Below are 55,351 nucleotides of genomic sequence, written 5' to 3'. Positions count from 1 at the left end.
GTCGAAGAAGCCGGCGAAATCGTCGTAGTCGAACTTCTTGGTGGCCATGAACTGCCACAGGATGGGGCCCAGGCGGTCCCCCAGTTCCTCCATCCCCTGGCCCATGAAGAGCTCGATGGAGGGCTTCGCGTCGGTCAGCTTCTTGCGGTTCACGCAGAACCGCGAGGCCTTCACCGCGAACTTGAAACCCTCGGGCGTGGCCGCGCGCCACTTGGCCCAGCTCTCCGGCTTGAAGCTGGAATAGTAGGTCCCGTTGATCTCGATCGCGGTGAGATGCCGGCTGGCATATTCCAGCTCGGCGGCGTGCTTCAGGCCCTTGGGATAGAAGACGCCCCGCCACGGCTCGAAGGTCCACCCGCCGATACCGCAACGGATCCTGCCGGCCTCAGCCATATGGCGCCTCCCTCGTTCGCCGTCACAGTTAGCGTCTGCCGTGGACGTTCTCAAGATGTTCTCGCAGCGCCGGCGCGTCCTACTTCCGCTGCGCCCTGGTCTTGTCGCGCTCGGCCTTGAACTCGGCGCCGACCTTCCACTCCGGCCAGATCCGGCTGTTGGCCAGCTTCTGCCCGAGGTCGAACAGCAGGGTCCCGTCGGCTTCGAAGCCCTTCGGATCCCAGTTCGGGTCGAATTCGTCGGCGGGCTGGTGGTACTGGTTGGCGGTGTAGGCGGCGCGCCGGGCCATGCCGGCGGCCTTGCCGCCCTGGACCAGGTCCTGGCCGCCGCCGAAGCTGATCGCCGGCACGCCCACCTTGGCGAACGGGAAGTGGTCCGAGCGGAAGAAGCTGCCCGCCTCTGGCCGCGGGTCGGGGCTGTAGTACCGGTCGTGGGTCTTGCCCACCGAGATCAGTTCGTCCTGCAGGGTCAGCGGCGCATTGCCCGAGGTGGTGAAGTCCTTGGCCAGGCCGCTGGGCCCAACGCCGTCCATGTTGATCACCCCCACCGTCGTGGCCAGGGGATAGAGTGGGGACGAGGCATAGTACTCCGAACCCAGCAGGCCCTTCTCCTCGGCCGTCACCGCCAGGAACACGACCGTGCGCTGTGGCTTCGGCCCCTTTGCGAAGGCGCGGCCCAGCTCGAGCAGCATCGCCGTGCCGGAGGCGTTGTCGAGGGCGCCGTTGTAGATGGTGTCGCCCTTCGCATCCGGCTGACCGACGCCCAGATGGTCCCAATGGGCGGTGTAGAAGACGCGCTCCTCCGGGTACTTCGAGCCGGGCACGGCGCCGACGACGTTCTTCGAGACCACCTTCTGCGCATCCACCGCATAGTCGGTCGAGAAGGTCACGCCCTTCAGCTCCACCGGCTTGAACGCACGGGTCTGGGCCTCCTTCTTAAGCGCCTCGAAGTCGAGGCCTGCGGCGGCCAGCATCGCCACGGCCTGGTCGCGCTGCACCCAGCCTTCCAGCGGCGCATGGTCGGTGCTCGGATCCTTGCGGATGACGTCGAAGATCTCGTTGGTGTTGGAATTCTTGACCGTCGCCCAGCCGTAGGAGGCGGGCGCGGTCTCGTGGATCACCAGGAAGCCGATGGCGCCTCTCCGCGCCGCCTCCTCGAACTTGTACGTCCAGCGGCCGTAGTAGGTCATGGCCTTGCCGCCGAAGTCGCCCTCGCCGGTCTCGAAGTCGGGGTCGTTCACCAGGACCAGGGCTACCTTGCCCTTCAGATCCATGCCCTTGAAGTCGTCCCAGTCGCGCTCGGGCGCGCTCACGCCATAGCCGACGAACACGACCGGCGCGTCCTTCACCGTCAGCCGGTCGCCGATCATGGTGGCGCGGATGGCGATCTCCTCGCCCTGGGTCCAGGTGCGGGTCTCGCCGTCCATGGTGACGCTCACGGCGACCGGGCCTTTGGTGGCCGAACGCACCAGCGGCACGTCCTGGGTCCAGGCGCGGCTGCCGTCGCTCTGCTTGTCGCCGGCGGGCTGCAGGCCGGCGGCCTTCATCTGCTCGATCAGGTAGGCGACGGTCTTCTTCTCGCCCTCGCTGGCGGGCGCGCGGCCCTCGTACGCGTCGGACGACAACACCTGGGTGTCCCTCAGGATCCGGCCGACGTCGACGGCCGAGGGTGCGGCCAGGGCCGAGGTCGCGGCGATCACCGACACGGCCGCGCTCAGGAGAAGCTTTTGCATCAACTCACTCGATTGGGGGGCGAAAGTTGCGCGACCCTAGAGGGGACGCGCACGGTTCGCTAGCCCCTGGGCGCCCGCGCCTGGATGAGGGCCCCGATCCCGTCGAGGACGACGCCGAGGCCGAACTTGAAGCGCCACAGCGGGTCGGCGAACACCGCCTTGTCGGCTTGTCGCCACGCCTCGCCCAGCCGCAGCACATGAGGGTATTTGTCGGCGTCGAGCTGGGCGGTCAGCGCCGGCTCCGCCATGGCGAACCACTGCTCGTCGGTAAGGCCGCTGACCCGTTCGGCCTCACGCGCCTCCCGCGCTTCCAAGAGGGCGCCGACCAGGAAACTGTGCAGCACATCGATCACCAGGTCCTTGGTCAGGTCGTCCAGGCCAGTGGCGTCCAGGATGCGCAGGGCGATTTCGTGCCGGGCCACCAGGTTGGGACCCAGCGGCGGGCGGTGCAGCGCCAGGTCCAGCATCCAGGGGTGGCGCTCGGTGAGCCGCCAGCGCTCGCAGGCCACGAAGGTCAGGGCCTCGCGCCAGCCCTGCCCCTCGGGCGGTGGCACGTCGCCCTCGCCCAGGATGCGGTCGAACATCAGCCCGACCAGCTCGGCCTTGGAGGGGACGTAGGTGTAGACGGACATCGGCGAGACGCCGAGTTCCTGGGCGATGCGGCGCACCGAGATGGCCTGCAGCCCCTCGGCGTCGGCCACGGCCACCGCCGCCTCCACCACCTGATCGACCGAATAGCGCGGCTTGGGGCCCCGGCGGCCGGGCTCGGACAGGCCCCACAGCAGATCGATGCTGCGCCTTGGGTCTCCCCCGCCTGCGAATTCCCGTGTCATCGTCTCGGCCACATTACAGATAAAACACTTTACATCATACGGAGTTTAAGCGAGACGGCTTGCCGCACGGTGACCGCAAGAGTCGCTGGCGGAGGCGATGTCAGGGGATATGGGCCCTGCGCAGATCGTGCGCCGGGGGATACAAAGTCCTGTTCAACAACGCCGGTTCCAAAGCCCTGCCGACGATGATCCGCCGCCCTGGCCTCTACATCGCCCTGACCGCGCTTGCGCTCACGGCTTGCGCCACGCCGCGCAAGGCGGACGTGAGCCTGCCCGCCGGCTTCGAGGCGCCCGCCGGCGTCCCGGGCGGCGCGATCGCGCTCGACACCTGGTGGACCGCCTATGGCGACCCTGAACTGACGGCGTTGATCGAACAGGCGTTGCTCCGCAATACAGACGTCCGGACGGCCCGTTCGCGGATCGACGAGGTCAAGGCTCAGCGGACGGCCGCGATCCTGCAATACCTTCCGCAAGGCGATGCAACCGCCTCGGGCCGGCGCACCGACACCGAGCAGATCGGCGGCACGTCCGCCAGTATTCCAGGCTTCTCCACCAGCGGCGTGTCCCGCCAGTACTCGGCCGGCTTCGACGTGAGCTGGGAGCTGGACCCCTGGGGCCGTGCGCTGTTCGCCTACCGCTCCGCCAACGCCGAGGTCGATCGGGTCCTCTACGCCTACGAGACCACCCGCGCCCAGATCGCGGCCGACACGGCCGACGCCTGGTTCCAGGCGCGGGGCCTGGCGATCCAGCTGGCCGACGCGCGCGAGACGGCCCGCATTCAGCAGGATCTCTACGACGTCGCGGCCAAGCGCGCCGCGAACGGCCTGGCCGCGACCACCGAACCTGACCGCATCGCCGGCGACCTGGCCCAGGCCCAGAGCCAGGTGGCGGCCCTGGAAGCCCAGCTCCAGGTCCAGAAGCGCGCCATCCTGATCCTGGCGGGCCGCGTGGTCGACCCGACCGCCAGCATCGACGCGCCGCCCCTGGTGGGCCAGGCGCCGCCCGTGCCCGCCGCGATCCCAAGCGAATTGCTGCAGCGGCGGCCCGACGTGCGCGGCGCCCAGGCGGCGGTGCGCTCGGCCGCGGGCCAGCAGCGCCTGGCGCAGCTCGCCTTCTTCCCGACCTTCACCTTCAGCCCTGGCCTGGGCTGGCAGCGGATCGAGCAGCCGGGCTTCACGACCGAGACCCAGAACTGGTCGATCGGCGGCTCGGTGATGCAGCCGGTGCTGTCCATCCCGCGCCTGTTGTCCGAGCTGAAGGTGCAGAACGCCCGCACCGAACAGGCGGTCACGGCCTACGAGAAGGCCGTGCAGACCGCGTTCCAGGAGGCCGAGGGCGCGCTGGTCAACCTCGACGCAGACCGCCGCCGCGTGGCCCTGCTCGCCGAGGGCGAGGCCCGCGCCGCCAAGGCCTACCAGGCCGCCCGCATCGGCTACGCCCGGGGCCTGACGGATCTCAACTCCACCCTTTCCGCCGAGCAGGCCTGGCGCGCCGTGCGCACCCAGCTCACCTCGGCCCAGGTCCAGGCGCTCCGCCGCTCGGTCCAGGCCTACAAGGCCCTGGGCGGCGGCTGGCCCGCCCAGGCCTACGCATCCGCCAAATGAGTCGACGCATGAAGCTCGCCAAAGCCCTTCTGCCCCTGGCCGCCGTGCTGGCGCTCAGCGCCTGCAAGAAGCCGCCCGAAAAGGTGTCCGAAAAGGACCAGGCCCGCGCCGTGCGGGTGATCCGGATCGAGCCGCGCTCGGTGGTCGGCGGCCTCACCGCGTCCGGCGATCTCGTCCCGCGGGAAGAGGCGGCGGTCATGCCCGAGGTCACCGGCTATCGTGTGTCCCGCGTCCTCGCCGACGTCGGGGACTATGTCCGCGCCGGCCAGACCCTGGTGCAGCTGGATCCCACGCTGCTCGAGGCCCAGATCGCCGCTTCCCAGGCCCAGGCCGCCCAGGCCGCGGACCAGGCCAAGCGCGTCGCCGACCTCGACGGCCAGGGCGTGCTCAGTCAGGAACAGATCGTCCAGCGGCGCTTCCAGGCCCAGGCGGCGGCGGCCAACCTGCGCAACCTGCAGACCCAACGGCGCAAGCTCGCCGTCACCGCGCCGGTTTCCGGCCTGATCCTGGAAAAGACCGTGCGGCCCGGCGACCTGTCGGCGGGCGGCGCGACGCCCTGGTTCCGCATGGCCCGCGATGGCCAGGTCGAACTCTCGGCCGAATTGGGCGAGGCCGATCTCGCCCGCGTCCGCGTCGGACAGACCGCCACCGTGACCCTGCCGTCTGGCGCCGTCGCCCAGGGCCGGGTGCGTCTGATCAGCCCGCAGATCGACCCGCAGACCAAGCTGGGCGAGGTCCGGATCCTGCTGCCGGTTCGTCCCGACATCCGGGCCGGCGGCTTCGCCCGCGCCGTCTTCACCGACGCGGCGGGCCAGGCGTTGGCCGTGCCCGAGACCGCGATCCGCTACGACGCCGACGGCGCCAGCGTGATGACCGTGGGCGCCGACAACCGGGTGAAGCGCGTGGCGGTGCAGACCGGCCCGCGCGGCGGCGGCTACGTCCAGCTCGTCCGCGGCCCGCCCGCCGGAACCCGCGTCGTCCAGAACGCCGCGGCCTTCCTGCTCGACAACGATCTGGTCCGCCCGACCGAAGGCGCCGCGCCGCCGCCGGCCGCGGCGCCCGCCAAGAAGCAGTAGCGCCCCATGAGCCACCAGCCCCACGACCCCCGCGGCGGGCTTCAGATCTCGGCCTGGGCCATCAAGAACCCGGTGCCGGTGACGGTGCTGTTCGTCGGTCTCGTCCTGGCGGGCGTGATCGCCTACTTCGGTCTGGCGGTGAAGAACTTCCCGGACGTGCAGTTCCCCGCGGTCTCGGTGACCATCACCCAGAGCGGCGCGGCGCCCGGCGAGATCGAGACGCAGATCACCCGCCAGGTGGAGGACGCCGTCTCGTCCATCCCCAACGTGCGCAACATCCAGTCGACCGTCACCCAGGGCGTCTCGACCACGATGATCGAGCTGGAGATCGGCGAGGATCTCCAGAAGAAGACCGACGAGGTGCAGACGCGGATCGATCAGATCCGGCCGAACCTGCCCCGCGAGATCGACGAGCCGCTGGTGCAGCGGGTGGAGTTCGACAGCCTGCCCATCACCACCTTTGCGGTGGAGGCGCCGGCCATGTCCGATGTCGAGCTGTCGTGGTTCATCGACGACACCCTGTCGCGCGCGCTGCAGGCGGAAAAGGGCGTGGCCCAGATCCGTCGCGTCGGCGGCGTGACTCGCGAGATCAATGTCGTCATCGACCCGGACAAGCTCGCCGCCCGCGGGCTTACCGCCGCCCAGGTGAACAACGCGCTGCGCGCCGCCGACCTGGACGTGCCCGGCGGGCGGGTCGAGGTTGGCGGTCGCGAGCAGACGGTCCGCGTCCTGGGCGCCGCCACCACCCTGGCCCAGCTGCGCGAGATGACCATCCCCACCGGCACGGGCAGCTATGTGAAGCTGACCGACGTGGCCGAGGTGGGCGACGGCGCCGGCGAGGTCCGCGGCTTCGCGCGCCTGAACGGCCGCCCGGTTGTCGGCTTCCAGGTGATGAAGACCCGCGCCGCCTCGGACATCGCGGTGGAAGACGCCGTCCTGGCCCGGCTGGAGAAGCTCGAAAAGGAGCGGCCGGGCGTGAAGTTCACCCGGATCTTCACCACGGTGCAGGAAACCCGCGACAGCTTCCGGGCGACCCAGCACGTGCTGCTGGAGGGCATGATCCTGGCGGCGCTGGTGGTGTGGCTGTTCCTGCGGGACTGGCGGGCCACCATGGTCACCGCCTTCGCCATGCCCGTGTCGCTGATCCCGACCTTCTTCGTGATCAACATGTTCGGCTTTTCGCTGAACGTCGTGACCCTGCTCGCCCTGACGCTGGTGATCGGGATCCTGGTCGACGACGCCATCGTGGAGATCGAGAACATCGAGAAGCGGGTGAAGGCCGGCATGCGCCCGTACGAGGCGGCGATGCAGGGGGCCGACGCTATCGGTCTCGCGGTCGTCGCCACCACGGCGGCCATCGTGGTGGTGTTCGCCCCGGTCAGCTTCATGACCGGCATGGTCGGCCAGTTCTTCCGCGAGTTCGGCCTGACGGTCTGCGTGGCCGTGCTGTTCTCGCTGCTCGTCGCCCGCCTTTTGACGCCGCTGATGGCCGCCTACCTGCTGAAGCCGACGACCCACACCGAAGTGCGCAAGCCGATGCCGCGCTTCTACGCCCGTGCCCTGACCTGGGCGCTGGACCACCGGATCGTGGCCTCGATCGTGGGCAGCGTGATCTTCATCGCCTCGATCTTCCTGGTGCCGCTGCTGCCGTCGGGCTTCCAGCCCGCGGGCGACCCCGACTACCTCTTCGTCAGCGTCCAGGGCCCGCCCGGCGCGACCGTCGAGGACATGGAGGAGACGGTCCAGCGGGTTACGGCCGCGGTGAAGTCCGATCCTTCGGTCACGGACGTCTTCGCCGAGGTGGGTTCGTCGGGTCCGGCCAACCCGTTCGCCGGCGGCGGCGGCGGCGGCGACCTCCGCTCGGCGAGCCTGAACGTCCTGCTCGATCCGAAACGGAGCGCGAGCGGCGACGAGATCCGCGCCGCCCTGCGTCAGAAGCTGCGCGACATTCCGGATGCGCGCGTGAACTTCCTCGATTTCCAAGGGTCAGCTGGCTACCAGCAGATCCTGACCAGCGAAGACCCGGCCAAGCTTCTGGCGGCCTCCACCGAGCTCGAGCGCCAGATGCGGACGCTGGACGTCCTCGCCGATCCCCGGCCGTCGGTGCCGCCCACCGGGCCCGAACTGGTGATCCGGCCGCGCCACGCCGAGGCCGCGCGTCTGGGCGTGTCGGCCGAGACCATCGCCCTGGCCGCCCGGGTGGCGACGGTGGGCGACATCGACGCCAACGTGGCCAAGCTCACGGCGGGCGAGCGGCGGATTCCGATCCGTGTCCGGCTGCCGGCCGACGCCCGCGCCGACCTCGAACGGATCAAGTCCCTGCGCCTGCCCACCGCCAGCGGCGGCGTGACGACGCTGGAGGCCGTGGCCGACGTGGAGTTCCAGGCCGGCCCCGCCCGGATCGAGCGCCTCAACCGCCAGCGGCAGCAGACCGTCCAGGCCGAGCTGAACGGCATCGAACTGGGCCAGGCCGCGGCGGCGGTGAAGAAGCTGCCGATCATGCAGAAGCTGCCCGAAGGGGTGACCCCGGCCGAGACCGGCCAGCAGGAAGCCTTCACCGAGATGATGCAGTCGTTCAGCATCGCGCTGTTCGCCGGCATCGCCCTGATCTTCGGCGTGCTGGTGCTGCTGTTCCAGTCGTTCTTCAAGCCGATCGTGATCCTGGCGGCCCTGCCGCTGGCCATCGGCGGCGCCTTCCTGGGCCTGCTGGTCTTCAACCTCTCGCTGTCGATCCCCTCGCTGATCGGCCTTCTGATGCTGATGGGCCTGGCGGCGAAGAACTCGATCCTGCTGGTCGAGTACGCCATCGAGCGCGAGCGCGAGGGCATGCCCCAGCGCGAGGCCCTGATCGAGGCCTGCCGCGAGCGGGCGCGTCCCATCGTGATGACCAGCGTGGCCATGGCGGCCGGCATGCTGCCCACGGCCTTCGCGCTGGAAAAGGGCGCCGAGTTCCGCCAGCCCATGGCCGTGGCCGTGATCGGCGGCCTGATCACCTCGACGGTCCTGTCGCTGGTGCTGGTGCCGGTGGTCTACGAGTTCGTGGATGACTTCGAGAACTGGCTGAAGCCCAAGCTGGCCCGGCTGGTCACCCCGCGCGAGGCACCCCGGGAAGCCCTGCCGGAGGATCGCCTCTAAAGCTCGCGGCGCAGCACCCGGGCGAACTGTTCGGGGTCGACGTTGCCGCCCGAGAGGACCAGGGCGACCGTGTCGGCCGAGGTCTTCACCTTGCCCGCCAGCAGGGCGGCGAGGCCGGCCGAGCCGCCGGGCTCGACCACCAGCTTGAGGGTCGAGAAGGCCACGCGCATGGCCTCGGCGACCTCGGCGTCGGTCACCACCGCGACGTCGGCCACGGTGGCCTTGAGGATCGGGAAGGTCAGCTCGCCCGGGCAGGGCGTCTCCAGCGCATCGCACAGGGTGCGGTGGGTTGGCGTCATCGGCGTGCGCACGCCAGCCTGCAGCGACTTCAGGGTATCGTCGTAGCCCTCCGGCTCTACGCCGATCAGCGCGGTCTGCGGCGACAGCGCCTTCACCACCGTGGCGATCCCGGCCAGCAGGCCGCCGCCGCTGCACGGCACGATCACCGCGCCGGGCGTGACGCCGCGAGCCTGCGCCTGGGCCATCAGCTCGAGCCCGGCCGTCCCTTGCCCCGCGATGATGTGCGGATCGTCGAACGCCGGCACCACCACCGCCCCGCGTTCCTCGGCGATGGCGGCGGCGATCTTCTCCCGGCTCTCGGTGAGGCGGTCGTAGAACTTCACCTCCGCCCCATAGCCGGCGGTGGCCTCGGCCTTCACCTTCGGCGCGTCGGCCGGCATCACGATCAGCGCCGGGATGCCCAGCAGCTTCGCCGCCAGCGCCACACCCTGGGCATGGTTGCCGGACGAGAAGGCCACCACGCCGCGGTGGCGCTCCTCCGGGGAGAGCTGGACGAGCCGGTTGTAGGCGCCGCGGAACTTGAAGGCGCCCACGCGCTGCAGCGTCTCGGCCTTGATCAGCACGCGCCGGCCCAACCGCTCGTTCAGCGCCGGGCTCTCGATCAGCGGCGTCTCGACGGCCACGCCCTTCAGACGGGCGGCGGCGGCTTCGATGTCGGCGAGGGAGACGGCGAGGGCGCTCACTTCGCGAACACCATGCTGTCGTCGGCGAAGGCCTTGAACTCCAGCGCGTTGCCGGAGGGATCGAGGAAGAACATCGTCGTCTGCTCGCCCGGTTGGCCCTTGAAGCGGATATTGGGCTCGATGACGAACTTTGTCCCGGCGGCCTTGAGTGTCTGCGCCAGCGCCTCCCACTGCGGCAGCGTCAGGATCGCGCCGAAGTGCCGGACCGGCACATCGTGGCCGTCGACGGGGTTGGTGGCCTTGTGCCCCGCCTCGTCCGGCGACAGGTGCGCGACGATCTGGTGGCCGTAGAAATCGAAGTCGACCCAATCGTCGCTGGACCGGCCCTCGGGGCAGCCCAGCAGGCCGCCATAGAAGGCGCGGGCCTCGGCGAGGTCGCGGACGGGGAAGGCGAGATGGAAGCGCGGGATGTCCATGCGGCCGCAGATAGCGCGCGAGCCACTTGAGGGCGAGGCCCACTTCGTCTAGACCGGCGCCGCATTTTGATCTCCGCGCCTTTGCCGAGCACCTGTCGAAGGGCTTGGGCGCGTTCTCCGGGCAGGTCGGGAGATCGTATCCAGATGGCCAACGTCACCGTGATCGGCGCCCAGTGGGGCGACGAGGGCAAGGGCAAGCTCGTCGACTGGCTCTCCAACCGCGCCGACGTGGTGGTGCGGTTCCAGGGCGGCCACAACGCCGGCCACACCTTGGTGGTGGGCAACCAGACCTACAAGCTGTCGCTGCTGCCGTCGGGCGTGGTCCAGGGCAAGCTGTCGATCATCGGCAACGGCGTGGTGGTCGATCCCTGGCACCTGCTCAAGGAAATCGAGACCCTGGGCGGCCAGGGGGTGGCGATCGGGCCCGATCTGCTGGTGCTGGCCGACAACGCCTGCCTGATCCTGCCGATCCACCGCGATCTGGACCAGGCGCGCGAGGCGGCGGCCACCAACAAGATCGGCACCACCGGCCGCGGCATCGGCCCGGCCTATGAGGACAAGGTCGGCCGGCGCGCGATCCGGGTGGCGGACCTGGCCGACCGCGAGGCCCTGGAAGCCAAGATCGACCGCCTGCTGGCCCACCATGCGCCGCTGCGAAAGGGCTTGGGTCTGCCGGACGTGGACGGGGCCGCCCTGCTGGCCGAGCTGGAAGCCATGGCGCCCAGGATCCTGCCCTTCGCCCAGCCGGCGTGGCTGAAGCTGGACGGTATCGTGAAGTCGGGGAAGCGCGTGCTGTTCGAGGGCGCCCAGGGCGCCCTGCTGGACGTCGACCACGGCACCTATCCCTATGTGACTTCGTCCAACACCGTGGCGGGCCAGGCCGCCGCCGGCTCGGGCCTGGGGCCCAAGGGACCGGGCTATGTGCTGGGGATCGTCAAAGCCTACACGACCCGCGTGGGCGAGGGGCCGTTCCCCACCGAGCTGTTCGACGAGGTCGGCCAGCACCTGGGCACGGTGGGTCGGGAATTCGGCACCGTCACCGGCCGCTCGCGCCGCTGCGGCTGGTTCGACGCGACCCTGGTGCGCCAGTCGGTCGCGCTGAACGGGATCAGCGGGATCGCGCTCACCAAGCTGGACGTCCTCGACGGCCTGCCCACCCTCAAGATCTGCACCGGCTACCGCCTGCACGGGCAGGAGGTCGGCTACCTGCCCGCGGGCCTGAAGGCGCAGAGCCAGCTCGAGCCCGTGTACGAAGAGATGGAAGGCTGGTCCGAAACCACCCAGGGGGCGCGGTCCTGGAAGGATCTGCCCGCCAGCGCGGTGAAGTACGTGCGCCGGATCGAGGAACTGATCGGCGCGCCGGTGGCCCTGCTGTCGACCAGCCCGCAGCGGGACGACACCATCCTGATGCGCGATCCCTTCCACGACTGACGGCGCGCCGCCTGCGGCAATTTATTGCGCCCCGCATCAAGCGATCTTTTACGCATTGCCGTTAGATCGTGGCGCCAGGTGTGAGGGAGCTAAACCCTTGTTCGACGGCGATAAACGTCTCCTTGAGAAGATGCAGCCCAAGCTGAAGCGGGTCCTGATCGCGGACCCGCAGCCGGCCAGCGCGCGCATGTTCAGCGAGCTGATGCGCGACATCGCCCACAGCCACGTCTGGATCGCCGGCAACACCGAGCGGGCGCTGAAGATCGCCGAGACCTGCGATCCGCAGATCATCGTGGTCGAGCTGGGCGACGACCGCGTCGACGGCCTGGGCTTCACTCGCAAGGTGCGCCGTTCCACCTGGAGCTGCCGGAAGGCGCCGATCATCACCATCACCGGCGCCGCCACGGCGGGCATGATCCTGTCCGCGCGCGACGCGGGCGTGCACGAGTTCCTGCGCAAGCCCTACAGCATGAAGGACCTGCTGCGCCGGCTGGAAGCCGTGACGCTGCGCGACCGCGACTGGGTGGAAGGCGTGGGCTACATCGGCCCCGATCGCCGCCGGTTCAACTCCGGCGACTATGCGGGCCCGCTCAAGCGCCGCACGGACGGCACGGAAACGCCCTACCAGCAGAAGATCAACCAGGCGCTGAAGATCATCCGCGCCGCCGTCGCCGCGGCCGACACCGATCCGCACCAGGCGATGCGCGCCATGCTGGCCCAGGCCACGACGCTGCAGGCGGTGGCCACCGACTTCAAGCTGACGCTGGCGGCGTCCGAGTTCTACCGGCACCTGACCAAGGCGGTGAACGCCGGCGCCCTGCTGACCCGCGAGGACGCCGAACGCTGGGCCAAGCCGATGCTCGGTTTCCTGCCCAAGGACGCCGACGCCGACCGCGATAGCGACGCCGAGGCCGCCTAAGGGCGTTCCCGCACATCCAGCGGCGGGCTCGCGGCCGGATCGTAGGCCTTCCAGTCCAGTCCCAGCGCTTCCAACGCCGTCGCGGCGATCTGGCTGGAGGACGCGCAGCCGCCCGGTTTCCGGCCCGGGGCGATCCCGGGACCCAGCACGCCGATCCAGACCGCGTCGGATCCAGGTATATGCCGGCCGTGGTGCTTCCAGCCCGCGTTCGCCGACCCGCCCCGCCCATGGTCGGTGGTGACGATCAGGGTGGTGCGGCCCGCATAGGCCGGGTCCGCCTGTAAGGCGTTCCAGAGCTCGGCGATATAGGCGTCGGCATGGCGCGCGGCCCAGAGCGTCTGGTCGTAGCGGCCCTCGTGGGCGAAGTCGTCGGTCTCGCCGTAGGCGACATAGAGGACGCTCGGCTTCTGGCGCTTCAGCGTCTCCAGGGCGTAGGCGTGGGTGAAGGTGTCCAGCCGCACGGTCGGCCAGATCGGCGGCGCGCCGGCCTGCATGGCGGCGATCTGCGCCTCTGCCGGCGAGCGGGCCGGCGCATCGTCCCAGCCGTCGTTGACCGGCAGCCCGCTGCGGGGCGCGTTGAGGATGTCGGAATAGGCGTTCCACGAGGCCACCGCCTGCACCCGCCCCGCGAACGCCGGGCGGCGGTTCAGCCATTCCAGGAAGGTGACGTTCCGGTTCGGCCCATGTTCGTTGGAGGTGATCGCGGCGTCGGGCTTGCCGGTGAGGATCTCGTTGTAGCCCGGATAGGAAAACCACTTGTCGTTGGCGACAGCCGCGCAGCTGCCCTGGTCGCGGTTCCCTAGCAGCACGCCCTGCTTGGCCAGCACGCCGTGCAGGAAGGGCATCAGGGCGGCGGCCCGGTCGGCCGGCTCGACGAAGGCCGCGCGGAGGCGTTCCCGTCCCTCGCGGTCCGGCGCGAATGCGGGGTCGGCCGCCCGTTCGGGGTCGGCGCCGCGGAAGACCTCGGTCCAGGAGAGCCCGTCCAGGGTGACCAGGACCAGCTTCCGGCCGCCGTCCGCCGCCTGCGCCGCCGTCGCGAGAAGGCCCGCGAGCAGGACGCCCGCCAGGCCTCGAAACCGCCGCCCCGGCATCGCCGTCTCTCCTCAGAAGGTCTTGCGAAGGGTGAAGAACACCTGCTGGGGCGAACCCACAAGCAGCGTCTGGCTGTCGCCGCGAAGCGGGAAGCCGTTGGAGTTGATCGTCGAGATGTATTCCTCGTCGAACAGGTTCGAGACGTTGATCTGCGCCTCAAGCCCGTCGAGCCAGGGCGATCCCGAGAACCGGTAGCCGACCGAGAGGTCGGCCAGCATCTGCGACGGGACGCTGCGGTCGTTCTCGTAGGTGAAGTACCGCTTGGTCATGTAGTTCAGCGAGAAGCGCCCGAAGAAGCTGCCGTTGTCGTAGGCCAGCTCGGCCTTGAACAGGTGCTCCGGCGTGTCCACCGTGGTCTTGCCCTCGGTGCGCGCCACCACGACGCCGTTCCCGTCCACGGTGTCGTCGTCGTAGGTGGAGTCGTTGAAGGCGTAGGAGGCGAAGGCCGACCAGTTCTCGGCGAAATCCCACGTCCCGACAGCCTCGAAGCCCCTGGCCGTCACGCCGCCGACGTTCGACAGCGCCGAGGGGTTGCCGACGATGCCGGAGCCCACCGGCACCGCGAACAGGCGGTCCTTGAACTTCACGTGGTAGGCCGCCAGCACGCCCTGGAAGCTCGCCGTGCGGAAGCGCCAGCCGGCTTCGAAGGTGTCGGAGATCTCGGGCTTCAGCTTGTCCTTGATCGCCAGGAAGCCCGCCTGGTTGGCCGAGAAGGGGCCCGACGTGCCCGAGCTCGGGAAGGCGCGCATGTTGCGGCTGTAATTGGCGAAGAGTTCGCTGTCGTCGTTGAGGGCGTAGCGGGCGCCGCCCTGAGGCAGGAAGTTCTCCTCGGCCTCGATCGTGCCGTTCTTCACCAGCGATGCTGTCCGCGCGATCACCGTCTCGCCCTCGTTCTCCACTTTCAGCGACGCGAAGCCGAAATTGACCGTGAGCTGCTCGGAGATGGTCCAGGTGTCCTGGATGAACAGCTTCCAGGTGGTGGTCTTGAAGTCGTACTCCCAGTCGGTGCGGAAGGGGTCCGACTGCATCTTCAGGGAGTCGCGCTGCGGCGCCTCGCGGTTCAGGCCGTAGTACCGGCGGGCCTGGTTGAAGTCGTTGTCCTCGTACCAGAGCCCCGCGTTGATCGCATGCTGGCCGACCCGCCAGGTGGCGGCCGCGACGACGCCGTACCGGCGCAGGTCGTACTCGGTGGTGCGGATCGAGATCGGCGCGTTGTCGGTCGTCGCCGTCAGGACGCCATAGTTCGGCGAGGGCACGTATGGCGTGTACCACAGGCCCTGGCCTTCGTTGTCGTGGCCGTACACCGTGGCCTTGACGTCAACGGCCTCGCCCAGCGGAAGCCGGAGGGTGACGGCGCCCAGCACGTCGTCGCGCAGGCCGGCCGCGTCATAGTAGGCGTCGTCGGCGCTGGTGATCGCGCCGGGGTAGGTGGTCCCGAAACTGGGGAAGCGGGGCGTCACGCCCGTATAGCCGGTGTTGTTGCCCACCTCGGCGATCTGCACCGCCAGCGGCCAGTTGCCGGTGACATTGTCCCAGCTGTGGCCCAGGCGGCTCAGCATCTCCAGGGACATGTCCTGGTAGTCCTGCTCACGACGCTTGGACCAGTTCACCCAGCCGGTGAGCGAACCCTCGCCGATCGGCTGGACGAGCTTGAAATTGATTTGCTGGTGGCGTTGCTCGCCATCGCCCTTCCACTTGTCGGCGGTGTTGTACGAGTAGCTCAGGTATCCGCGGGCGCCGGTGGCCAGCTCGCCGCTCTCCAGGCGCGCGAAGCCCCGCAGGGTGTTCTCGGTCCCGTAGGTCCCGGCCACCAGGCCGCCGAAGGCGCTCGAGGGGTCGCGCGAGACGTACTTCAGCGTGCCGCCCAGGTTGTTGGCCGAGGCCGTGTCGAGGGCGCCCGCGCCCTGGGCCAGCTCGACGGCGCCCACGTTCTCACTGGCGATGGCGCGGCTGATGTGCAGGCCGTTATGGTTGCCGTAGGTCATGTCGCCCAGCGGCACTTCGTCCAGCGTGAAGCCCAGCTGGCTCTGGTTGAAGCTGCGGATCGTGATCCGCGCCGACCACTCGTAGGAGCCGAAGGGATCGGCCGCCTGGAAGTTCACGTTGGGCAGCTTCTCGACCAGCTTCAACGGGCTGGCCCCGGGCGTCTCGAGGGACAACTCCTCGCCGGACACGGTCTGGACCTGCCGGGTTTCGCCGCGGCCCAGGACCACGATCTCCTCGACCGAGCTTTCGCCCGTCTCCGCCGCGGCGGCGGCGATCGCAGCGCCCACGGGGGCGTCGGCGGCGGCCGCCGATGCGGCCATGGCAAAGCTCAGGGCGGCCGTGGCCGCGCCCGTCAGCATACGGGTTCTCATGATGGTGCCCCTCTGGCGCAGGGCCGCCATCCGCGGCCCCGAACGTCGTTCAGGTAGCAGCGGCTTTTGACAGTTTTGTGTGGTTTGCCACAAAAATTGTGGCATCAGCCAACGCCTGTCGACAACTAGGCCGTCGCTTGCCACATATCGAGGCGAGCGATGTGGGCAGCGACCATGGTGCGCGTAAGAACGTCGATTTCACGACACGAGCGCCAGGAATTGATCCTGGCCGAGATGCGCGTGGGGACGAACGTCCGCATCGGCGATCTGGCCGCCCGGTTCGGAACCTCCACGGAAACCATTCGCCGCGACCTGGACCTGCTCAGCCAGAAGGGCCTGATCAACCGCACCTATGGCGGCGGCGCGCCGTGCCTGTCGCTCGAGCCGGGGATGCGGGAGCGCCACCGGCTGATGGCGGTCGAGCGGCGGCGCATCGCCTTGGCCGCGGCGGAAGCCGTCGGGACGGGCGACGTGGTGATGATCGACGCGGGCTCCAGCACGCTGCACCTTGCGAACGTGCTCGCCGGACTGAATCGCCGGATCGTGGCGATCACCAATGGCTTGCCGATCGCCGACGCCCTGGGGAAGGCTTCGCAAATCCGCGTCGTGGTCTGTCCCGGCGACCTCAACGCCGCCCAGGGCGCCATGGTGGGGCCGGAGACCACGGCGTTCCTGAGCAAGTTGAACGCGGACCGGGCCTATTTCGGCGCCAGCGGCCTGACGGCGGACGGTCCGACCGAGGCCGAGTCCGGCATGGCCTGGGTGAAACGCGCGATGATCGAGCGCGCCGCCGAGGCCGTCCTGCTGGCCGACCATTCGAAGTTCGACGTCCGCATGCTGGAGGTGGTCTGCCCCCTGGCGGACCTGCGACGGGTCGTCACCGATCAACCGCCACCCGAAGGCCTGGCCCAGGCGCTGAAGCGCTCCGGAACCGACCTGACGATCGCCCGCTAGCCTGCGGTGATCCAGCCGTCGCCCAGCGACGACAGGCTGACGCCCACGAGGATGACCTGGCCGCCGCCCGTCATGCTGACCACCGTGTCCGCACCGGCCTGGGCCACCGTGTAGGTCGTGCCCGCGTCCAGCAGGACGCGGTCGCCCTGGGCGCGGTTGAAGTCGGTCACCCGATCGATTCCCGCGTCGCCGAAGCTGTGGAAGATGTCGGCGCCGGCCCCGCCCGTGACGGTGTCGTCGCCCTTGTCGCCCGAGACGTAGTCGTCGCCAGCGCCGCCGCGCACCACGTCGTTGTCCTGGCCGCCCCGGACGATGTCGTTCCCGTCGCCGCCGTCGCAGGTGTCGGCGCCGAGGTTGCCGTAGACAAGATCGTGGCCCCCGTCTCCGGACAGGCTGTCGTTGTCCTTGCCGCCGACGACCCAGTCCTCGCCCAGGCCGCCCGAAGCGGTGTCGGCGCCCATGTTGCCGTTGATGTCGTCGAAGCCCGTGCCGCCGGTGATCCGGTCGTCACCTTCCTCGCCGCGCAGGTAGTTGGCGCCGTTGGCATCCGAGATCGTGTCGTTGCCGAGCCCGCCCCAGACGATGTCGCTACCCGCCCCGCCGTCCAGGCTGTCGTCGCCGTCCCAACCGTCGAGGTAGTCGTCGCCGCCGTTACCGACCAGCACGTTGCGCAGCTCGTTTCCATAGATGTCGTCGGCGTGTTCCGAGCCGCGCGCGTTCTCGATGTCTCCCATCAGCCACGTGAGCGACTGCGGCGCATCCAGGTCCAGCTCGTCGAGCGGCGTGGCGTAGCCAATCTTCACGGGGTCGTTCAGCGAAAGCTGGAAATCCGGCAGGTAGATGTACCACCCGCGGATGGAGCCTTCGGCGCTCAGGGTGTCGCGTCCCGAGGCGTCCCACAGGGTCTCGTAGCGCCCGAAGGCGCGGAGGGTGTGGGTGTCGTCCGTCGCGTTGGTGGCCATGTTGGGACCGTAGAGGGCCCTCAGGGCAAGCACGTCGAGAACCATCGGCGTGGCGGGATCGTAGAGGCGCTGGTCGTAGTCGTAGCTGTCGGCGTAGGCCATGATCGTGGCCCAGTCGACGTCGAGGCCCCCAAAGTCCAAGTCTTCCAGCGTCGGGTGGCCGGTCCCTCCGTCGTCGAACGGGTGCTTCAGGCCCAGGGCATGGCCGATCTCATGCAGGAACACGAACCAGCCCGCGCTGCCCGGATCATAGCTGGGCAGGGTTATGGATGGGCTGTTGAAGTTCAGCACCACGTCGCCGGTGGCCCCGACGTAGGCGGTCTCGGAACTGCTGGTGGGGAAATAGGCCCGCGCCCAGATATCGGTGGACGGAAACGTGGTCGTATTGCCCGAGAGATAGAAATTGATCTCGCTGCCGCCCTGCGCCGCGGCCGTCGGATTGGCGAAGGAGCCGAGGTAGTTGAACCGGACGTCGGCGTATTGCGAGAACGTCTCCAGCATCGCCGTGGCGTTCAGGATCGTCGTGGTGGGGGAGATCCAGGCTTCGCCGTTGAAACCGCCGGAGATCGACCAGTCGATGGAGCGGTCCGTTCCCAGCGTCCAGCGGTACCCCGTGGTCAGGGCGTCCACCAGGACGTCGCCAGTCGGCGGGGCGGGCTCGCCCGATGGAATAGGATTCGCCATGAAACACCCCCGCCAAGCAGGGGTTCGGACCGGCACTCTTCCGATCCTTGCTACGCCCCCAGCGGCAACCTGCAATGGAGCGAACTAGCTTGGCAATAGCGAACGCGTCGCAGACGAGTCGGACTGGCCGCCGAGCCGCTAGTTCTCGTCCATCTTCAGGGCGGCGATGAACGCTTCCTGCGGGATCTCGACCTTGCCGAACTGGCGCATGCGCTTCTTGCCCTCCTTCTGCTTGTCGAGGAGCTTGCGCTTGCGGCTGGCGTCGCCGCCGTAGCACTTGGCCGTCACGTCCTTACGCAGCGCCCTCACGGTTTCCCGGGCGATGATCCGGCCGCCGATCGCCGCCTGGATCGGGATCTGGAACATGTGCGGCGGGATCAGTTCCTTCATCTTCTCGACCATGCCGCGGCCACGCTGCTCGGCCCGGTCGCGGTGGACCAGCATGGAGAGCGCGTCGACCGGTTCGGCGTTGACCAGGATCGACATCTTCACCAGGTCGCCCACCCGGTACTCCTCGATGGAGTAGTCGAAGCTGGCGTAGCCCTTCGAGATCGACTTCAGGCGGTCGTAGAAGTCGAACACCACCTCGTTCAGCGGCAGGTCATAGACCACCATGGCGCGGGCCCCGACGTAGCTGAGCTCGCGCTGCTGGCCGCGGCGGTCCTGGCAAAGCTTGATGATCGCGCCGAGGTAGTCGTCGGGCGTGAAGATGGTGGCCTTGATCCAGGGCTCGGAGATGTCGGCGATCTTCACCGGATCGGGGAGGTCGGCCGGATTGTGCAGCTCGATCTCGTCGCCGTTGGTCAGCTTGACCTTGTAGACCACCGAGGGGGCCGTCGCGATGAGGTCCAGGTCGAACTCACGGGACAGCCGCTCCTGGATGATCTCCAGGTGCAGGAGCCCCAGGAACCCGCAGCGGAAGCCGAAGCCCAGGGCCGCGCTGGTCTCCATCTCATAGGTGAACGAGGCGTCGTTCAGGCGCAGGCGTCCGATGGCGGCGCGCAGGTCCTCGAACTCGGCGGCGTCCACCGGGAACAGGCCGCAGAACACCACCGGCTGCACCTCGCGGAAGCCGGGGAGGGCGGCCTCCGTCGGCCGGCGCTCGTCGGTGATGGTGTCGCCGACGGCGGCGTGCGCCACTTCCTTGATCGAGGCGGTGATGAAGCCGACTTCGCCAGGGCCGAGCTCCGCAAGGTCGGTCTGCTTGGGCTTGAACACGCCGAGGCGGTCGATCTGGTACTGGGCCCCGGTCTGCATCATCTTGACCTTCTGGCCGACCTTCAGGACCCCGTCGAAGACGCGGACCAGCACCACCACGCCCAGGTACTGGTCGTACCAGGCGTCGACCAGCAGGGCTTTCAGCGGTGCGTTCGGGTCGCCCTTGGGCGGCGGCAGGCGCTTCACCACCGCTTCCAGTACGTCGTGGATGCCGAGGCCGGACTTGGCCGAGCAGACGACGGCGTCGGAGGCGTCCAGGCCGATGACATCCTCGATCTGCTGGCGCACCCGCTCGGGTTCGGCGGCCGGCAGGTCGATCTTGTTCAGGACGGGGACGATCTCGTGGTTGTTGTCGATGGCCTGATAGACGTTGGCCAGGGTCTGGGCCTCCACGCCCTGGGAGGCGTCCACCACCAGGATCGAGCCCTCGCAGGCGGCCAGCGACCGGGAGACCTCGTAGGCGAAGTCCACGTGGCCGGGCGTGTCCATCAGGTTGAGGACGTAGGTCTCGCCGTCGTCGGCCTTGTACTCCAGGCGGACGGTCTGGGCCTTGATGGTGATCCCGCGCTCGCGCTCGATGTCCATGTTGTCGAGGACCTGTTCGGTCATCTCGCGCTGGGTCAGGCCGCCGGTCTCCTGGATCAGCCGGTCGGAGAGCGTGGACTTGCCGTGGTCGATGTGCGCGACGATCGAAAAGTTGCGGATATGCGAAAGCGGGGTAGCCATGGGGCGCCCTCTAGCACATTCGCACGCGCGAGATAGCAGCCGCCCTGTCGCGCCGCCCCGAAGCTGCCGCGCAGACGTGGTTAATCGCCCGTTAAGGCGACCTTTGGCATCGAAGGCCGCTGGGCACGGGTGATTCACTATCGGAGGCGAGAAGCGCCATGGACCGCCGCACTCTCATCGTTACGGGCCTGGCGACGCTGGGCGCGCCGGCGATCGTTCGCGCACAGCCGGTGAGCTCCCAGCCCCTGCCGCCGGTCGAAGGGCCGCCGCCGCCGAACAGCTCGCCCGCCTATCCGTCGGCCGGCCCGACTGGCGAGGCCGGGCCGAAGACCTACAGCCAGGACGAGATCGTCACCAACGTCTCCGACTTCCTGGGCGTGACGGCTGAGGCCGCGGGCGCCGCGGTCGAGCGCCTGTTCGCCAACAACGGGCGGCCCACCGCCTATATCGCCGGCGAAGAGGGCTCGGGCGCCATCGTCTTCGGCCTGCGCTACGGCCGCGGCCTGCTCTACATGAAGGACCGGGAGCCCATCGAAGTGTTCTGGCAGGGCCCGTCGGCCGGCTGGGACTTCGGCGGCAACGCCAGCCGCGTCTTCACCCTCTGCTACAATCTCCAGGTCCCCGAACTGATCTTCCAGCGCTACCCGGGCGTCGAAGGCTCGGCCTATCTGGTGGGCGGCCTGGGCGTGAACTATCAGCGGGCCGAGGACGTGACCCTGGCCCCCATCCGCGCCGGCGTCGGCGTACGCCTGGGCGCCAACGTCGGCTACCTCGCCTACACCCGGAAGCGGAACATCATCCCGTTCTAGGGCGCGCTCCCCTTAGCTCCTCCCCCGCAAGGCGGGGGAGGAGTCAGCGAAGCTGACGGAGGGGGCGCAAAGCGGCTTCCTCTGGGCTTCCGGCCTTGCGCCCCCTCCGTCTCGCCGCTTCGCGCCGATCCACCTCCCCCGTCGTCTTTGCGACGGGAGGAGCGGGTCACCGCCCGTCCAGGGTGGCGCCGACGCGCTGGCTCGGCGTGTCGAACAGGCCCCGGCCGGGCACGTGGTTCAGTTCCAGGCGGATGCCGTCGGGATCCTCGAACAGCACGGCGTAGTAGTCGGGCGCCCACGGCTCGTCCTGAGGCGGGTGGACGATCCTGGCTCCGATCTCCAGCAGGAAGGCGTAGAGCGCATCCACGTCGGCGCGCTCCCTGGCCCGCCAGCAATGGTGATGCAGGCCCACGCGGAACTGCACGAAGCGCGCGCCGGCGTGCTCGGGGTCGGGCCTTCGGATGCCGAAGCCGGTGCGGCCGCCGACGCAGTAGTAGGTGTCCGGACTGTCCGCGACCTCCCGCATCCCCAGGAACGGCAGCAGCCGGCGATAGAAGGCCACCGACCGCTCAAAATCCCCGGCGGTGATGAAGGTGTGCGCGACGCCGTTGATCTCCATCCCGCGACGATGCGCCGACGCGCGCAGCGGCTGTCAATACATAAGCGTTGACTTATTAATAAGTGGTCGCTTATGAATCCCGCATGGACAGCGCCGCAGAGCTTTTTCGCACCCTGGCCGACGGCACGCGCCGCGGCCTCTTCGAACGCCTCGCTCGCGATGGAGAGTTGAGCGTCTCGGCGCTCACCGCCGGGGCGGGCGTCTCGCAGCCCGCGGTCTCGCAGCACCTTAAGGCGCTGCGCGGGGCAGGCCTCGTCGAGGAGACGCGGGTGGGCCGCATGGTCCTCTACCGCGCCAATGCGCAAGGCCTGCGGCCGCTGTTCGACTGGATGGGCTTCTATGCCCGCTTCTGGGATGCGCGTTTCGACGCCCTGGAAGACACCCTCAATCGCATGGACCAATAGACATGAGCCGTTCCGTTGTCGTCGAGCGGGAGATCCCGCATGCCCCGGAGAAGGTCTGGCGCGCCCTGACCGCGGGCCCGCTGATCGAGGACTGGCTGATGTCGAACGACTTCGCCCCGGTCGTCGGCCATCGCTTCCGCTTCCGCGGCCAGCCCGCCCCGCCGCACTGGGACGGGATCGTGGAGGCTGAAGTGCTGGCGGTCGAGCCGCCCCGCCGCCTCGCCTACACCTGGGTGGCGGGCAGCCTCGCCACCGAGGTGACCTGGACCCTCACGGCCACGGACGGCGGCGTGCACGTGCGGATGGAGCAATCCGGCTTCGGCCCCGACGACACCCGCAACGCCGCCGGGGCCACCTACGGCTGGCAGCGCAACCTCGAGGCCCTGGAGCGGGTAGTGGCAGGGCTGTCATGACCTCAAACTCCACCAAGAGCATCGTCGTCGAGCGGGTGATGGCCCATCCGCCCGAGAAGGTCTGGCAGGCCCTGACGCGTTCGCACCTGATCGAGGACTGGCTGATGAAGAACGACTTCCAGCCGGTGGTCGGCCATCGTTTCCAGTTTCGCGCCACGCCGGTTCCAGGCTGGTCGGGGGTGACGAATTGCGAGGTGCTGGCGGTCGATGAGCCGCATCGCCTCGCCTATTCCTGGGGCGACGGCTCCGAGTCCGACAGTGGCCTCAAGACCGTCGTCACCTGGACGCTGACGGCGCGGGACGGTGGAACCCACGTCCGGATGGAACACTCAGGGTTCCGGCCGCAGGACGAGCGCGGGTACAAGGGCATGGGCGGCGGCTGGCCGCGGATCCTCCAGCGCCTGGAGGGCGTGGCGGGTGAGATCTGAGGGGACGGTCCTCCGGCGCCGGACCAGGACGCCGGAGGAAGCGCATCAGCCTCGCAGCTTCGCGCCCGTGGCCTTCTCGGCCGCGGCGAGGATGCGGGCTGACAGGCCCTCGATCTCGCCGTCGGTGAGGGTCTTCTCGCGTGGCTGGACCACCACCTCGACGGCGACCGACTTCATCCCCTCCGGCACGCCCTGGCCGGCATAGACGTCGAAGACCCGGGCGTCGGCGATCAGCGCTTTGTCAGCGCCGAGGATCGGGCGGACCAGGTCGCCCGCCGGGGTCTCGGCGGAGACCAGGAACGCGAAGTCGCGCCGTAGCGGCATCAGGGGCGAGAGCTCCAGCGCCGGCTTGGTCTTCACGCCCTTCTTCTTCGGCTCGGGGATGGCGTCCAGGTTGACCTCGAAGGCCAGCATCGGCCCGTCGGCGTCGATAGCCTTCAGCGCCCGCGGATGCAGCTCACCGAATTCGGCGACTAAGACCTTGGGGCCAAGCTGCAGGCGGGCCGACCGGCCGGGGTGCCACCAGGCGGCGTTCTGGCCCTGGACCACCTGCAGCGTGGGGGCGCCCACCTCGTCCAGCAGGGCCAGCAGGTCGGCCTTGAGATCGAACAGCGGGTCGCCGCCGGTCTTGGCCCAGTGCTTGGGCGCGTGCGGGGCCAGCAGCGCGGTGACGGCGGTCCACTGGTCGGCCGGCTGATCGCCGCGGAAGTTCGGCCCCACCTCGAAGAGGGCCGCGTCGGCGAAGCCCTTGCGGGCGTTGCGGGCGGCCGCGTCGATCAGGTTGGCGAGGGCCGTCGGCCGCATGGTCGACAGGTCGGCCGCGATGGGGTTGGTCAGGACCAGCTTCTCGTCGCCGCCGCCGAACATCTCGGCCCAGTCGCGGCGCATGAAGCTCCAGGTCACAGCCTCCGCGAAGCCGCGAGCGGCCATCAGGCGGCGGGCGTCGCGCATCCGGCGCTGGCGAACGGTCAGGGCGCCGCCCACGGGACGGGCGATCTCGGGCAGGGGCTCCACCGGCAGGCTGTCGAAGCCCTCGATGCGGGCGACTTCCTCGACCAGATCGGCCTTGCCCTCCACGTCGCGGCGCCAGGACGGCGGGGTCACCGCGTCGCCGTCCACCGCGAAGCCCAGCTTGGTCAGGATCTCGTCGATGCGCGCCGGGCTCACGTCCAAGCCCGAGAGCTTCTTCACATAGCCGCGGTCGAAGGCGATGGCGGCCGGCGGCGCCGGCGCGTGCCCAGCGACGCGGACCTCGGAAGCCTCGCCACCGCACAGGTCGAGGATCAGGCGGGTGGCCAGTTCGATCCCGGGGACAACCGACTCAGGATCCACGCCGCGGGCGAAGCGGTACTGGGCGTCCGAGGTGATGCCCGTGGCGCGACCGGTCTGGGCCGTGCGGATCGGGTCGAACCAGGCGCTCTCCAGGAACACCTCGGTGGTGTCGTCCGAGCAGCCGGTGGACTCGCCACCCATGACGCCACCCAGGCCGATCGGGCGCTCGCCGTTCGCATCGGCGATGACGCTCATTTCGGAGCCGAGGTCGTAGGTCTTGCCGTCCAGGGCGATCAGCTGCTCGTCGTGATGCGGCGCGGGCGAGGGCGCGTCCGAGCTCGGCTCCGCCGAGCCGCGGCCCAGCCTGGCGGTGATCACATTGCCCACCAGCTTGGCGCGGTCGTAGACGTGCAGCGGCCGGGCGCGGTCGTAGGTGATCAAGTTGGTGATGTCGACCAGCGTATTGATGGGGCGCAGGCCGACGCTGGCCAGCCGCCGCTGCAGCCAGGCCGGCGAGGGACCGTTCTTCAGTCCGCGGATGATCCGGCCGGCGAACACGGGGCAGGCGTCGCCGTCCACGCGGATCTCGATCTCGCAGGGGTAGGTCCCCGGGACCGTCGCCAGGGTGTCCGGCTTCAGTGCGCCGAGCCCCGCAGCCGCCAGGTCGCGGGCGATGCCACGGACGCCCAGCCAGTCGGGCCGATTGGGGGTCACCTCGAAGTCGATGGCCGCTTCCAGGCCGAAGGCCTCGACCGCGCTCGTCCCCACCGCCAGATCGTCGGGCAGCTCGACGATGCCGTCGGACTCCTCGGCGACCTCCAGTTCCTTGGCCGAGCAAAGCATGCCGTTGGAGACGACGCCGCGAACGGGCCGCGCTTCCAGCGTGACGCCTGAGCCGGGCACATAGGCGCCGATCGGGGCGTAGATGGTGGTCAGGCCCGCCCGCGCGTTCGGCGCGCCGCAGACGATCTCCAGCCGACCGTCCCTGGTGTCGACCTGGCAGACGCGCAGCTTGTCGGCGTTCGGGTGTTGCACGGCCTCGACGATCTTTCCGACCGTGAAGGCGGCCAGCTTCTTGCCGGGGTCCTCCACGTGCTCGACCTCGAGGCCGGCCATGGTCATGGCCTCGACCACCTGGTCCACCGTGGCGGACGTGTCGAGGTGCTCCTTGAGCCAGGAGAGGGTGAACTTCATCAGCGGGCTCCTTCGCCCAAAATCTCGACCAGGCGGAACCGCTCGCACCAGAGCATCATGTCCGGGGCGAAGCCTCCGTTGCGGGTGAAATAGGCGCGGTGGCCGTCGCGCCAGTCCTCGAGGCATTCATCGCCTTCGCCCTCCGCCAGGGCGAAGGTCCAGCCCACCTCGTTGAAGCGCATCTGCTCCAGCGACACGGTCTCGATGACCGCGCGCGGCTGGCCGGCGCCGTCGTTGACCACCATGCGCTTGCCGACTTCGGTCTGCTGGCCATCGCGCACGGACCAGCAGGTAGCCGTCTTCGCGCCCGACAGCACGAAGCCCAGCAGGCGGTCGGCCATCTCGGGGCTGTCGCCGAAGGCGAAACTCTCCAGCGACCGCCAGTCGTTACCGGAGCCGTCCATCACGACAGGCCCGTGGCGGTGTTCGGCGCCTGGAAGGCCGAGAAGCCGTAGTGCTCCAGCCAGCGGACGTCCGAGGCGAACATGTCGCGCAGGTCGGGCATGCCGTACTTCAGCGTCCCCAGCCGGTCGATGCCGAAGCCGAAGGCGAAGCCCTGCCACTGGTCAGGGTCGAGGCCGCAGTTGCGGAGCACGTTGGGGTGCACCATCCCGCAGCCGACGATCTCCATCCAGTCCGTGCCCTGGCCGATCTTCACGTCCGCACCCGAGCGGTCGCAGCGCACGTCCATCTCGGCCGACGGCTCGGTGAACGGGAAGTGGTGCGGCCGGAACCGGGTCTCGACCATGGGGGTCTCGAAGTACCGGCTGATGAAGGTGTCCAGCGTCCACTTCAGGTGGCCCATGTGGATGTTCCGGTCGATGACCAGGCCTTCCATCTGGTGGAACATGGGCGTGTGGGTGGCGTCGCTGTCCGAGCGATAGGTGCGGCCCGGCACGATGACGCGGATCGGGGGCTCCTGCCCGTTGGCGATCCAGCCGGGCAGCTTCTCGTTCAGCCGCTGCATGACGCGCACCTGCACCGGGCTGGTGTGGGTCCGCAGCACCTTGCGCTCGCCGCGTTCGTCCTCGGGCAGCCAGAAGGTGTCGTGCATCTCCCGCGCCGGGTGCTTGGGCGGGAAGTTCAGCGCCGTGAAGTTGTGGAAGTCGTCCTCGATGTCCGGCCCTTCGGCCAGGCTGAAGCCCATGTCGGCGAAGACGGCGATCATCTCGTCCAGCACCTGCATGGTCGGATGCACGCGGCCCTTGCGCTCCGGCGGCGCGGGCAGGGACAGGTCGACGCGCTCCGACGCCAGCTTGGCGTCCAGCTCGGCGGTCTCCAGCGCAGCCTTGCGGGCGGCGATGGCGGCGGAAACCGCATCGCGCAGGCCGTTGATCCTGGGCCCCTGCTCGCGCCGCTCGTCGGGCGACAGCTTGCCCAGGGTCTTGAGCAGTTCGGAGATGGAGCCCGTCTTGCCGAGGGCCTCGACGCGGATGGCTTCGAGGGTGGCCAGGTCCGCGGCGGCGGCGACGCGCGCCGTGAGCTCGGCTTCCAGTTGGGTCAGGTCGGTCATGGAACCGGTGTCCTAGATGACGTTCGTTTCAAGTGGAACCCGCTCCTCCCCCGAACCGAAGAGTTCGGGGGAGGGGAACCACGAAGTGGTGGAGGGGGCGTCAGGCGGAAGCGCTGTGCCTGGGGCCTCGCGCCCCCACCGTCGGCTTCGCCGCCACCTCCCCCGTTCTCTTCGGGGCGGGGGAGGAGCGAGGCAGCAAAAAGCCCCCCGGCGGTTCGGCCGGAGGGCTTCTTGAAAGCGTCAGGATCGAGACGATCCCAGGCCTTAAGCCAGCGCGGCGCGAACCTTGTCGGCGATGGCCTTGAAAGCGGTCGGATCGGCGCCGGCGACGTCGGCGAGGACCTTGCGGTCCATTTCGATCCCGGCCTTCTCAAGGCCGTGAATAAACTGCGAGTAGGTGAAGCCTTCCAGGCGCGCCGCCGCATTGATCCGCTGAATCCACAGCGAGCGGAAGTTGCGCTTGCGGACCTTGCGGTCGCGGTAAGCGTACTGGCCGGCCTTGTCCACGGCCGCCTTGGCGGTGCGGATGGTGTTCTTGCGGCGCCCGTAGAAGCCCTTGGCTTGCTCGAGAACCTTCTTGTGCTTGGCGTGGGCGACCACGCCGCGTTTCACGCGTGCCATCTGTCAGTTCTCCTTAGAGGCCGTAGGGGAGCCAGAGCTTGATAATTTTCGTATCAGCTTCGCTCATCACCTTGGTGCCGCGGTTCTGACGGATGTACTTGGCGTTGTGGCTGATGAGGCGGTGGCGCTTGCCGGCCACGCCGGCCTTCAGCTTTCCGGACGCCGTCATCTTGAAGCGCTTCTTCACGCCCGACTTGGTCTTCAGTTTGGGCATTTCACGTCGGGCCCCGAAGGTCCCGTCCTCTGGTCGTGTTGATGAACCGCCCTGGCATGCCTTGGGGCCAGGCGGTTCCGAAGGGGCGGGCTAGTAGACGAAAGGGGGGCGGAATGCAAGGCGCGCCATGCTTTCGCGGGATTTACCCCATCTCTTAAAGGTCGGTTACCCGACATCTCCTAGAAGCTGGTTCATCGGTCGCGAAAAGCGGCCCGAGGAGACGAGAATGTCGAGCACGACCCCCGCGGCTTCGATCGCATCGCAACCGCCCGTCGCCTACACGCCTCCGGTGCGGAACGAGCAGCCTCAGCAGGACGCCAAGGCCGCCGAGCGCAGCGCCAAGGTCACGGAGCTGACCCAGACGGCCGTTGCGGCGCAGTCGGCGAAGGAAGTCGGCAAGGGCCTGGTCCTCGACCTGAAGATCTAGGCCTACTTCGCCTTCCGGACCGCGATCCCCATGATCTCGAAACGGGCGTCTCCCAGGAGGCGTCCGGCGCCGAGGTATGCGCGCGCCGGAAGCGGGCCCTTGAAGTAGGTCCGGTAGACCTCGTTGAAGGCCGCATAGTCGTCGAGGTTGCTGGAGAACACCTGCACCGAGACCAGGTCGTCCAGGGTGACGCCAGCCGCCTCGGCGTTGCGCTTCATGCCCTCCATCACCCGGCGCGCCGCGTCGGCCGGCGTGCCGCCCAGGGCCGCGCCGCCGTCGGTGTTGCCCGAGAGGTAGACGGTGTCGCCGACCACCACCGCGGCGCTGAACGGCGGAGCCACGTTCGTCCCGGGCCTCGGGGGCGACGGAACATGCGTCACGGCGGTCTGGGCTTGGGCTGCGAGCGGCGCCAGCGCGAGGCTTGCGGCCGCGAGGAGAGCACTTCGGATCATGGCGGGCGTCCTTCGAAGGGTTGGGCCCTCGCCATAGCCCAGCCTGCGGTCAGGCCAAGCGCGGCGTGCGCCGGATCACCGCCCAGGCGAACCACAGCGCCGGCAAAATGAGCAGGGCGGAGAAGGCGAAGGGCGCTCCCGGGGCGACCAGCGAGAACAGCTGGCCGGCCACAACAGGTCCGCCGATGCGGGCCAGCGCCATGCCGCTCATGTTGAGGCCCAGCATCTCACCTTGCCGGTCAGGCGGCGCGGCGCGCGAAATCAGGGCGCTGATGTTGGGAAAGCAGATGGATTGGCCCAGGCAGACCAGGGCGAAGCCCAGCATGGCCACGTGCCAGGTGGGCGACAGGCCCTGCGTGACCAGGCCCAGCCCCATGAAGGCCAGTCCGCCGGTGAGCGTGCGCGCTTCGCCATAGGCCCGCGCCAGGCGCCCCGACAGCCACCCCTGGCAGACGGCGCCCAGGAGCCCGATGACCATGAAGGCGAAGCCGATCTGGCGCGGCCCCCAGCCGAAGCGCTGTTCGGTCCAGAGGCCATAAGTGGCCTCGATGCCGGCGAAGCCCACCACGACGATGAAGCTGACCAGGATCACCCGGCTGATGATCGGGTCGGCGAATCCTTCGCGCAGGCCCGCGGCGCGCACCCGCTTCTGGGGCGCCGCGTTGGCTGGACGGCTTTCGCGCACGAACAGGATTACCGCCAGGGCGGACGCCAGCGCGAAGCCGGCCGCCACCAGGAGGGGTAGCTGGAAGCCCAGGGCGCCGCGGCTGGGCTGGGCCAGGAAGCCGCCGATGGCCGGGCCGGTCATGAAGCCGGCGCTGAACGCCGAGCCCATGATCCCCATGCGCTGGGCGCGCTTCTCGGGCGGGGTGATGTCGGCTAGGGCGCCCTGCAGAGTGGAGATGTTGCCGGCGAAGATGCCGGTGAGGAACCGCAGGCCGAACGCGACCCAGATGTTCGGCGCGAAGGCCAGGGCGGCATAGCTCAGCCCCACCATGGCGATGGTGACGATCAGCACCGGGCGTCGCCCGATCCGGTCGGACAGCTTTCCCCAGAACGGCTCGCCTATGAACTGGCCCACCGAAAAGGCCGAGAACAAGAGGGTCACCTGCCAGGCCGGCGCGTCGAACGCCTGGGCGAAGAACGGCAGCAGGGGGATCACCAGCCCGAAACCGGCGATCATCAGGAAGATCACCGCCAGCAGGATGACGAGGGCCCGGCGCTCCTCTGCCGGGCCCATGGCGCGCTCGGGGGTAGGCGGCAGGTCCGTCATTCCCGCGCCTTCCCGGTCTGGGCCTGTCGCCAGGCCTGGGCCCTGCGGGCGGCGATGACGGCCAGCCAGATCGAAGGCGCGACGATCACAGCGCCCAGGATGAAGGGGCCGTCCAGGCTGACGTTGGCGAAGGCGAGGCCGGCGCAGAACGGCCCCGCCACGCGCGCGGCCGCGCCCATGGCGTTGTTGAGGCCCAGGTACTGTCCCTGGCGGTCGGGTGGCGCGGTCTCCGAGATCAGGGCGCTGACATTGGGCCAGGCCACGGACTGGCCGATGGCGGTCAGGCACATCAGCGCGATGACCATCCCGGGATGGAACGACAAGGGCTGCAGCGCCTGTCCGACCAGGGTGATGGCCATGCCCACCGCCAGCATCGCGCCGGGACCGAAGCGCTCGGCCATCGGCCCGGTTATGAAGGTCTGGGTGAAGGCCGCGGCCACGCCGACGAAGGCGAAGCAGAGGCCGATCTCCTTCGGGCCCCAGCCGAACTTCGCCTGGGTCCAGAGGCCGAAGGTGGATTCGATGCCGGTGAAGGCGAAGCCCACCAGGAAGGTCAGCAGCATCAGCCGGCCGATCACCGGATGGCGGATGGCCTCGCCTGTGGCGGCCCAACGGTTGGGCCGCTCGGTGACGGTGGGCTGGCGGTCCCGGCTTTCGCGTATGAACAGCACGATCGAGATCGCCGACAAGGCCGACAACCCCGCACAGATGAACAGGGGGATCTGGAAGCCGATCGGGCCGGACTCCGGGTGGGCGAACAGGCCGCCCACCGACGGGCCCACGATCAGGCCGACGTTCCAGGCCGCGCCCATGTAGCCCATCACCCGCGGCCGCTTCTCGGGCGGCGTGACGTCGGAGATGTAGCCCTGGATCACCGCGCCGTTGCCGCTGGCCAGGCCGCCCACGAAGCGGATCGCCAGCGCCGCCCAGACGTTCGGCGCGAAGGCCAGCGCCAGGTAGCAGAGGAAGTTGCCGCACAGGGTCGAGATCAGCAGCGGCTTGCGGCCGTATTTGTCCGAGAGCCGTCCCCAGAACGGCTCGCCGAAGAAGCCGCCCGCCGCATAGGCCGAGAACACCAGCGCGATCTGCCAGGGCTCGGCGTCGAACGACTTGGCATAGAAGGGCAGCAACGGGACGATGATCCCGAAGCCCAGCATGTTGATGAAGATCACGGCGATCAGCGACGGCGCCGCCATGGCAGACGGTGTCGCCTGCCGCGGCGGGGCGTCGGACATGTGAACGGTGTTAGGACGCCCGCGCGCGGGCGGCAAGCGCGTGGCGCGACCTAATGTCGATGGCGGGCGGAGGCGTCACCCGCACGCATCACTCGAGCGGGGAGCTCGGGGTTCTGCCGCTTCAGTTCGGCGCGGAAGGCCGCTTCCTGCTGGCCGTAGAAAGCCTTGCAGCCCGCCGGGTCGACGAAGGCCTCGAGGTGGCCGGCGTCGAGGGCCTTCTTCTTGTTCGCCAGGCCGAAGAACCTGGCGTGCGAGCCCAGGAAGACCTCGCAGGGCAGCGTCTTCCAGGTGGCGAAGCTGCGTTGGTAGTCGGCGGTTTGGCCGGGGTAGGTTTCGGTCTTGCCCAGCTTGTAGCCCGGCAGCACCGAGGAGGAGCAGTGCACAAGGGCCTGGCGCACCTTGCCGGCCACGGTGACCGGGAAGGTCCAGGTGGTGCAGCCCTTGGTGTGTCCGCCGGTGACGTGGGCGGTCAGCGTCCAGCCGCCGAGCGTCACCTTCTGCTTGTCCTTCAGGATCACGGCCGGCTGCACGGGCTGGTAGTAGAAGCGCGCGCCCTTCAGGAACGGATCGCCCCGGCCGCCCGCCGCGATGATCGGCCCGTCGGCGGCGCTGGCGTAGAGCTTCGCGCTGGGCGCGGCCGCCTTCAGCGCCGCCAGGCCGGCCGCGTGGTCGAAGTGCTGGTGGGTGTTGAGCAGCACCTTCACGTTCGCCGGATCGAAGCCGAGCGTGCGGATGTTGGCCACGATCTGCTTGCCGGTCTCGGCGCTGCCGCCGTCCAGCACGATCAGGCCGGCCTGGGTGGCGATCAGGTAGGACGCATAGTCGACGGACCCCACGTAGTAGAGCCCCTCGCCGATCTTGAACGGCGCGGCCGGCGCATCCGGCTTGTCGGCCGCGAGCGCCGGCGAAACGAAAGCGGCCGCCCCAAGGGCGGCCGCGCTCAGAATTCCGTAAGCCGTGGCTTTCAACCGGACGCTCGCTATCGCGGGGCCAGGATCATGATCATCTGGCGGCCTTCCATGCGAGGCTCGTACTCCACCTTGGCGACGGGCTCGAAGTCGGCCTTCACCTTCTGGAGCAGCTTCATCCCCAGTTCCGGGTGGGCCAGTTCGCGGCCCCGGAAGCGCAGGGTGATCTTCACCTTGTCGCCTTCCTCGAAGAAGCGGTGCATCGACTTCGCCTTGACCTCGTAGTCGTGGGTGTCGATGTTCGGCCGGAGCTTGATCTCCTTGATCTCTACGACCTTCTGCCGCTTGCGCGCCTCGTTCTTCTTCTTCTGTTCCTGGAATTTGAACTTGCCGTAGTCCAGGATCTTGCAGACGGGCGGATCCGCGTTCGGGACGATCTCCACGAGATCGAGGCCCGCTTCCTCGGCGGCTTCGATGGCGGCGGAGGTGGGCATGACGCCCTGCTTCTCACCGTGCTGATCGATGAGCAGGACCCGAGGGACGCGGATATCTTCGTTCATGCGCGGCCCTTCCTTGACGGGCGGCGCTTGCATGGGACGGCGAATAGGCAGTGCTCCGGACTGTTGAAACGCGAAAAACGCCGGGCGCGGGGCGCTCCGGTCGTCACGGCTAGTATATGACGCGCGGGGCCTGTCGTATCAAGGCGCGGCAGAGGGGGTAGGGGCCAAAGAGTTGGCCGCCTGCGCCACTTGCGCCACAGGCAGGTCGGCCAGGTTCTCGGCCCGCAGGATCGCCACCCGGCCGCGCGGGGCCGAAAGGGCCGGGTCGGAGGCCTTGGAGAACAGCACGATGGTAGGGGCCCCGCCGGCTGCCGCCAGGTGCAGGGGGCCGGTGTCGTTGCCCACCGCGAGCGCCGCCTTCGCCCCCAGCCGGGCGACGGAGGCGAAGTCCGTGCGGCCGGTGAGATCGCGCGCCCGCGGCACGGCCCGCTGAATGACGTGGGCCAGGTCAGACTCGGCTGGCCCCCCGATCACCACGATGTCGAAGCCGCGCGAATAGAGGATGCGGGCCAGTTCGGAATAGCGCTCCACCGGCCAGCGCTTCTCGGGCCGATGAGCCGAGCCGCCCGGCACGAAGATCACATAGGGGCGGGGCTTGTTGGCGCCGGGCACGGGCCGGTCTGGCGGGGCCGACTTCATGATCCAGGACAGGTCCGGCGGCGGCGCCGTCCCGGGCTCGGTGGGGGCGTCCTCCCAGATGCCGGCGTACATCAGCTGGTCGGCCTGCCGCTCCAGGGTGTGCATACCGTTCCGCAGCGGGTTCTTGTGCGGCAGGGAGCATCCGAACGCGATCCCGGACCAGGGCGGCGGCCCGGGGCGCAGGAGTTGGAAGATCCGGCTGGAGTGCGCCGAGGTCTGCAGATCGTACACCCGGGCGTAGTTCGCGCCCTTGATCCGCCGCCTGAGCGCCATCCACTCCGGGAAGCTCTCGGGACGGCCGCCGGTGTCCACGGCGTTGAAGTAGGGGCAGATCCGCGCCAGGGCCTCGAACGGCGGCGTCGTCAGGAGCGTGATGTGCGCCTTTGGGTGAGCCTGGCGGATCTTCTTCATGGCCGCCAGCGCCAGGACGAAGTCGCCGAGGGCGGACAGCTTGATGATCAGGATCCGTTCCACATGCCGGGGCATCAGGCGCGGGCCTCCAGCACCCGTTCGTAGGCGGCGAGGGTCTGGTCGCACATGGCGTCGGCGGAATAGAGCTGCCGGGCGCGCTTGCGGCCCACCTCGCCCATCTCCAGGCGCTTGGCCGGGCCCAGGTCGATGGCGCGGGCGAGGGCGTCGGCCCAGGCCTGGGGGTCGTCGACCGGCGCCAGCCAGCCGGTGACGCCGTCCAGCACCGTCTCTGTGACCCCGCCGTGGTTGGAGGCGATGACGGTCCGGCCCATGGCCTGCGGCTCCACCGCCGCCCGGCCGAAGCTTTCGGGCACGTTGGTGGGCAGAATGGCGAGGTCGGCCAGCAGGTAGGCGGCCGGCATGTCGTCGCAGTGCCCGACAAGCTTCACGGCGTCACCCAGGCCCGCGGCGTCGATGGCGGCCTGGACCTCGGCGGCGTAGCCCGTCCGCCCCTGGTGGTCGCCGGCGAACAGGATCTGGAAGTCGCGCCGTCCCGTCGCGGCCAGCCGCCGCGCCGCCTCCACGATCGTCAGGTGGCCCTTGATGCGGGTGACGCGTCCCGCCAGCAGGATCTGAGTGCGATGGTCGTTGGGCTCCAGGCCCCAGGCCGCGCGCAGCCCCTCGATCCGGTTGGCCGTGACGAAGGTCGGGTCGAACCGCTCGAAGTCGACGCCGCGCGGTATCGTGACCAGCTTGTCGGGATCGATCTGGTGCTCCGAAAGCACGTGGTCGCGCGTGAAGTCCGAGTTGGCGATCACCAGGTCGCCGCGGGTCATGATCGCATTGTACCAGCGCTTGAGCCCGGACTGCGCCTTGTAGACCCCGTGGTACGTGGCGACGAACGGCGTGCCCGTCGTCTTGGCCGCCCAGAGCGCCGAGAAGGCGGGCGCACGGCTCCGGGCGTGGACAATCGAGACCTTCTCCTGGCGGATCAGGGTCACCAGCCGCGCGGCGTTGCCCAGCATCACCAGCGGATTCTTGGTCTGTACCGGCATCTGGGCCAGCCGTCCGCCGTCGGCCTCCAGGCGCGCGACCATGCGCCCGCCGCGCGTGGCCACGAGGGCCGTGCCGCCTGCGCGGACCACGGCCTTGGCCACCTCGATCGTGCTCTGTTCCGCGCCGCCGGTCTCCAGTTCGGGGACCACCTGCAGCAGGGTGAAATCGGAGGGTAGGGACACGAGGCCCTCTCTAAACTGAGTTGCCCCCACCTGCTAAGGGTCACGCATGAGTGAGATCGAAGGTTTCCTGGATCGGCCCGACGGGGCGCGGCTGGCGTGGCGGCTGGTGGAGGGCGCCGGGCCCACGGTGGTCTGGCTGGGCGGCTTCAAGTCGGACATGACCGGGACCAAGGCGCAGGCCCTGGCCGACTGGGCCCTGGCGCAGGGACGCGCCTATGTCCGGTTCGACTACTTCGGCCACGGGGCGTCTTCCGGCGACTTCGCGGACGGCACGATCACCCGCTGGCGCGAGGACGCCATCGCAGTACTGAACGAGCTGACCGCCGGCCCGCTGGTGCTGGTGGGCTCGTCCATGGGCGGCTGGATCGCCTGCCTGGCGGCCATGGCCCTGCCGCGGCGGGTGGCGGCCATGGTGCTGATCGCGCCCGCCCCGGACTTCACCGAAAAGCTGATGGCGCCCGAGATCCCGCCGGAAGGCCATGCGGCGCTGGCCGCCGACGGAGTCTGGCTGCGGCCGTCCGAATACGGCGATCCCTATCCGATCAGCCGCAACCTGCTGGAGGACGGCGCCCGCTGGTCGATCCTGGGCGGCGAGCCGATCCCCATCCAGGTCCCCGTGCGGATCCTGCAAGGCGGCGAGGATCCCGACGTGCCCTGGCGCCACGCCCTGGAGCTGGCCCAGGGCCTGAAGAGCGACGATGTGGTGTTCACCCTGATCAAGGATGGCGACCACCGCCTGTCCCGCCCACAGGACATCGCCCGCCTGCTCGCGGCGGTGGAGGAGGTGGGCTAGCCGCCTCCACGCTTGTCATCCCGGGGTCAGGCGGCTCGTTCTTCCGCAAGTATCGCCGCCAACCCTTCCCGATAGGTCGGGTAGGCCGGCCGCCAGCCCAGCTCGGCCTTGGCGCGGGCGTTCGAGACGCGCTTGCTTTCGGCATAGAAGCGCATCGCCGCGGGGGTGAGGTTGGCGTCCTCCAGCCGGACCTCGGGCGGCGGCTCCAGGCAGAGCAGGCGGGCCGCGTGGGCGATGACCTCGCTGTTGGGCGCCGGCTCGTCGTCGCAGAGATTGTAGGCGGCGCCGGCCCGGGGGCGGGCGATGGAGGCCTCGAGCCCGGCGGCCAGATCGTCCACGTGGATGCGCGAGAACACCTGGCCCTCTGCGACGATCCGGCGGGCGCGGCCCTCGCGCAGCCGGTCGAACGCCGAACGGCCCGGCCCGTAGATGCCCGGCAGGCGGAAGACGCAGACGGTCAGGCCCATGCCTCGGCCGACCTCCCACCAGTCCCGCTCGGCGCCGACCCGTCGCGCGCCCTCGACCGACTGGGCGGCCAGGCGGCTCTCCTCGGTGACCCAGCCGCCGCGGCGGTCGCCGTACACGCCGGTGGTGGAGAGATAGCCGATCCAGTCCGGAAAAGCGCCGGCCTCGGCCAGCGGGCCGACCAGGCTGTTGAGCCCGGGACAGCCCTGCGGACCCGGCGGGGCGGTGACCAGGAGGGCGCTGGCGCGGGACAGCGCCTCGGTCACCGCGTCCCGGTCGCCCAGGTCCACGGCGCGATGGCCGTCCGCAGCGATGCGCGCCGCGCCGGCGTCGTCGCGGTGGGTGGCGAACACCTCCCAGCCCTTGGCGGCCATCCGCCGAGCCATCGCCCGGCCGGAAAACCCGTAGCCGAAGAGGAAGAGGCGCACCGTCCTTACAGCAGGGCCGCGATGGCCTTGCGCGCGTCGGCGGCCAGGTCGGGGCGGGCGAGGGCGAAGGCGACGTTGGCGCGCAGCAGGCCGATCTTGTCGCCGCAGTCGTAGGTGGTCCCTTCGTACTCCAGGGCATGGAAGTCCTGGGTCTTCATAAGGCCCGCCATGCCGTCGGTGAGCTGGATCTCCCCGCCGGCGCCCCGCTCCTGGGTCTCCAGGATGTTGAAGATCTCGGGCTGCAGGACGTAGCGACCCGAGATGAAGAGGTTGGAAGGCTCCGTGCCGGGCGCGGGCTTTTCGACCATGCCGGTCATGCGATTCAGCCGCCCGTCCTGCCCGTCCAGGGCGACGATGCCGTACTTGTGGGCCTCGCCCTCGGGGGCAGGCTCGACCACCACGATGTTGCCGCCCTTCTGTTCGTAGGCGGCGACCGCCTGGGCCAGGGCCGGGGGCTTGGCCATCATCAGCATGTCCGGCAGCATCACCGCGAAGGGCTCGTCGCCGATCACGTCGCGCGCGCACCACACCGCGTGGCCCAGGCCCAGCGGCGCCATCTGGCGGATGAAGCTCATCTGGCCCGGCTGCGGCAGGTCGCGGCGCAGGTCGGCGAGGATCTCGGTCTTGCCCTTGGCTTCCAGGATGCCCTCGACCTCGGGGCTGGCGTCGAAATAGTCCTCGATGGCGCCCTGGCCGCGGCCGACGATGAACACGAAGTGCTCGATGCCGGCGGCCCGGCCTTCCTCGACGATGTAGCTGAGGATGGGGCGGTCCACGACGTTCAAAAGGTTCTTCGGCGTCGTCTTGGCGCCCGGCAGGACCCGGGTGCCCAGCCCCGCCACCGGCAGGACGGCCTTCCTCACGCGCTTCGCCATCAATTCCTCCGCATGTTCATCTGCGATCCCTAATGCGTTCTGCGGAGGCTGGGCGAGAATTTTTGGCGACGGCGGCGCGATCACGATTTTGAGATCGCACGAAGTTGTGTAGGGTCGCCTCGTCGGGGATTCACCCCACGGGGAGCCTACTCAATGAAGCTTCGCATTCTGACCGTCGCCACCGCTGGCGTCCTGGCCCTGAGCCTCGCCGCCTGCCAAAAGAAAGAAGAAGCCGCTCCGGCCGAAGCCCCGGCGGCTGACGCTGCTGCTGCTCCGGCTGCCGATCCGGCCGCTGCTCCGCCCGCCGATGCCGCCGCGCCGCCGGCCGATGCCGCTGCGACGCCGCCCGCCGACGCTGGCGCGATGTCCGCCACGCCGCCGGCCGCCGAGCCGGAAAAGAAGTAAGCCTTCTCTCCAAGAGATCGCTTGGAAGCGGCCGTCCCTCTGGGGCGGCCGTTTTTCTTTGTCCCTGCCCTATGGAGGGACGCCCGCTATTCCACCGTCACCGACTTGGCGAGGTTGCGGGGTTGGTCCACGTCGGCGCCCTTCTGGACCGCCACATGGTAGGCCAGCAGCTGGATCGGTGGGGAATAGACCAAAGGCGCGATCAGCGGGTCGCAACGCGGCGCCGTCACCACTACCCGGGCGCCTGAAGGCGCGTGCTTCTGGCCCTCCGGATCGGTGATGAAGATCACCTGGCCGCCGCGGGCCATGACCTCGCTCATGTTCGAGGCGGACTTCTCGAAATAGCTGTCGAAGGGCGCCAGGATCACGATGGGCGTCTGCTCGTCCACCAGGGCGATCGGACCATGCTTCAACTCGCCCGCGGCATAGCCCTCGGCGTGGATGTAGCTGATCTCCTTCAGCTTCAGCGCCCCCTCCAGGGCCAGCGGGTACATGGGTCCGCGGCCCAGGTAGAGGACGTCCCGCGCCTTGGAGACCTCCAGCGCCACCTTGCGGACCGCGTCCTCCAGCTCGATCGACTCGGCGATCAGCCGCGGCGCCTCCAGCAGCACCCGGACCATCCGCTGTTCCTCGGCCGCCTCGATGCGGCCTCGCGCGCTGGCGGCGGCCACGGCCAGGGCGGTCAGCACGCTCACCTGGGCGGTGAAGGCCTTGGTGGAGGCCACGCCGATCTCCGGGCCGCAGTGGATCGGCCAGACCACGTCGACCTCGCGGGCCATGGTGGACTCCGCGGCGTTGACCACCGCGGCGCTCTTCATGCCCTTGGCCATGCAGTAGCGGAGCGCGGCCAGGGTGTCGGCCGTCTCGCCCGACTGCGACATGGCGATCACCAGGCTGTCCGCGGACAGGGCCGGCTCGCGGTAGCGAAACTCCGAGGCGATCTCGACGTCCACCGGCAGGCCGGCCAGCTGCTCTATCAGGTACTTGCCCAGCAGGCCGGCGATATAGGAGGTGCCGCAGGCCACGATCTGGATCCGGCCCAGGGCGGCGAAGTCCACGCTGCCCGGAATGGCGGTGCGGGCCGTAAGCGTATTCACATAGGCCGCGATGGTGTGCTGGCACCCCTCGGGCTGGTCGTGAATCTCCTTTTCCATGAAGTGGCGATAGTTGCCCTTTTCCACCAGGGCGGCGGAGGCGGGCACCGTGCGCACGGGGCGTTCCGCCGGCCGGCCGGTGTGGTCGAAGATCCTGGCCTCGCCATGGGTGATGGCGACGAAATCGCCCTCGTCCAGGTAGCAGACCCGGTTCGTGAACGGGCCGACCGCGAGCGCGTCCGAGCCGATGAACATCTCACCGTCCCCATAGCCTACCACCAGCGGGCTGCCGCGGCGGGCGCCCATGATCAGGCCCTCCTCGCCCTCGACCAGCACGCCCAGCGCATAGGCGCCGCTGAGCTGGTCCAGGGTCGCCTTCAGGGCGGCGACGGGGTCGAGGCCGGTGGCCAGCTCGCTGTCCAGCAGGGCGGCGATGACTTCGGTGTCGGTCTCGCTCTCGAACGCGCGGCCGGCCGCCTGCAGCCGCTCGCGCAGTTCGGCGTAGTTCTCGATGATGCCGTTGTGGACCAACGTCACGCGGCCCTGGGTGTGCGGGTGGGCGTTGCGCAAGGACGGGGCGCCGTGGGTCGCCCAGCGGGTGTGGCCGATGCCGACGGTGGCCGCTAGCGGCTCGGCGGCCAGCACGTCCTCCAGCGCGCGGATCTTCCCCTCGGCCCGGCAGCGCTGGACCTTCCCGCCGACGACGGCAGCGATGCCGGCGGAATCGTAGCCGCGGTACTCCAGCCGCTTCAGGCTCTCGATCAGCCGTTCCTGGACTGGCTTGGCGCCGACGATGCCGATGATGCCGCACATGTGGCTCGGGCTTCCTTTGTGCTAAGGCGAATCGTGGTCACGCCGGAGGATGCGGCGGCTTTAGCATCGGCTAGGCTCGCGTCGACTAAATCTGAGTTTCCGAACGTTTCTGGATCATCTGCATGAGCAAGCGCGCCTATTTCGGCACCGACGGCATCCGCGGGGAGGCCAACCGCCACCCGATGACGGCCGAGGTCGCCCTCCGTGTCGGCATGGCGGCCGGCAAGATGTTCATGTCCGGGGATGAGCGCCGGCACCTGGTGGTGATCGGCAAGGACACCCGCCTGTCGGGCTATATGATCGAGCCCGCGCTGGTCGCGGGCTTCACCAGCGTGGGCATGGACGTGCGGCTGTTCGGGCCTCTGCCGACGCCGGGCGTGGCGATGATGACGCGCTCCCTGCGCGCCGACCTGGGCGTGATGATCTCGGCCTCGCACAACGCCTTCTCAGACAACGGCATCAAGTTGTTCGGGCCCGACGGCTACAAGCTGTCGGACGAGAAGGAGCTGGAGATCGAGGCCCTGATGGACGAGGGCCTGCAGCAGAATCTGGCGCCGCCAGCCGCCCTGGGCCGGGTCCAGCGCATCGACGACAGCCAGGCCCGCTACGTCGAGATCGCCAAGGCCACCTTCCCGCGCCGCCTGAACCTGTCGGGAATGCGGATCGTGATCGATTGCGCCAATGGAGCCGCCTACAAGGTCGCGCCCGAGGCCCTTTATGAGCTGGGCGCCGAGGTGATCCGGGTCGGCGTGGCGCCCAACGGCTTCAACATCAACCAGGAGTGCGGCTCGACGCATCCGGCCGCCATGCAGAAGGCGGTGAAGGAATACCGCGCCGACATCGGCATCGCCCTCGACGGCGATGCGGACCGGCTGGTGATCTGCGACGAGAAAGGCCAGGTCGTGGACGGTGACCAGATCATGGCCCTGATCGCCGGCGACTGGGCCCGGCGGGGCAAGCTGCGCGGCGGCGGCGTGGTGGCGACGGTCATGTCGAACCTGGGCCTCGAGCGGTTCCTGGCCGGCCGCAACCTCACCCTGGAGCGGACCCAGGTGGGCGACCGCTACGTGATGGCCCGGATGCGCCAGGGCGACTTCAACGTCGGCGGCGAGCAGTCGGGCCACCTGATCCTGTCGGACTTCTCCACGACGGGCGACGGCCTCCTGGCGGCGCTGCAGGTCCTGGCGGTGCTGAAGGAGAGCGACAAGCCGATGAGCGCCCTGGCCCGCCAGTTCGAGCCGGTGCCGCAGCGGCTGGAGAACGTGCGCTTCGCCGGTGGCAAGCCGCTGGAGAGCGATCAGGTGAAGGCGGTCCTGGCCGACGCCGAGCAGCGGCTGAACGGCACGGGCCGGATCGTCGTCCGCGCCTCGGGCACGGAACCCCTGATCCGCATCATGGCCGAGGCCGACGACGAGAAGCTGGTGAACCAGGTGATCAAGGACATCGCTGGCGCGGTGAAGAAGGCCGCCGCCTAGCCAGGCCGGCGGCGGGTCCTCTCGGGCGCCTACGTCTACACCCCCGCTTTTGACGCACTGCAAAGCTGCAGAGGCGCCCTGCAATCACGCGGATTGTGGGCGTCCGCGGCCCCTCGTATCCCGCCGGTCCCCAGAACGACGGTCCGCCAAAAGGGCCGCCTCCAAGACTAGGTGTGTGAGATGAAACCTATGCTGAAGTGGGCCGGCTATGGCCTGGCCGGCGTCGCTGCGCTGTTGCTTGTCGTCGTGGGCGGCGCGTTCGCTGTTTCCGAGGCGATGATCCGGTGGCCGGTCGACAAGCCCGAGGTGCGGTTGGTGGCGGCGCGGGATCAGGGCGCTGCCGAGCGAGGTCGGCGGGTGGCGAAGCTGAACGGCTGCCACGATTGCCATGGCCGGCAGATGGAGGGCCAGCTCTTCCACGACGAGATGCCGATCGTCCGCGCCTGGGGGCCGAACCTCTCGCGCCTGATGGCGAACCAGACCGACGCCGATCTCGACCGCGCCATTCGCCACGGCGTCGGCGCCGACGGCCGGCGGCTCTGGATCATGCCTTCCAGCGCCTTCGCCCATCTGACCGATCAGGAGGCGTCGGATCTGCTGGCCTACCTTCGCACCTTCCGCCCGACGGGGGAGGCTCAGCCGCGCTTCCAGGTGGGGCCAGTGGGCCGGCTCGGCGTGCTGCTTGGCAAGATGAAGTCCGAACCGGACCTGCTGCGGGCCAACGGCCAAGGCCTGAAGCTTGTCGACCTGGGGCCGGAGCACGCCCAGGGCCGCGACCTCGCGCGCACCTGCATCGAATGTCACGGCCAGCAACTCGAAGGCAATCCGATGCTGAAGTCGCCCGGCCTCGACCTGGTCGCTTCGTACGAGCCCGAAGACTTCCAGCGCCTGCTGCATACCGGTATCGCGGCCGGGAACCGCAAGGTCGGGCTGATGACGATGGTGGCCCCGGCGCGGTTCGGCGATCTCACGCCAGAGCAGGTTCAGGCGCTGCAGGCCTATCTGAAGGCCCGCGCGGACCGCCGGATCGCCCAGAATGACGTCACGTCAGCAATGGCGCAGCAACCCTAGCTAAGGGCAAATTGTTGTGTCACCATCGTCACAAATCGGCCGGCTCGACCCGGACCGAGGTGAATAACGGGCTCTGGGAGGAATAAATGCGTCGCGACCTCGCCGTGATGGGCGTGGCGCGGCAGGTGGAGCGGCCCGCCCGCTCGATCGCCTGTCTCGCTTTCGTAGCTGTCCTGGGCACGGCCTTCTGGGCCGGCGCCGTCTGGATCGCCGAAGCCTTCATGAGAATGCCCGGCCCGGGCTTCTAGGCGGCCCGCGCCGGCTGCCGCCGCGGGCCTGGGTCAGGCCCGCCCGATGCTGTGATAGGCGAAGCCGCGGGCGCGCATGTCGGCCGGCTTGTAGATATTGCGCAGATCCACGAGCACCGGCTGGTTCATCGTCAGCTTGATGCGGTCCAGGTCCAGCGCCCGGAACTGATCCCACTCGGTGATGATCACGAGGACGTCGGCGCCGGCGGCCACCGCATAGGGATCGTCCTTGAAGTCGACGCCGGTCATCAGCTTGCGGGCTTCGTGGCCCTCGGGATCGAAGGCCTGGATCTTCGCGCCCTTGTCCTGCAGCGCCGGCACGATGGCCAGCGAGGGGGCGTCGCGCATGTCGTCGGTGTTGGGCTTGAAGGTCAGGCCCAGGATGCCGACCGTCTTGTCCTTCACGTCGCCGCCGAGCGCCTTGATCACCTTGCGGGCCATAGCGCGCTTGCGCTCGTCGTTGACCTTGATGGTGGTCTCGACCAGCTCCACGGGGCTGCCGGCGTCGCGGGCCGTGCGGACCAGGGCGATGGTGTCTTTCGGGAAGCACGAGCCGCCGTAGCCGGGGCCGGCGTTCAGGAACTTGCCGCCGATGCGGCCGTCCAGGCCGATGCCCTTGGCCACCTGCTGCACGTCGGCGCCCACGGCCTCGCAGAGGTCGGCCATCTCGTTGATGTAGGTGATCTTCAGCGCGAGATAGGCGTTGGCGGCGTACTTGATCAGTTCGCTGGTCCGGCGGCTGGTGAACAGGATCGGTGTCTCGTTCAGGTACAGGGGCCGGTACAGCTCGCGCATGATCGCCTGGGCGCGCTCGTCCTCGGTGCCCACGACGACGCGGTCCGGGCGCTTGAAGTCCTCGATGGCGGCGCCTTCGCGCAGGAACTCCGGGTTGGAGACGATGGCCACGTCGGCGTCGGGCCGCACGCGCTTGAAGATCGCCTCGATCTCGTCGCCGGTGCCCACCGGAACCGTCGACTTGGTGACCACCACCGTGAACCCGTCCACCAGCCCCGCGATCTCCTCGGCGGCCGAATAGACGTAGGACAGGTCCGCGTAGCCGTCGCCGCGGCGCGAGGGCGTGCCGACGCCGATGAACACAGCATCCGCCTCGCGGATCGCCTGGCGGGCGTCGGTGTCGAAGAACAGCCGCCCCGCCCGGACGTTCGCCGCCACCAGCTGGTCGAGGCCGGGCTCGTAGATCGGGATGCCACCATTGCGCAGCTGCTCGATCTTCGAGGCGTCCTTGTCGATGCAGGTCACCGTATGGCCGAAGTCGGCGAAACAGGCGCCGCTCACCAGGCCCACATAGCCGGTACCGATCATCGCCACGCGCATTCAGCAACTCTCCTCGATGGCAGCGCCTTTCACCACGCGTGAAAGTCGGCCGCAACGACACATCGTCCCGCACTGCAGCAAAATCCGCGCCGCGGTCGTGGGCGGATCAGATTTCCTGGTTGTAAGCCCCGACCTGCGGCCGCTTGGCGAGCCGGGGCTTCACCTCCTCGCGGAACAGGCGACGCATGTCCTCGTCGGACTGGGTGCTTTCCACCACCACGACGATCTCGGGCTTGTTGGACGAGGCGCGCACCAGCACCCACGAGCCGTCCTCCAGCGCCACGCGCACGCCGTTGACGGTGATCAGGTCGACGATCTTGCGGCCCAGGATCGTGCCGCCGGCGTTCGCCAGGGCCTGGTACTCGGCGACCACGTCCTCGACCACGCCATACTTTTCCTCGTCGGCGCAGTGCGGACTCATGGTCAGCGATGTGTAGGCCACCGGGAGGGCCTTCTTCAGGTCGCTGAGCTTCTTGTCCGGGTTGCGATCCAGCATGGCCAGGATCGCGGCGGCGGCCACCAGGCCGTCGTCGTAGCCGCGGCCGATCGGCGGGTTCATGAAGAAGTGCCCGCTCTTCTCGAAGCCGGCCAGGGCGCCCAGCTCGGCGGTCTTGCGCTTGATGTAGCTGTGGCCGGTCTTCCAATAGACCGTCTTGGCGCCGTTCTTCTTCAGCACCTCGTCGGTGGAGAAGAGGCCGGTCGACTTCACGTCGACGATGAAGGTCGCGTCCTTGTGCAACTCGGACAGGTCGCGGGCCAGCATCAGGCCGATCTTGTCGGCGAAGATCTCCTCGCCCTCGTCGTCCACCACCCCGCAGCGGTCGCCGTCGCCGTCGAAGCCCAGGGCCAGGTCGGCGTTGTGCGTGCGCACGGCGTCGGCCATGGCGTGCAGCATCACGCTGTCCTCGGGGTTCGGATTGTAACGGGGGAAGGTGTAGTCGAGGTCGCAATCCATCTCGATCAGCGTCGCCACGCCCATGTCACGCAGGGCCTTGGGCGCGAAGGCGCCGGCGGTGCCGTTGCCGCAGGCGGCCACCACCACCAGTGGCCGCTTCAGGTTCACCCGGCCGGCCGCGTCCTGGATGTAGCGCTCGGCCACGCCGCCGATATGGGCCAGCGAGCCGCCGGGCCGCTGGGACCACTTGCCCTCCAGCACGATCTCCTTCAGCCGGCCCATCTCGTCGGGGCCGAAGGTGAGGGGGCGCTGGGCGCCCATCTTCACGCCGGTCCAGCCGTTCTCGTTGTGGCTGGCGGTGACCATCGCCACGCAGGGGGCGTCCAGGTCGAACTGGGCGAAGTAGGCCATGGGCGAGACGGCCAGGCCGATGTCCAGCACCTCGCACCCGGCGGCCACCAGGCCGATGGTCAGGGCCTGTTTGATGGAGAGCGAATAGGACCGGTAGTCGTGGCCGACCACGATGCGCTTTTGGCCCATCTCGTGGATCAGCGTGCCCAGACCCAGGCCCAGCGCCTGCACGCCCAGAAGGTTGATCTCGGGCCCGAACAGCCACCGCGCGTCGTACTCCCGGAAGCCTGTCGGCTTCACCAGCGGGGTGACTTCGTAATCCCAGGTGTTGGGCGACAGGTCGGCGCGAGGGGCTGGCAGCATCGGGACTCCAGGGGTGCGGCGTTTCGGCGCGTGTTTAACCGAGCCGATAGCCCTCACGCCACTTCGTAAGCCTTAACGCGGATAACGTGTTCGGGTTGGCGCCTACATCACGCCGGCGCGTAGCAGGTCGTGCACGTGCAGGATGCCCACCGGCTTGCCGTCCTCGACCACGAAGAGGACCGTCACCGCCGGCGGCGGATCGCTCATCAGGGCCAGGGCTTCGCCGGCCAGCATACCGGGGGAGACGGTCTTCCTGGGGCCTGGCGTCATCACCTCGCCGGCGTTGTGGTCCAGCAGTCCGTCGATGTGGCGGCGCAGGTCGCCGTCCGTGATCGCGCCCAGCAGCCGGCCGCCGGCGTCGACGACGCCCACGATCCCCCAACGCATCTGCGTCATCACCAAGAGGGCCTGGCGCATTGGCGTGTCCGGCCCGACGATTGGCAGCTCCTCGCGCCCGTGCATCAGGTCGGCGGCGGTGCGCAGCATGGCGCCGAGCTTGCCGCCGGGGTGCAGCACCTTGAAGTCCTGGGGCTTGAACCCCCGCCGCTCCAGCAGGGCGACTGCCAGGGCGTCGCCCATCGCCATCTGCAGGGTCGTGGAGGTGGTCGGCGCGTTCACGGCGTCCGTCGCCTCGGGGGCGTCGGGCAGCAGCAGGACGATGTCGGACGCCCGCGCCAGAGTCCCGTCCGCCGCCGCGGTGAGCGCGATCAACGGGATGTCGAACCGGGCGGCATAGGCGATCACGTCCGCCAGCTCGCGGGTCTCGCCGGTCTTGCTGAGCGCCAGGATCACGTCGTCGGCGCCGATCATTCCCAGGTCGCCGTGGCTGGCCTCGCTGGGGTGGACGAACATGGCGGTCGAGCCGGTGGAGGCCAGCGTGGCGGCGATCTTGCGCGCCACATGGCCCGACTTTCCCATGCCGGTGCAGATCACCCGGCCCCGGGCGGTGAACAGGGTCTCGACCGCCTGGGCGAAGGGCTCGCCCAGCTCGGCGGCCGTCCGGCGCAGGCCCTCGGCCTCGGTGTCCAGCACGCGGCGGCCGACGGCGATGGTGTCTTGAGAGCTCATTGCGCGGGGGCGATCGCCTGGTTCTGGATGTTGCGCACGGCCTCGCGCGCCGCCGCGGCCCGTCGCTGGGCGGCTTCGTGCTCCCGCTTCATCCGGGCCTGCATTTCAGCCGTGCGCTGCACAGGTTCATGGCCGAAAGGTCCGGGGGAGCGGTCGCCCAGACCCTGCGGCCAGACCATCGCCAGCGCGATCGCGGCGGCGGCGGCCAGGGCCAGCAGCGGCAGGTAGAAGCGGTCGAGCATGGGTCCGCTATAACGCGCGCCGGGTTGACGGGGTAGGGCCCGTTGTCTAGCCCCGGGGCCCGTCCGAAGGAGGTCCCGCCTTGCCCACCCTGATCCTGCTGCGTCACGGCCAGAGCCAGTGGAACCTGGAAGACCGCTTCACCGGCTGGGTGGACGTGGACCTCACCGCCGAGGGTGAGGCCCAGGCGAAGAAGGGCGGGGAGCTGATCAAGGCGGCGGGCCTCGCCATCGACCGCGTGTTCACCTCGGTCCTGACGCGGGCGATCCGCACCTCGTGGCTGGCGCTGCACGCGGCCGGCCAGGCCTTCGTGCCCGAGGTGAAGGACTGGCGGCTGAACGAGCGCCACTACGGCGGCCTCACTGGACTCAACAAGACCGAGACCGCCGCCAAGCACGGCGCCGACCAGGTCAAGGTGTGGCGCCGCTCCTACGATATCCCGCCGCCGGATATGGCCCCGGGCGGCGAGTTCGACTTCTCGAAGGACCGCCGCTACGCCGGCCTCGACCTGCCGTCGACCGAGAGCCTGAAGACCACCCTGGTGCGGGTGCAGCCCTATTGGGACGCCGAGATCGTCCCATGCCTGAAGGCGAACGAGACCCTGCTGGTGGCCGCCCACGGCAACTCGCTGCGCGCGATCGTGAAGCTGCTGTTCGCCCTGTCGGACGAGGCGATCATCGACATCGAGATCCCCACCGGCAATCCGCTGGTGATCGAGCTGGACGCCGCCTTGAAGCCCACCGCGGCGCGCTACCTGGACGCCGACCGGGCGACGCGGCTGCCCGCCCTCTAGACCGAGCTGAACGGGCTTTCCGTCTTCCGGCGGGCGCGCCGAGGGGCCATGGTGCGCCCATGAGCGACGAAGCCTTCATGCGCCGCGCCATCGCGCTGGCGGCCACGCGCGTGGGCCGGACGGGCGACAACCCGTCGGTCGGCTGCGTGATCGTTCGGGACGGCGCGGTGGTGGGAGAGGGCGTGACCGGCGAGGGCGGCCGGCCCCATGCCGAAGAGGTCGCCCTGGATCGAGCAGGCGCCGCGGCCAAGGGGGCCACCGCCTATGTCACCCTGGAGCCATGCGCGCTGAGGTCGACCGGCGCTCCCTCCTGCAGCGAACGGCTGGTGGCGGCGCAGGTGGCCCGGGTCGTGGTCGCCTCGAGCGATTCGTCGGTGTTCGCCGGAGGGGAGGGATGCCGGCGGTTGCATAACGCCGGTATCGTTACCGACCGGGGGTTGTTGGAGGCCGAGGCCGACGCGCTCTATGCGACGTATCGCCCGGCTAAAACCCTGGAAAGTCGCCGTTAATCCAGGGGGGCTAACATGGTTCATATGGTCTTTCGCTAGCGAACCCGAATGTCAGCCAACAACGCCAGATCGCTCGTGCAGACGCGCCTCACGCAGGCGGAGGTCGACGCCATCTGCGCGAAGCACGACCGCCTGTGGAGCTCCAAGCCCGGCGGCGCGCGCGCGGTGTTCGCATTCAAGGACCTTTCCGGCACCCAGCTCGTGGGCCGCAATCTGTGCGACGCCGACTTCACCGGCGCGATCATGAACGGCTGCAAGCTGCGCGGCGCGCGGCTGGATAACGCCACCCTCTTCTGCGCCGACCTCACCGGCAGCGACCTGCGCGAGGGCTCCCTGCGGCGCGCCGACCTGCGCGGCTCGTGCATGCGCAATGTCGACCTCACCGGGGCCGACCTGTTCGAGGCCGACCTGCGCGAGGGCACCCTGGCCGCCGGCGACCGGCAGTTCGGCTTCCGCAAGCTGGAGATCGGCTCGCCCAACCAGGGCGAACTTCAGGGCGCGATCCTGGCCGGTGCCAATCTGGAGCGCTCGCGGCTGTCGGGCGCCATGGCGGTCCGCGCCGACTTCACCGACGCGGTCCTCAAGGACGCCAAGCTGATCCGGGCCAATCTCAAGCAGGCCTCGCTGAACGGCGCCAACCTGTCGGGCGCGGACCTGTCGGGCGCGGACCTGGCCGGCGCCGACCTGCGCGACGCGATCCTGGTGGGCGCCCGCACCGTCGCCTGGAACGTCTCGGACGCGAACATGACCGGCGCCCTGACCGACGAAGCGGTGGGCCGGGCCATCAGCGACCTGCCTTACGACGACATGATCCGCGAGCACGCGAAGTGGTGCGAGAGCGGCGGCGGCGAGGGCAAGCCCTCGTCGTTCGACAACGCCGACCTGCGCAAGCTGACGTCGATCCGCGGCTACAACCTGACGGCCCTTTCGGCCAAGGGCGCCACCTTCTACGGCCTCGACATGGAGGGCGTGCAACTGCAGGGCGCCCACCTGGAAGGCGCGGACCTGCGCAACGCGGTGCTGCGCCGGGCCGATCTGCGCGGCGCGCGGCTGGTGGGCGCCAAGCTCTCCGGCGCCGACCTGCGCGAGGCTCAGATGGGCCCGCTGCTGCTGGGCGCCGACCGGGTGCTGCCGACCAATCTCACCGGCGCGCAGCTCAAGAACTGCGACCTGACCGCCGCCGATGTTCGCCACGCCGTATTCGTGGACGCCGACGTCAGCCGTTCCAACTTCACCCGCGCGCTCCTGAAGCAGGCCGACTTCACCGGCATCATCCGGTTCGGCGCGCGCGGCCTGGAAGATGTGATCTAGGCTCGCCGCGTGATCCGCCTCCAAGGCCAGCCCCGTGAGCCCGCCCTGCCCGGGCGCAGGCGCCTCAGCGACGGCGAGATCACGATCCTGCTCGACAACCACGCGCGTTTCCTGGCTGGCAAGGGCGGCAAGCGCGCGCATCTGCCGTTCGTGGACTTCAGCGGCCTCGACCTGAAGGGCCGCAAGCTGTCCGGTGGCGACTTCTCGGGCTCGGTCTTCGACGGCGCACAGCTCGCCGGCGCCCAGCTGGACGGGGCGATCCTGGCCGGCTGCGACCTGCGCCGCGCGGACCTGCGCAACGCCAACCTGCGCAAGGCGGACCTGCGCGGCGCTTGCCTGTCGGGCGCCAACCTGGCCGGGGCCGACCTGACCGACGCGGATTTCCGCCCCGGCTCCATCGCCCGGCCGCATCCGACTCGCGGCTTTCCGGCCGTCGTGGAGGAAGATCGCGGGGGCGAGGTCGATGGCGCCAACCTGTCGGGCGCCACCCTGGACGGCGCGCGGCTGGACGGTCTCTACGCCGCCGACGCCGACTTCTCCGACGCTTCCCTGGCGGGCGCGAAGCTGACCGACGCCAATCTGAAGGGCGCCAACTTCGACGGCGCCCTTATGGCCCGCGTCGATGTCTCCGGGGCGGTGCTCGAGGATGCGAACTTCGGCGGCGCCGACCTCTCCGGCGTGGTGCTTGCCGCGGCCCGCACCCGCGCCGCCAGCCTCGACCAGGCCACCGCCCCGCCCAGCCGCGAGGATGCGGCGCGCGCCGCAAAGCTGGCCATAGAAGCACGGGCCCACGACGCCTGGGTCGGCTCGGGCGGCCGCGAGGGAGCCCCGGTGCGCCTCGACGGCGCAGACCTGCGATCGCTCGCGGGCGAGCTGAAGGGCCTGAAGCTGACCGCCGTCAGCGCCAAGGGCGCCAACCTCGCCGGGCTCGACCTTAGCGGGGTCCATTTCCAGGGCGCCAACCTCGAAGGTTGCGACCTGCGCGGGGCGATCCTGCGGGGCGCCGATCTGCGGGGCGCCCGGCTGGGCGGCGCCGACCTGACCCGTGCGGACCTTTCCCAGGCCAATCTCACCCCGCTGGAGATCGCGCCCGGCCGCTCGACGGCCACAAACCTCGCCGGCGCGCGCCTGCGTTACGCCCGGCTGCAGACCGCCCTGACGGAAGGGGCCGTCTTGGACGGCGCCGATCTGCGCGGCGCCAGGCTTCCGGCATAGAAAAAGGCGGCGCCCGCGAGGACGCCGCCTTGGTCAGGTCCTGAGAGTCGAGAGGGCTTTAAGCGGCCTTCTCGGCTTCGATCAGGGTCGGCTGCTCGCCGGTGGTGATCTGCACGGTGCGCGGCTTCAGCGCTTCCGGCAGCTCGCGCTTCAGGCTGATCGACAGCAGGCCGTCCGCCAGGTTGGCGTCGGTGACGATCACGTAGTCGGCGAGCTGGAACCGGCGCTCGAAGTTGCGCTCGGCGAGGCCGCGATGCAGGTACTTCCGGCCCTCGTCGTTGGCCGCCTTGCGACCGGTGACGGTGAGCAGGTTTTCCTTCACCTCGACATTGAGCTCATCCGGACGGAAGCCGGCCACCGCGATGTCGATGCGGTAGGCGTTCTCGTCGGTGCGCTCGATGTTGTAGGGGGGATAGCCCGTGGCGGCGTCGGCGGCGGCGGTCTCGAGAAGACCGGCCAGGCGGTCGAAGCCCACGACGGAGCGATACAGGGGGGAGAAATCGATCGTACGCATGCGGTCACATCCTTCTTTCAAAGCAAGGTTGCGTTGTCTGATGGACCTGTCGGCGCCCCGAACGGCGACGCCTGCAGTCCAGGAGGCCCGGACATCCAGCGCCTCCAGGCCATGAGTTGGGGACCGCAAAATCGCTCTTCAAGGGCTGTTCGCGTATGAATTCGCAGCCTAGGTTTCCGCCCCTCAATCCAGGAGGGAACCCCCCATGCTCCGCCTCGCCTCGGCCTGCGCCGTCGCCCTAGCCCTTTCCGCCGCCGTTCCGGCCCAGGCCGCCGACGCCCAGTTGAAGGCGGCCGTCGACGCCGCCCATCGCGCGCCGGCGAACAAGGCCCGCGACGCCGCGCGCCACCCGGTCGAGACGCTGACCTTCTGGGGCCTGAAGCCGAAGCAGACGGTCATCGAGCTTTCGCCCGGGGGCGGCTACTGGACCGAAATCCTGGCGCCCTACGCCAAGGCCACGGGCGGGACCTATGTCGCCACCGGCGCCGATCTCGCCAATCCGCAGCTTTCCGAAGCGGCGAAGGCGGGCCGGGCCGCCTTCGAGGCCAAGTATGCGGACGCGGCCGTGTACGGGCCCATCAAGTACGTGAACTTCGGGCCCACCTCCGGCCCGCTCGGTCCGCCGGCCTCGGCCGACATGGTCATCACCGCGCGCAACATCCACAACTGGATGATGAACGGCAGCCTCGACAAGGTGCTGAAGGACGCCCACGCCGTGCTGAAGCCGGGCGGCGTCCTGGCCGTCGAGGAACACCGCGCCGATCCCAAGCCCGAACTGCCGGGGGTCACCAACGGCTACGTCGCGACGGCCACGGTGATCGCGGCCGCCGAGAAGGCCGGCTTCAAGCTGGACGCCAAGTCCGAGGTGAACGCCAACCCGAAGGACACCAAGGACCATCCCTTCGGCGTCTGGACCCTTCCGCCCACCCGCCGAACCGCGCCCGCGGGCCAGCCCGCGAATCCCGCCTTCGACGGCGCCAAGTACGACGCCATCGGGGAAAGCGACCGGATGACCCTGCGCTTCGTCAAGGCGGGCTGAGGCTTTGACCCTGCCCGGCCGACCCGCTAGCTCTAGGCCCGCGGGTTGGCCGGGGGGCGCTCGTGAGTGAAGCGGCGTCCATGATCATGTTCTCCCGGCGCGCGGTCCTGGCCGGCGCGATCGCCCTGGCCGGTTGCCAGCGCAGCCCCAAGGCCCCAGCGGCCGCGCCGCCCAAGACCATCGCCGCGGCGGTCGCCGGATCCTGGCGCAGCGCCGCCGACAAAGCGCGCGACCGCTGGCGCCACCCCGCCGAGAGCCTGGCGTTCTGGGGCCTGGAGGCGGGCGACACGGTCGTGGAGTTCTGGCCGGGCGCCGGCTGGTACAGCGAGATCCTGGCGCCGTTCCTGAACGCCACCGGCGGCAAGCTCGTCGCGGCGCACATGCAACTTTCCGAGCCCGTCGACCCCGCCGCCGCCCAGGTGGTGGAGGCGTATCGAGCGCGGTTCGCCGCCGGCCGCAAACCCTATGGGGCGGTCGAGATCACCGCCTTCGGGCCCACCAGCGGCCCGGTGGCGCCGGCGGGGAGCGCCGACCTGGTCCTGTTCCTGCGCAACCTGCACAACTGGATGGCCGCCGGCATCGCCGAGAAGGCGTTTCGCGACGCCTTCCTCGCCCTCAAGCCCGGCGGCGTCCTCGGCGTCGAGGAACATCGCGCCGCGCCGGGCGGCGTCCCCGATCTGCTGGCCGACAGCGGCTACGTGGACCAGGCCTATGCGATCAAGCTGGGCCAGGAGGCGGGCTTCCGGCTGGCGGGGACAAGCGAGATCAACGCCAACCCCAACGACACGCGAGACCATCCCTTCGGCGTCTGGACCCTGCCGCCCGTCCGCCGGTCGTCGCCGCGAGGGGAGGCGTTCGATCCGAAATTCGATCGGGCCCGGTACGACGCCATCGGGGAAAGCGACCGGATGACGCTGAAGTTCGTCAAGCCGGCCTGACGCCGGCCCTGCGCGAGCCTCTCCGACGGGCGCACGCTTCCTTTACATTCTAACGTCTAGAGGCTCGCGCGCGTCAGGAGCAGTTTACACAACCGACGCCTGCGGCGAAGCTCGCCCTGATTCACGAAAGATAATCTGGGGCATGGCGACGTTGGAGGAGCTCACCGACCGGATCCGCCGCGCCGCGGGGGCGGGGGACGCCCTTGGCCGGACCGTGAAGCTCGACCTCAGGGGCGAGGGCGTGATCCACGTCGACGGCGCCGCCGTGACCAATGAGGACCGGCCGGCGGACCTGACGGTGTCCGTCAGCCGTTCGGACCTTGTTAAGCTGGGCAAGGGCGAACTGGATCCCATGCGCGCAGTGATGACCGGCCGGCTGAAGCTCTCCGACATGGGCGTGGCCATGGGCCTGATGCCCAAGGTCAAGGCTTTGTTCGAGAAGGCGGTCTAGGCGGCGCCATGTTCGAATCCGCCCCTCTCGTCGACACGCCGGAAGATCCGATCCCGCCTGGAGCGGAGGCCGACTGGTACGTGGGCGCCGGTGGGGCCAAGCTGCGCGCCGCGCTGTTCACGCCGCCGGGGCGGGCTCGCGGCTCCGTCGTCCTGTCCGGCGGCCGCACCGAGCCGATCGAAAAGTACTTCGAGACCATCCGCGACTTCATGGATCGCGGCTTCGTGGTGCTGGCGCACGACTGGCGCGGGCAGGGACTGTCGGCGCGCGAGTTGCCCGACCGGCTGAAGGGCCACGCCCGTGGCTACAGGTCGTTCCTCGAGGATTTCCGCCGCCTGCTGGGCGCCTATGAGGCGCGGTTGCCCAAGCCGTGGATCGCGGTGGGGCACTCGATGGGCGGATGCCTGACGCTGCTGGCCATGGCCAACGGCGAGCGGCGTTTCGCCGGGGCCTGCCTGTCGGCGCCGATGCTGGGCCTTCAGTTCGGCAAGGTCTCGCCGGCCGTGGCCGGTGTCCTGACCTGGCTGAACCTGACGCTCGGCCGCGCGGGCAAGTACACCCTGGGCCAGGCCGGCAAGCCGTTCGACGACACGTTCGACGGCAACGTCCTGACCCACGATGCGCGCCGGTTCGCCCGGCACCGGGCCCAGGTCCGCGCCAATCCGGACCTGGCCCTCGGCAGCCCGACCTACGGCTGGCTCGACTTCGCGCTCAAGGCCACCGCCTTCCTCAGCCGTCCCGAACGGCTGCGCGGCGTCACCGTGCCGGTGGAGATCGTTTCCGCCGGCGAGGACCGCCTCGTCGACAATTCCGCGCAGGCCGCTGCGGCCCGCAACCTCCCCCAGGGGCGCCTCATCACCGTACCCGGCGCCTACCACGAAATCCTCATGGAGACGGACGACATGCGTAACATCTTCTTGCGAGTGTTCGACGCGCTCACCGGCAAGGCCGCGCCGAAGCCCGCCGAAGCCCCGAAGCCCGCGCCGGCCCCCGCCGCCGCGCCTGCCCCGTCGCCGGTCGCGGAAGCGCCGAAGCCCGCGCCCGCGCCGACGCCGGCTCCGGCGCCCGCCCCGGCGCCTGCAGCGGCCGCCAAGCCCCCGGCCAAGCCTGCGGCGACCAAGAAGCCGGCCGCGAAGAAGGCTGCCGCGCCCAAGGCGGCCACCGCGAAGCCCGCCGCCGCAAAGGCTGCGGCGCCCAAGCCGGCCGCGAAGCCCGCTGCGGCCAAGAAGGCCGCGCCTGCGAAGGCCGCCGCCAAGCCGGCGGTCGCCAAGCCTGCTCCTGCAAAGCCCGCCGCCGCGAAGGCGGCTGCGCCGAAGAAGGCCGCCGCGCCCAAGGCCGTCGCCAAGCCGGCCGCGGTGAAGGCCGCCCCTAAGGCCGCGGCGCCGAAGCCTGCCGCAAAGACGCCTGCCAAGCCGGCCGCGAAGGCCGCTGCGAAGCCGGCGCCCAAGCCCGCGGCGGCGAAGGCGGCTCCGAAAACGGCGGCCAAGCCCGCTGCCAAGGCTGCCGCCGCGGGCTTG

Annotated in this window: 54 protein-coding genes (1 of these 54 cut by a window edge); 24 read left to right on the top strand and 30 right to left on the bottom strand. The window is 69.5% G+C overall.

Annotation, left to right across the window (positions count from 1 at the left end):
- The 3 genes from AX721_RS07015 to AX721_RS07005 all read right to left on the bottom strand — a co-directional run.
- Window positions 1-393: the beginning of a DUF72 domain-containing protein gene (locus tag AX721_RS07015; RefSeq protein ID WP_068875295.1), read on the bottom strand. 432 nt of this gene lie to the left of the window's left edge; 393 of the gene's 825 nt are visible here — the first part of the coding sequence; it begins with the start codon at window positions 391-393; its stop codon lies beyond the left edge, outside the window.
- A 79-nt stretch (window positions 394-472) separates the two neighbouring features.
- Entirely contained in the window at window positions 473-2,125 is a 1,653-nt protein-coding gene (locus tag AX721_RS07010; protein ID WP_068875294.1) for a M28 family metallopeptidase, read from the bottom strand.
- A gap of 59 nt (window positions 2,126-2,184) precedes the next feature.
- Window positions 2,185-2,958, bottom strand: coding sequence for a TetR/AcrR family transcriptional regulator (locus AX721_RS07005; protein ID WP_068875305.1), 774 nt, complete (start codon window positions 2,956-2,958; stop codon window positions 2,185-2,187).
- 185 nt (window positions 2,959-3,143) lie between these two features.
- Here AX721_RS07005 and AX721_RS07000 point away from each other — a divergent pair, with 185 nt between their 5' ends.
- The 3 genes from AX721_RS07000 to AX721_RS06990 are packed head-to-tail and all read left to right on the top strand — an operon-like array spanning window position 3,144 to window position 8,773.
- Window positions 3,144-4,562, top strand: a complete 1,419-nt coding sequence (locus AX721_RS07000; protein WP_068875293.1) for an efflux transporter outer membrane subunit — start codon at window positions 3,144-3,146, stop codon at window positions 4,560-4,562.
- An 8-nt stretch (window positions 4,563-4,570) separates the two neighbouring features.
- Window positions 4,571-5,638 carry an efflux RND transporter periplasmic adaptor subunit gene (locus AX721_RS06995; RefSeq protein ID WP_231733379.1) on the top strand — a complete coding sequence of 356 codons (1,068 nt, stop codon included), beginning with the start codon at window positions 4,571-4,573 and terminating at the stop codon, window positions 5,636-5,638.
- Window positions 5,639-5,644: 6 nt separating this feature from the next.
- Window positions 5,645-8,773, top strand: a complete 3,129-nt coding sequence (locus AX721_RS06990) for an efflux RND transporter permease subunit (RefSeq protein ID WP_068875291.1) — start codon at window positions 5,645-5,647, stop codon at window positions 8,771-8,773.
- On the opposite strand, the gene AX721_RS06985 is transcribed toward AX721_RS06990, so the two are convergent.
- The gene (locus AX721_RS06985) at window positions 8,770-9,756 is read right to left on the bottom strand and encodes a threonine/serine dehydratase (protein ID WP_068875290.1); all 987 of its coding nucleotides are present in this window, start codon (window positions 9,754-9,756) and stop codon (window positions 8,770-8,772) included. The genes AX721_RS06990 and AX721_RS06985 overlap by 4 nt on opposite strands.
- The gene (locus AX721_RS06980) at window positions 9,753-10,172 is read right to left on the bottom strand and encodes a VOC family protein (RefSeq protein WP_068875289.1); all 420 of its coding nucleotides are present in this window, start codon (window positions 10,170-10,172) and stop codon (window positions 9,753-9,755) included. Before AX721_RS06980 ends, AX721_RS06985 begins: the two co-directional genes overlap by 4 nt.
- A gap of 144 nt (window positions 10,173-10,316) precedes the next feature.
- On the opposite strand from AX721_RS06980, the gene AX721_RS06975 reads away from it, so the two are divergent.
- Together AX721_RS06975 and AX721_RS06970 are read left to right on the top strand one after the other, a co-directional pair.
- Window positions 10,317-11,603, top strand: coding sequence for an adenylosuccinate synthase (locus tag AX721_RS06975; protein WP_068875288.1), 1,287 nt, complete (start codon window positions 10,317-10,319; stop codon window positions 11,601-11,603).
- A gap of 97 nt (window positions 11,604-11,700) precedes the next feature.
- The gene (locus AX721_RS06970; RefSeq protein WP_231733378.1) at window positions 11,701-12,522 is read left to right on the top strand and encodes a response regulator; all 822 of its coding nucleotides are present in this window, start codon (window positions 11,701-11,703) and stop codon (window positions 12,520-12,522) included.
- Here the strand turns inward: AX721_RS06970 and AX721_RS06965 are convergent.
- On the bottom strand, window positions 12,519-13,613 hold the full coding sequence (locus tag AX721_RS06965) for an alkaline phosphatase family protein (RefSeq protein ID WP_068875287.1): 1,095 nt from the start codon (window positions 13,611-13,613) through the stop codon (window positions 12,519-12,521). The genes AX721_RS06970 and AX721_RS06965 overlap by 4 nt on opposite strands.
- Before the next feature lie 12 nt (window positions 13,614-13,625).
- Window positions 13,626-15,971: a TonB-dependent receptor gene (locus tag AX721_RS06960; protein WP_068875303.1), complete on the bottom strand. Its 2,346-nt coding sequence runs from the start codon at window positions 15,969-15,971 to the stop codon at window positions 13,626-13,628.
- A gap of 219 nt (window positions 15,972-16,190) precedes the next feature.
- Here AX721_RS06960 and AX721_RS06955 point away from each other — a divergent pair, with 219 nt between their 5' ends.
- Complete coding sequence (locus tag AX721_RS06955; RefSeq protein WP_068875286.1) at window positions 16,191-16,925, top strand: DeoR/GlpR family DNA-binding transcription regulator; 735 nt, start codon at window positions 16,191-16,193, stop codon at window positions 16,923-16,925.
- Here the strand turns inward: AX721_RS06955 and AX721_RS06950 are convergent.
- Window positions 16,922-18,571 (bottom strand): M10 family metallopeptidase, encoded by a 1,650-nt coding sequence (locus tag AX721_RS06950; protein ID WP_068875285.1) that lies wholly within the window; start codon window positions 18,569-18,571, stop codon window positions 16,922-16,924. The two genes, AX721_RS06955 and AX721_RS06950, sit on opposite strands and share 4 nt — an antisense overlap.
- A gap of 138 nt (window positions 18,572-18,709) precedes the next feature.
- Entirely contained in the window at window positions 18,710-20,515 is a 1,806-nt protein-coding gene (gene lepA / locus AX721_RS06945) for a translation elongation factor 4 (RefSeq protein WP_068875284.1), read from the bottom strand.
- Between the two features lie 158 nt (window positions 20,516-20,673).
- On the opposite strand from lepA, the gene AX721_RS06940 reads away from it, so the two are divergent.
- On the top strand, window positions 20,674-21,324 hold the full coding sequence (locus tag AX721_RS06940; protein ID WP_068875283.1) for a DUF1134 domain-containing protein: 651 nt from the start codon (window positions 20,674-20,676) through the stop codon (window positions 21,322-21,324).
- A gap of 166 nt (window positions 21,325-21,490) precedes the next feature.
- Here AX721_RS06940 and AX721_RS06935 read toward each other — a convergent pair whose 3' ends face one another.
- A complete protein-coding gene (locus tag AX721_RS06935; protein ID WP_068875282.1) occupies window positions 21,491-21,943 on the bottom strand; it encodes a VOC family protein in 453 nt (150 codons plus the stop codon).
- 83 nt (window positions 21,944-22,026) lie between these two features.
- On the opposite strand from AX721_RS06935, the gene AX721_RS06930 reads away from it, so the two are divergent.
- Genes AX721_RS06930 through AX721_RS06920 form a run of 3 tightly spaced genes read left to right on the top strand, consistent with a single transcriptional unit; the run spans window position 22,027 to window position 23,188 of the window.
- The gene (locus AX721_RS06930) at window positions 22,027-22,347 is read left to right on the top strand and encodes a helix-turn-helix transcriptional regulator (RefSeq protein WP_068875281.1); all 321 of its coding nucleotides are present in this window, start codon (window positions 22,027-22,029) and stop codon (window positions 22,345-22,347) included.
- Window positions 22,348-22,349: 2 nt separating this feature from the next.
- On the top strand, window positions 22,350-22,760 hold the full coding sequence (locus tag AX721_RS06925; RefSeq protein ID WP_068875280.1) for an SRPBCC domain-containing protein: 411 nt from the start codon (window positions 22,350-22,352) through the stop codon (window positions 22,758-22,760).
- A complete protein-coding gene (locus tag AX721_RS06920) occupies window positions 22,757-23,188 on the top strand; it encodes an SRPBCC domain-containing protein (RefSeq protein ID WP_068875279.1) in 432 nt (143 codons plus the stop codon). Before AX721_RS06925 ends, AX721_RS06920 begins: the two co-directional genes overlap by 4 nt.
- A 45-nt stretch (window positions 23,189-23,233) precedes the next feature.
- Here the strand turns inward: AX721_RS06920 and pheT are convergent, their stop codons facing one another.
- The 5 genes from pheT to rpmI all read right to left on the bottom strand — a co-directional run bounded on the left by pheT (window position 23,234) and on the right by rpmI (window position 28,002).
- On the bottom strand, window positions 23,234-25,654 hold the full coding sequence (gene pheT / locus AX721_RS06915; RefSeq protein ID WP_068875278.1) for a phenylalanine--tRNA ligase subunit beta: 2,421 nt from the start codon (window positions 25,652-25,654) through the stop codon (window positions 23,234-23,236).
- The gene (locus tag AX721_RS06910) at window positions 25,654-26,058 is read right to left on the bottom strand and encodes an ASCH domain-containing protein (protein ID WP_068875277.1); all 405 of its coding nucleotides are present in this window, start codon (window positions 26,056-26,058) and stop codon (window positions 25,654-25,656) included. Before AX721_RS06910 ends, pheT begins: the two co-directional genes overlap by 1 nt.
- Complete coding sequence (gene pheS, locus AX721_RS06905; RefSeq protein WP_068875276.1) at window positions 26,058-27,167, bottom strand: phenylalanine--tRNA ligase subunit alpha; 1,110 nt, start codon at window positions 27,165-27,167, stop codon at window positions 26,058-26,060. Before pheS ends, AX721_RS06910 begins: the two co-directional genes overlap by 1 nt.
- A gap of 264 nt (window positions 27,168-27,431) precedes the next feature.
- Window positions 27,432-27,788, bottom strand: coding sequence for a 50S ribosomal protein L20 (gene rplT / locus AX721_RS06900; protein WP_068875275.1), 357 nt, complete (start codon window positions 27,786-27,788; stop codon window positions 27,432-27,434).
- A gap of 13 nt (window positions 27,789-27,801) precedes the next feature.
- A complete protein-coding gene (gene rpmI / locus AX721_RS06895; protein WP_068875274.1) occupies window positions 27,802-28,002 on the bottom strand; it encodes a 50S ribosomal protein L35 in 201 nt (66 codons plus the stop codon).
- Between the two features lie 226 nt (window positions 28,003-28,228).
- Between rpmI and AX721_RS06890 the strand changes: the two genes are divergently transcribed.
- On the top strand, window positions 28,229-28,429 hold the full coding sequence (locus AX721_RS06890) for a hypothetical protein (protein ID WP_068875273.1): 201 nt from the start codon (window positions 28,229-28,231) through the stop codon (window positions 28,427-28,429).
- Window positions 28,430-28,431: 2 nt separating this feature from the next.
- Here AX721_RS06890 and AX721_RS06885 read toward each other — a convergent pair whose 3' ends face one another.
- From AX721_RS06885 to AX721_RS06855, 7 genes are all read right to left on the bottom strand, one after another.
- Window positions 28,432-28,881, bottom strand: a complete 450-nt coding sequence (locus AX721_RS06885; RefSeq protein WP_068875272.1) for a RidA family protein — start codon at window positions 28,879-28,881, stop codon at window positions 28,432-28,434.
- Window positions 28,882-28,930: 49 nt separating this feature from the next.
- Window positions 28,931-30,154 carry an MFS transporter gene (locus tag AX721_RS06880; protein ID WP_231733377.1) on the bottom strand — a complete coding sequence of 408 codons (1,224 nt, stop codon included), beginning with the start codon at window positions 30,152-30,154 and terminating at the stop codon, window positions 28,931-28,933.
- A complete protein-coding gene (locus tag AX721_RS06875; RefSeq protein ID WP_082765659.1) occupies window positions 30,151-31,389 on the bottom strand; it encodes an MFS transporter in 1,239 nt (412 codons plus the stop codon). Before AX721_RS06875 ends, AX721_RS06880 begins: the two co-directional genes overlap by 4 nt.
- 50 nt (window positions 31,390-31,439) lie before the next feature.
- Window positions 31,440-32,357: a subclass B3 metallo-beta-lactamase gene (bla, locus tag AX721_RS06870; protein WP_068875270.1), complete on the bottom strand. Its 918-nt coding sequence runs from the start codon at window positions 32,355-32,357 to the stop codon at window positions 31,440-31,442.
- Between the two features lie 11 nt (window positions 32,358-32,368).
- Complete coding sequence (gene infC / locus AX721_RS06865) at window positions 32,369-32,890, bottom strand: translation initiation factor IF-3 (protein WP_068875269.1); 522 nt, start codon at window positions 32,888-32,890, stop codon at window positions 32,369-32,371.
- A 105-nt stretch (window positions 32,891-32,995) separates the two neighbouring features.
- A complete protein-coding gene (locus AX721_RS06860; RefSeq protein ID WP_068875268.1) occupies window positions 32,996-33,982 on the bottom strand; it encodes a glycosyltransferase family 9 protein in 987 nt (328 codons plus the stop codon).
- Window positions 33,982-35,145, bottom strand: coding sequence for a glycosyltransferase family 4 protein (locus AX721_RS06855; protein ID WP_231733376.1), 1,164 nt, complete (start codon window positions 35,143-35,145; stop codon window positions 33,982-33,984). Before AX721_RS06855 ends, AX721_RS06860 begins: the two co-directional genes overlap by 1 nt.
- A 46-nt stretch (window positions 35,146-35,191) precedes the next feature.
- Here AX721_RS06855 and AX721_RS06850 point away from each other — a divergent pair, with 46 nt between their 5' ends.
- Window positions 35,192-35,938: an alpha/beta fold hydrolase gene (locus AX721_RS06850; RefSeq protein WP_068875267.1), complete on the top strand. Its 747-nt coding sequence runs from the start codon at window positions 35,192-35,194 to the stop codon at window positions 35,936-35,938.
- Window positions 35,939-35,964: 26 nt separating this feature from the next.
- On the opposite strand, the gene AX721_RS06845 is transcribed toward AX721_RS06850, so the two are convergent.
- Window positions 35,965-36,831 (bottom strand): SDR family oxidoreductase, encoded by an 867-nt coding sequence (locus AX721_RS06845; protein WP_068875266.1) that lies wholly within the window; start codon window positions 36,829-36,831, stop codon window positions 35,965-35,967.
- Between the two features lie 5 nt (window positions 36,832-36,836).
- Window positions 36,837-37,706: a UTP--glucose-1-phosphate uridylyltransferase gene (locus tag AX721_RS06840; protein ID WP_068875265.1), complete on the bottom strand. Its 870-nt coding sequence runs from the start codon at window positions 37,704-37,706 to the stop codon at window positions 36,837-36,839.
- A gap of 153 nt (window positions 37,707-37,859) precedes the next feature.
- Between AX721_RS06840 and AX721_RS06835 the strand changes: the two genes are divergently transcribed.
- Entirely contained in the window at window positions 37,860-38,111 is a 252-nt protein-coding gene (locus AX721_RS06835; protein ID WP_068875264.1) for a hypothetical protein, read from the top strand.
- Between the two features lie 86 nt (window positions 38,112-38,197).
- Here the strand turns inward: AX721_RS06835 and glmS are convergent, their stop codons facing one another.
- Complete coding sequence (gene glmS, locus AX721_RS06830; protein ID WP_068875263.1) at window positions 38,198-40,018, bottom strand: glutamine--fructose-6-phosphate transaminase (isomerizing); 1,821 nt, start codon at window positions 40,016-40,018, stop codon at window positions 38,198-38,200.
- 122 nt (window positions 40,019-40,140) lie between these two features.
- On the opposite strand from glmS, the gene glmM reads away from it, so the two are divergent.
- The 3 genes from glmM (at window position 40,141) to AX721_RS27255 (ending at window position 42,812) form a co-directional block, all read left to right on the top strand.
- Entirely contained in the window at window positions 40,141-41,493 is a 1,353-nt protein-coding gene (glmM, locus tag AX721_RS06825) for a phosphoglucosamine mutase (protein WP_068875262.1), read from the top strand.
- A gap of 180 nt (window positions 41,494-41,673) precedes the next feature.
- Entirely contained in the window at window positions 41,674-42,564 is an 891-nt protein-coding gene (locus tag AX721_RS06820) for a c-type cytochrome (protein WP_082765657.1), read from the top strand.
- Window positions 42,565-42,650: 86 nt separating this feature from the next.
- The gene (locus AX721_RS27255; RefSeq protein ID WP_156467049.1) at window positions 42,651-42,812 is read left to right on the top strand and encodes a hypothetical protein; all 162 of its coding nucleotides are present in this window, start codon (window positions 42,651-42,653) and stop codon (window positions 42,810-42,812) included.
- A 33-nt stretch (window positions 42,813-42,845) separates the two neighbouring features.
- Here AX721_RS27255 and AX721_RS06815 read toward each other — a convergent pair whose 3' ends face one another.
- From AX721_RS06815 to AX721_RS06800, 4 genes are all read right to left on the bottom strand, one after another.
- Window positions 42,846-44,147, bottom strand: a complete 1,302-nt coding sequence (locus AX721_RS06815; RefSeq protein WP_068875260.1) for a UDP-glucose/GDP-mannose dehydrogenase family protein — start codon at window positions 44,145-44,147, stop codon at window positions 42,846-42,848.
- Between the two features lie 106 nt (window positions 44,148-44,253).
- Window positions 44,254-45,756: a phosphomannomutase/phosphoglucomutase gene (locus AX721_RS06810; RefSeq protein ID WP_068875259.1), complete on the bottom strand. Its 1,503-nt coding sequence runs from the start codon at window positions 45,754-45,756 to the stop codon at window positions 44,254-44,256.
- Between the two features lie 102 nt (window positions 45,757-45,858).
- Window positions 45,859-46,824, bottom strand: coding sequence for an SIS domain-containing protein (locus AX721_RS06805; RefSeq protein ID WP_068875258.1), 966 nt, complete (start codon window positions 46,822-46,824; stop codon window positions 45,859-45,861).
- Entirely contained in the window at window positions 46,821-47,066 is a 246-nt protein-coding gene (locus AX721_RS06800) for a hypothetical protein (RefSeq protein ID WP_068875257.1), read from the bottom strand. The genes AX721_RS06805 and AX721_RS06800 overlap by 4 nt, the downstream gene beginning before the upstream one ends.
- Window positions 47,067-47,146: 80 nt before the next feature.
- On the opposite strand from AX721_RS06800, the gene gpmA reads away from it, so the two are divergent.
- From gpmA to AX721_RS06780, 4 genes are read left to right on the top strand one after another with little or no spacing between them, the layout of a single operon-like run.
- Entirely contained in the window at window positions 47,147-47,857 is a 711-nt protein-coding gene (gene gpmA, locus AX721_RS06795) for a 2,3-diphosphoglycerate-dependent phosphoglycerate mutase (protein WP_068875256.1), read from the top strand.
- A gap of 59 nt (window positions 47,858-47,916) precedes the next feature.
- Window positions 47,917-48,366, top strand: coding sequence for a deaminase (locus AX721_RS06790; protein ID WP_156467048.1), 450 nt, complete (start codon window positions 47,917-47,919; stop codon window positions 48,364-48,366).
- Window positions 48,367-48,414: 48 nt separating this feature from the next.
- On the top strand, window positions 48,415-49,677 hold the full coding sequence (locus tag AX721_RS06785) for a pentapeptide repeat-containing protein (RefSeq protein ID WP_068875255.1): 1,263 nt from the start codon (window positions 48,415-48,417) through the stop codon (window positions 49,675-49,677).
- Window positions 49,678-49,686: 9 nt separating this feature from the next.
- Window positions 49,687-50,892, top strand: a complete 1,206-nt coding sequence (locus tag AX721_RS06780) for a pentapeptide repeat-containing protein (protein WP_231733375.1) — start codon at window positions 49,687-49,689, stop codon at window positions 50,890-50,892.
- Window positions 50,893-50,950: 58 nt separating this feature from the next.
- Here AX721_RS06780 and AX721_RS06775 read toward each other — a convergent pair whose 3' ends face one another.
- Entirely contained in the window at window positions 50,951-51,406 is a 456-nt protein-coding gene (locus tag AX721_RS06775) for an Hsp20 family protein (RefSeq protein WP_068875254.1), read from the bottom strand.
- A 205-nt stretch (window positions 51,407-51,611) separates the two neighbouring features.
- Here AX721_RS06775 and AX721_RS06770 point away from each other — a divergent pair, with 205 nt between their 5' ends.
- The 4 genes from AX721_RS06770 to AX721_RS27835 form a co-directional block, all read left to right on the top strand.
- Window positions 51,612-52,445, top strand: a complete 834-nt coding sequence (locus tag AX721_RS06770; RefSeq protein WP_068875253.1) for a class I SAM-dependent methyltransferase — start codon at window positions 51,612-51,614, stop codon at window positions 52,443-52,445.
- Window positions 52,446-52,525: 80 nt separating this feature from the next.
- On the top strand, window positions 52,526-53,383 hold the full coding sequence (locus AX721_RS06765; RefSeq protein WP_068875252.1) for a class I SAM-dependent methyltransferase: 858 nt from the start codon (window positions 52,526-52,528) through the stop codon (window positions 53,381-53,383).
- A 142-nt stretch (window positions 53,384-53,525) separates the two neighbouring features.
- Window positions 53,526-53,834, top strand: coding sequence for an SCP2 sterol-binding domain-containing protein (locus AX721_RS06760; protein ID WP_068875251.1), 309 nt, complete (start codon window positions 53,526-53,528; stop codon window positions 53,832-53,834).
- 8 nt (window positions 53,835-53,842) lie between these two features.
- On the top strand, window positions 53,843-55,351 hold a 1,509-nt coding region (locus tag AX721_RS27835; RefSeq protein WP_197422489.1), incomplete at its 3' end, for an alpha/beta fold hydrolase.

The organism is Phenylobacterium sp. CCH9-H3 (genome assembly GCF_001557235.1).
Taxonomy (GTDB): domain Bacteria; phylum Pseudomonadota; class Alphaproteobacteria; order Caulobacterales; family Caulobacteraceae; genus Phenylobacterium.
Note: the sequence above shows the minus strand (reverse complement) of the source record. Positions and strands in the feature narration are given on the sequence as shown.

Coding starts and splice junctions, on each gene's coding strand:
- AX721_RS06975 (WP_068875288.1), top strand. CDS start 10,317: ATGGCCAACGTCACCGTGATCGGCGCCCAGTGGGGCGACGAGGGCAAG.
- AX721_RS06995 (WP_231733379.1), top strand. CDS start 4,571: ATGAAGCTCGCCAAAGCCCTTCTGCCCCTGGCCGCCGTGCTGGCGCTC.
- AX721_RS07005 (WP_068875305.1), bottom strand. CDS start 2,958: ATGACACGGGAATTCGCAGGCGGGGGAGACCCAAGGCGCAGCATCGAT.
- AX721_RS07010 (WP_068875294.1), bottom strand. CDS start 2,125: ATGCAAAAGCTTCTCCTGAGCGCGGCCGTGTCGGTGATCGCCGCGACC.
- AX721_RS06785 (WP_068875255.1), top strand. CDS start 48,415: ATGTCAGCCAACAACGCCAGATCGCTCGTGCAGACGCGCCTCACGCAG.
- AX721_RS06805 (WP_068875258.1), bottom strand. CDS start 46,824: ATGAGCTCTCAAGACACCATCGCCGTCGGCCGCCGCGTGCTGGACACC.
- glmS (WP_068875263.1), bottom strand. CDS start 40,018: ATGTGCGGCATCATCGGCATCGTCGGCGCCAAGCCAGTCCAGGAACGG.
- AX721_RS06820 (WP_082765657.1), top strand. CDS start 41,674: ATGAAACCTATGCTGAAGTGGGCCGGCTATGGCCTGGCCGGCGTCGCT.
- AX721_RS06990 (WP_068875291.1), top strand. CDS start 5,645: ATGAGCCACCAGCCCCACGACCCCCGCGGCGGGCTTCAGATCTCGGCC.
- glmM (WP_068875262.1), top strand. CDS start 40,141: ATGAGCAAGCGCGCCTATTTCGGCACCGACGGCATCCGCGGGGAGGCC.
- rplT (WP_068875275.1), bottom strand. CDS start 27,788: ATGGCACGCGTGAAACGCGGCGTGGTCGCCCACGCCAAGCACAAGAAG.
- rpmI (WP_068875274.1), bottom strand. CDS start 28,002: ATGCCCAAACTGAAGACCAAGTCGGGCGTGAAGAAGCGCTTCAAGATG.
- AX721_RS06960 (WP_068875303.1), bottom strand. CDS start 15,971: ATGAGAACCCGTATGCTGACGGGCGCGGCCACGGCCGCCCTGAGCTTT.
- AX721_RS06835 (WP_068875264.1), top strand. CDS start 37,860: ATGAAGCTTCGCATTCTGACCGTCGCCACCGCTGGCGTCCTGGCCCTG.
- AX721_RS06850 (WP_068875267.1), top strand. CDS start 35,192: ATGAGTGAGATCGAAGGTTTCCTGGATCGGCCCGACGGGGCGCGGCTG.
- AX721_RS06930 (WP_068875281.1), top strand. CDS start 22,027: ATGGACAGCGCCGCAGAGCTTTTTCGCACCCTGGCCGACGGCACGCGC.
- AX721_RS27255 (WP_156467049.1), top strand. CDS start 42,651: ATGCGTCGCGACCTCGCCGTGATGGGCGTGGCGCGGCAGGTGGAGCGG.
- AX721_RS06875 (WP_082765659.1), bottom strand. CDS start 31,389: ATGTCCGACGCCCCGCCGCGGCAGGCGACACCGTCTGCCATGGCGGCG.
- pheT (WP_068875278.1), bottom strand. CDS start 25,654: ATGAAGTTCACCCTCTCCTGGCTCAAGGAGCACCTCGACACGTCCGCC.
- AX721_RS06775 (WP_068875254.1), bottom strand. CDS start 51,406: ATGCGTACGATCGATTTCTCCCCCCTGTATCGCTCCGTCGTGGGCTTC.
- AX721_RS07000 (WP_068875293.1), top strand. CDS start 3,144: ATGATCCGCCGCCCTGGCCTCTACATCGCCCTGACCGCGCTTGCGCTC.
- AX721_RS06810 (WP_068875259.1), bottom strand. CDS start 45,756: ATGCTGCCAGCCCCTCGCGCCGACCTGTCGCCCAACACCTGGGATTAC.
- AX721_RS06980 (WP_068875289.1), bottom strand. CDS start 10,172: ATGGACATCCCGCGCTTCCATCTCGCCTTCCCCGTCCGCGACCTCGCC.
- AX721_RS06760 (WP_068875251.1), top strand. CDS start 53,526: ATGGCGACGTTGGAGGAGCTCACCGACCGGATCCGCCGCGCCGCGGGG.
- AX721_RS06840 (WP_068875265.1), bottom strand. CDS start 37,706: ATGGCGAAGCGCGTGAGGAAGGCCGTCCTGCCGGTGGCGGGGCTGGGC.
- lepA (WP_068875284.1), bottom strand. CDS start 20,515: ATGGCTACCCCGCTTTCGCATATCCGCAACTTTTCGATCGTCGCGCAC.
- AX721_RS06885 (WP_068875272.1), bottom strand. CDS start 28,881: ATGATCCGAAGTGCTCTCCTCGCGGCCGCAAGCCTCGCGCTGGCGCCG.
- AX721_RS06925 (WP_068875280.1), top strand. CDS start 22,350: ATGAGCCGTTCCGTTGTCGTCGAGCGGGAGATCCCGCATGCCCCGGAG.
- AX721_RS06800 (WP_068875257.1), bottom strand. CDS start 47,066: ATGCTCGACCGCTTCTACCTGCCGCTGCTGGCCCTGGCCGCCGCCGCC.
- AX721_RS06765 (WP_068875252.1), top strand. CDS start 52,526: ATGATCATGTTCTCCCGGCGCGCGGTCCTGGCCGGCGCGATCGCCCTG.
- AX721_RS06790 (WP_156467048.1), top strand. CDS start 47,917: ATGAGCGACGAAGCCTTCATGCGCCGCGCCATCGCGCTGGCGGCCACG.
- AX721_RS06920 (WP_068875279.1), top strand. CDS start 22,757: ATGACCTCAAACTCCACCAAGAGCATCGTCGTCGAGCGGGTGATGGCC.
- AX721_RS06940 (WP_068875283.1), top strand. CDS start 20,674: ATGGACCGCCGCACTCTCATCGTTACGGGCCTGGCGACGCTGGGCGCG.
- infC (WP_068875269.1), bottom strand. CDS start 32,890: ATGCAAGCGCCGCCCGTCAAGGAAGGGCCGCGCATGAACGAAGATATC.
- AX721_RS06880 (WP_231733377.1), bottom strand. CDS start 30,154: ATGACGGACCTGCCGCCTACCCCCGAGCGCGCCATGGGCCCGGCAGAG.
- AX721_RS06950 (WP_068875285.1), bottom strand. CDS start 18,571: ATGGCGAATCCTATTCCATCGGGCGAGCCCGCCCCGCCGACTGGCGAC.
- AX721_RS06860 (WP_068875268.1), bottom strand. CDS start 33,982: ATGCCCCGGCATGTGGAACGGATCCTGATCATCAAGCTGTCCGCCCTC.
- AX721_RS06965 (WP_068875287.1), bottom strand. CDS start 13,613: ATGCCGGGGCGGCGGTTTCGAGGCCTGGCGGGCGTCCTGCTCGCGGGC.
- AX721_RS06815 (WP_068875260.1), bottom strand. CDS start 44,147: ATGCGCGTGGCGATGATCGGTACCGGCTATGTGGGCCTGGTGAGCGGC.
- AX721_RS06910 (WP_068875277.1), bottom strand. CDS start 26,058: ATGGACGGCTCCGGTAACGACTGGCGGTCGCTGGAGAGTTTCGCCTTC.
- AX721_RS06890 (WP_068875273.1), top strand. CDS start 28,229: ATGTCGAGCACGACCCCCGCGGCTTCGATCGCATCGCAACCGCCCGTC.
- AX721_RS06770 (WP_068875253.1), top strand. CDS start 51,612: ATGCTCCGCCTCGCCTCGGCCTGCGCCGTCGCCCTAGCCCTTTCCGCC.
- AX721_RS06935 (WP_068875282.1), bottom strand. CDS start 21,943: ATGGAGATCAACGGCGTCGCGCACACCTTCATCACCGCCGGGGATTTT.
- pheS (WP_068875276.1), bottom strand. CDS start 27,167: ATGACCGACCTGACCCAACTGGAAGCCGAGCTCACGGCGCGCGTCGCC.